50 protein-coding genes (1 of these 50 running past the window's edge) are annotated in these 57,671 nt (G+C 42.8%); 25 read left to right on the top strand and 25 right to left on the bottom strand.

Annotation, left to right across the window (positions count from 1 at the left end; genetic code table 11):
* Window positions 1–3,065, top strand: part of the annotated coding region (locus ACU01J_RS18200; RefSeq protein ID WP_481086980.1) for a VCBS domain-containing protein (this coding region is incomplete at its 5' end). 7,257 nt of the annotated region lie to the left of the window's left edge; 3,065 of its 10,322 annotated nt are in view.
* Window positions 3,066–3,145: 80 nt separating this feature from the next.
* Here ACU01J_RS18200 and ACU01J_RS18195 read toward each other — a convergent pair.
* Both ACU01J_RS18195 and ACU01J_RS18190 read right to left on the bottom strand, forming a co-directional pair.
* Window positions 3,146–4,339, bottom strand: coding sequence for a class I SAM-dependent methyltransferase (locus ACU01J_RS18195; protein WP_481086979.1), 1,194 nt, complete (start codon window positions 4,337–4,339; stop codon window positions 3,146–3,148).
* A 96-nt stretch (window positions 4,340–4,435) separates the two neighbouring features.
* Window positions 4,436–5,839, bottom strand: coding sequence for a methyl-accepting chemotaxis protein (locus ACU01J_RS18190; protein ID WP_481086978.1), 1,404 nt, complete (start codon window positions 5,837–5,839; stop codon window positions 4,436–4,438).
* Between the two features lie 96 nt (window positions 5,840–5,935).
* On the opposite strand from ACU01J_RS18190, the gene yccX reads away from it, so the two are divergent.
* The gene (gene yccX / locus ACU01J_RS18185; protein ID WP_481086977.1) at window positions 5,936–6,208 is read left to right on the top strand and encodes an acylphosphatase; all 273 of its coding nucleotides are present in this window, start codon (window positions 5,936–5,938) and stop codon (window positions 6,206–6,208) included.
* Between the two features lie 27 nt (window positions 6,209–6,235).
* Here yccX and ACU01J_RS18180 read toward each other — a convergent pair whose 3' ends face one another.
* The 9 genes from ACU01J_RS18180 to ACU01J_RS18140 all read right to left on the bottom strand — a co-directional run bounded on the left by ACU01J_RS18180 (window position 6,236) and on the right by ACU01J_RS18140 (window position 13,323).
* Window positions 6,236–6,565 carry a TusE/DsrC/DsvC family sulfur relay protein gene (locus ACU01J_RS18180; RefSeq protein ID WP_481086976.1) on the bottom strand — a complete coding sequence of 110 codons (330 nt, stop codon included), beginning with the start codon at window positions 6,563–6,565 and terminating at the stop codon, window positions 6,236–6,238.
* Window positions 6,566–6,692: 127 nt separating this feature from the next.
* The gene (locus ACU01J_RS18175) at window positions 6,693–7,361 is read right to left on the bottom strand and encodes a Bax inhibitor-1 family protein (protein ID WP_481086975.1); all 669 of its coding nucleotides are present in this window, start codon (window positions 7,359–7,361) and stop codon (window positions 6,693–6,695) included.
* Between the two features lie 481 nt (window positions 7,362–7,842).
* Window positions 7,843–8,082: an RNA recognition motif domain-containing protein gene (locus tag ACU01J_RS18170; protein WP_481086974.1), complete on the bottom strand. Its 240-nt coding sequence runs from the start codon at window positions 8,080–8,082 to the stop codon at window positions 7,843–7,845.
* Window positions 8,083–8,266: 184 nt separating this feature from the next.
* Window positions 8,267–8,449 carry a hypothetical protein gene (locus tag ACU01J_RS18165; protein WP_481086973.1) on the bottom strand — a complete coding sequence of 61 codons (183 nt, stop codon included), beginning with the start codon at window positions 8,447–8,449 and terminating at the stop codon, window positions 8,267–8,269.
* Window positions 8,450–8,595: 146 nt separating this feature from the next.
* A complete protein-coding gene (locus tag ACU01J_RS18160) occupies window positions 8,596–8,988 on the bottom strand; it encodes a hypothetical protein (RefSeq protein ID WP_481086972.1) in 393 nt (130 codons plus the stop codon).
* A gap of 161 nt (window positions 8,989–9,149) precedes the next feature.
* Window positions 9,150–9,899: an amino acid ABC transporter ATP-binding protein gene (locus tag ACU01J_RS18155; RefSeq protein WP_053440401.1), complete on the bottom strand. Its 750-nt coding sequence runs from the start codon at window positions 9,897–9,899 to the stop codon at window positions 9,150–9,152.
* Window positions 9,900–9,917: 18 nt separating this feature from the next.
* On the bottom strand, window positions 9,918–11,015 hold the full coding sequence (locus ACU01J_RS18150) for an amino acid ABC transporter permease (RefSeq protein WP_481086971.1): 1,098 nt from the start codon (window positions 11,013–11,015) through the stop codon (window positions 9,918–9,920).
* A 1-nt stretch (window position 11,016) separates the two neighbouring features.
* A complete protein-coding gene (locus ACU01J_RS18145) occupies window positions 11,017–12,219 on the bottom strand; it encodes an amino acid ABC transporter permease (protein ID WP_481086970.1) in 1,203 nt (400 codons plus the stop codon).
* A 75-nt stretch (window positions 12,220–12,294) separates the two neighbouring features.
* Window positions 12,295–13,323: an amino acid ABC transporter substrate-binding protein gene (locus ACU01J_RS18140; protein ID WP_481086969.1), complete on the bottom strand. Its 1,029-nt coding sequence runs from the start codon at window positions 13,321–13,323 to the stop codon at window positions 12,295–12,297.
* Between the two features lie 459 nt (window positions 13,324–13,782).
* On the opposite strand from ACU01J_RS18140, the gene ACU01J_RS18135 reads away from it, so the two are divergent.
* The gene (locus ACU01J_RS18135; protein WP_481086968.1) at window positions 13,783–14,721 is read left to right on the top strand and encodes a precorrin-2 dehydrogenase/sirohydrochlorin ferrochelatase family protein; all 939 of its coding nucleotides are present in this window, start codon (window positions 13,783–13,785) and stop codon (window positions 14,719–14,721) included.
* Window positions 14,722–14,773: 52 nt separating this feature from the next.
* Here the strand turns inward: ACU01J_RS18135 and ACU01J_RS18130 are convergent, their stop codons facing one another.
* A complete protein-coding gene (locus ACU01J_RS18130) occupies window positions 14,774–15,259 on the bottom strand; it encodes a YajQ family cyclic di-GMP-binding protein (protein ID WP_053440406.1) in 486 nt (161 codons plus the stop codon).
* Window positions 15,260–15,275: 16 nt separating this feature from the next.
* Complete coding sequence (locus tag ACU01J_RS18125; protein WP_481086967.1) at window positions 15,276–16,328, bottom strand: 3-deoxy-7-phosphoheptulonate synthase; 1,053 nt, start codon at window positions 16,326–16,328, stop codon at window positions 15,276–15,278.
* Between the two features lie 213 nt (window positions 16,329–16,541).
* Between ACU01J_RS18125 and ACU01J_RS18120 the strand changes: the two genes are divergently transcribed.
* A complete protein-coding gene (locus tag ACU01J_RS18120; protein ID WP_481086966.1) occupies window positions 16,542–17,429 on the top strand; it encodes a putative PEP-binding protein in 888 nt (295 codons plus the stop codon).
* A gap of 109 nt (window positions 17,430–17,538) precedes the next feature.
* Window positions 17,539–18,018: a PaaI family thioesterase gene (locus ACU01J_RS18115; protein ID WP_481086965.1), complete on the top strand. Its 480-nt coding sequence runs from the start codon at window positions 17,539–17,541 to the stop codon at window positions 18,016–18,018.
* Here the strand turns inward: ACU01J_RS18115 and ACU01J_RS18110 are convergent.
* Window positions 17,987–19,372 (bottom strand): hypothetical protein, encoded by a 1,386-nt coding sequence (locus tag ACU01J_RS18110; RefSeq protein WP_481086964.1) that lies wholly within the window; start codon window positions 19,370–19,372, stop codon window positions 17,987–17,989. The genes ACU01J_RS18115 and ACU01J_RS18110 overlap by 32 nt on opposite strands.
* Window positions 19,373–19,462: 90 nt before the next feature.
* On the opposite strand from ACU01J_RS18110, the gene ACU01J_RS18105 reads away from it, so the two are divergent.
* On the top strand, window positions 19,463–20,296 hold the full coding sequence (locus ACU01J_RS18105; protein ID WP_481086963.1) for a CvfB family protein: 834 nt from the start codon (window positions 19,463–19,465) through the stop codon (window positions 20,294–20,296).
* Between the two features lie 198 nt (window positions 20,297–20,494).
* Here the strand turns inward: ACU01J_RS18105 and rsmF are convergent, their stop codons facing one another.
* The 4 genes from rsmF to ACU01J_RS18085 all read right to left on the bottom strand — a co-directional run bounded on the left by rsmF (window position 20,495) and on the right by ACU01J_RS18085 (window position 27,722).
* Window positions 20,495–21,919 (bottom strand): 16S rRNA (cytosine(1407)-C(5))-methyltransferase RsmF, encoded by a 1,425-nt coding sequence (rsmF, locus tag ACU01J_RS18100; RefSeq protein ID WP_481086962.1) that lies wholly within the window; start codon window positions 21,917–21,919, stop codon window positions 20,495–20,497.
* A gap of 87 nt (window positions 21,920–22,006) precedes the next feature.
* Complete coding sequence (locus tag ACU01J_RS18095; RefSeq protein ID WP_481086961.1) at window positions 22,007–24,640, bottom strand: MlaD family protein; 2,634 nt, start codon at window positions 24,638–24,640, stop codon at window positions 22,007–22,009.
* Window positions 24,633–25,892 (bottom strand): PqiA/YebS family transporter subunit, encoded by a 1,260-nt coding sequence (locus tag ACU01J_RS18090; RefSeq protein ID WP_481086960.1) that lies wholly within the window; start codon window positions 25,890–25,892, stop codon window positions 24,633–24,635. The genes ACU01J_RS18095 and ACU01J_RS18090 overlap by 8 nt, the downstream gene beginning before the upstream one ends.
* A gap of 33 nt (window positions 25,893–25,925) precedes the next feature.
* On the bottom strand, window positions 25,926–27,722 hold the full coding sequence (locus tag ACU01J_RS18085) for an ABC transporter ATP-binding protein (protein ID WP_481086959.1): 1,797 nt from the start codon (window positions 27,720–27,722) through the stop codon (window positions 25,926–25,928).
* Between the two features lie 101 nt (window positions 27,723–27,823).
* Here ACU01J_RS18085 and ACU01J_RS18080 point away from each other — a divergent pair, with 101 nt between their 5' ends.
* The 14 genes from ACU01J_RS18080 (at window position 27,824) to rmf (ending at window position 48,601) form a co-directional block, all read left to right on the top strand.
* Window positions 27,824–28,297, top strand: a complete 474-nt coding sequence (locus tag ACU01J_RS18080) for a GAF domain-containing protein (RefSeq protein ID WP_481086958.1) — start codon at window positions 27,824–27,826, stop codon at window positions 28,295–28,297.
* Window positions 28,298–28,396: 99 nt separating this feature from the next.
* Window positions 28,397–29,026, top strand: coding sequence for an RNA chaperone ProQ (gene proQ / locus ACU01J_RS18075; RefSeq protein WP_053440416.1), 630 nt, complete (start codon window positions 28,397–28,399; stop codon window positions 29,024–29,026).
* Between the two features lie 17 nt (window positions 29,027–29,043).
* The gene (gene prc / locus ACU01J_RS18070; protein ID WP_481086957.1) at window positions 29,044–31,041 is read left to right on the top strand and encodes a carboxy terminal-processing peptidase; all 1,998 of its coding nucleotides are present in this window, start codon (window positions 29,044–29,046) and stop codon (window positions 31,039–31,041) included.
* Window positions 31,042–31,176: 135 nt separating this feature from the next.
* Window positions 31,177–31,839 (top strand): hypothetical protein, encoded by a 663-nt coding sequence (locus tag ACU01J_RS18065; RefSeq protein WP_481086956.1) that lies wholly within the window; start codon window positions 31,177–31,179, stop codon window positions 31,837–31,839.
* Between the two features lie 241 nt (window positions 31,840–32,080).
* On the top strand, window positions 32,081–34,687 hold the full coding sequence (gene pepN / locus ACU01J_RS18060; RefSeq protein ID WP_481086955.1) for an aminopeptidase N: 2,607 nt from the start codon (window positions 32,081–32,083) through the stop codon (window positions 34,685–34,687).
* Window positions 34,688–34,780: 93 nt separating this feature from the next.
* Entirely contained in the window at window positions 34,781–34,999 is a 219-nt protein-coding gene (locus tag ACU01J_RS18055) for a DUF2835 domain-containing protein (protein ID WP_134836696.1), read from the top strand.
* Window positions 35,000–35,187: 188 nt separating this feature from the next.
* A complete protein-coding gene (locus ACU01J_RS18050; protein WP_481086954.1) occupies window positions 35,188–40,029 on the top strand; it encodes an NAD-glutamate dehydrogenase in 4,842 nt (1,613 codons plus the stop codon).
* 87 nt (window positions 40,030–40,116) lie between these two features.
* Window positions 40,117–41,127 (top strand): quinone-dependent dihydroorotate dehydrogenase, encoded by a 1,011-nt coding sequence (gene pyrD, locus ACU01J_RS18045; RefSeq protein ID WP_481086953.1) that lies wholly within the window; start codon window positions 40,117–40,119, stop codon window positions 41,125–41,127.
* A gap of 196 nt (window positions 41,128–41,323) precedes the next feature.
* Window positions 41,324–41,869 (top strand): cell division protein ZapC, encoded by a 546-nt coding sequence (locus ACU01J_RS18040; protein ID WP_481086952.1) that lies wholly within the window; start codon window positions 41,324–41,326, stop codon window positions 41,867–41,869.
* Window positions 41,870–42,347: 478 nt separating this feature from the next.
* A complete protein-coding gene (gene rlmKL, locus ACU01J_RS18035; RefSeq protein WP_481086951.1) occupies window positions 42,348–44,471 on the top strand; it encodes a bifunctional 23S rRNA (guanine(2069)-N(7))-methyltransferase RlmK/23S rRNA (guanine(2445)-N(2))-methyltransferase RlmL in 2,124 nt (707 codons plus the stop codon).
* 9 nt (window positions 44,472–44,480) lie between these two features.
* Entirely contained in the window at window positions 44,481–44,720 is a 240-nt protein-coding gene (locus ACU01J_RS18030) for a glutaredoxin family protein (protein WP_481086950.1), read from the top strand.
* Window positions 44,701–46,617, top strand: a complete 1,917-nt coding sequence (locus ACU01J_RS18025; protein ID WP_481086949.1) for an ABC transporter ATP-binding protein — start codon at window positions 44,701–44,703, stop codon at window positions 46,615–46,617. The genes ACU01J_RS18030 and ACU01J_RS18025 overlap by 20 nt, the downstream gene beginning before the upstream one ends.
* Before the next feature lie 6 nt (window positions 46,618–46,623).
* Complete coding sequence (locus ACU01J_RS18020; RefSeq protein ID WP_481086948.1) at window positions 46,624–48,222, top strand: DUF3466 family protein; 1,599 nt, start codon at window positions 46,624–46,626, stop codon at window positions 48,220–48,222.
* A 205-nt stretch (window positions 48,223–48,427) separates the two neighbouring features.
* Complete coding sequence (gene rmf / locus ACU01J_RS18015) at window positions 48,428–48,601, top strand: ribosome modulation factor (RefSeq protein WP_004414030.1); 174 nt, start codon at window positions 48,428–48,430, stop codon at window positions 48,599–48,601.
* Window positions 48,602–48,732: 131 nt separating this feature from the next.
* Here the strand turns inward: rmf and fabA are convergent, their stop codons facing one another.
* Complete coding sequence (fabA, locus tag ACU01J_RS18010; protein WP_481086947.1) at window positions 48,733–49,251, bottom strand: bifunctional 3-hydroxydecanoyl-ACP dehydratase/trans-2-decenoyl-ACP isomerase; 519 nt, start codon at window positions 49,249–49,251, stop codon at window positions 48,733–48,735.
* A gap of 90 nt (window positions 49,252–49,341) precedes the next feature.
* Window positions 49,342–50,988, bottom strand: coding sequence for an AAA family ATPase (locus ACU01J_RS18005; protein ID WP_481086946.1), 1,647 nt, complete (start codon window positions 50,986–50,988; stop codon window positions 49,342–49,344).
* 169 nt (window positions 50,989–51,157) lie between these two features.
* Between ACU01J_RS18005 and matP the strand changes: the two genes are divergently transcribed.
* From matP to ACU01J_RS17985, 4 genes are all read left to right on the top strand, one after another.
* The gene (gene matP / locus ACU01J_RS18000) at window positions 51,158–51,604 is read left to right on the top strand and encodes a macrodomain Ter protein MatP (RefSeq protein ID WP_481086945.1); all 447 of its coding nucleotides are present in this window, start codon (window positions 51,158–51,160) and stop codon (window positions 51,602–51,604) included.
* A 17-nt stretch (window positions 51,605–51,621) separates the two neighbouring features.
* A complete protein-coding gene (locus tag ACU01J_RS17995; RefSeq protein WP_394125484.1) occupies window positions 51,622–51,933 on the top strand; it encodes a DUF3634 family protein in 312 nt (103 codons plus the stop codon).
* Between the two features lie 103 nt (window positions 51,934–52,036).
* On the top strand, window positions 52,037–52,345 hold the full coding sequence (locus ACU01J_RS17990) for a hypothetical protein (RefSeq protein WP_481086944.1): 309 nt from the start codon (window positions 52,037–52,039) through the stop codon (window positions 52,343–52,345).
* Window positions 52,346–52,387: 42 nt separating this feature from the next.
* Window positions 52,388–53,620, top strand: coding sequence for an HDOD domain-containing protein (locus ACU01J_RS17985; protein ID WP_481086981.1), 1,233 nt, complete (start codon window positions 52,388–52,390; stop codon window positions 53,618–53,620).
* A 607-nt stretch (window positions 53,621–54,227) separates the two neighbouring features.
* Here ACU01J_RS17985 and ACU01J_RS17980 read toward each other — a convergent pair.
* The 5 genes from ACU01J_RS17980 to ACU01J_RS17960 form a co-directional block, all read right to left on the bottom strand.
* On the bottom strand, window positions 54,228–54,407 hold the full coding sequence (locus tag ACU01J_RS17980) for a hypothetical protein (RefSeq protein ID WP_481085839.1): 180 nt from the start codon (window positions 54,405–54,407) through the stop codon (window positions 54,228–54,230).
* A gap of 4 nt (window positions 54,408–54,411) precedes the next feature.
* Entirely contained in the window at window positions 54,412–54,927 is a 516-nt protein-coding gene (locus ACU01J_RS17975; protein WP_481085838.1) for a hypothetical protein, read from the bottom strand.
* Window positions 54,914–55,150: a hypothetical protein gene (locus ACU01J_RS17970; RefSeq protein ID WP_481085837.1), complete on the bottom strand. Its 237-nt coding sequence runs from the start codon at window positions 55,148–55,150 to the stop codon at window positions 54,914–54,916. The genes ACU01J_RS17975 and ACU01J_RS17970 overlap by 14 nt, the downstream gene beginning before the upstream one ends.
* A 123-nt stretch (window positions 55,151–55,273) precedes the next feature.
* Window positions 55,274–55,558: a single-stranded DNA-binding protein gene (locus tag ACU01J_RS17965; protein WP_481085836.1), complete on the bottom strand. Its 285-nt coding sequence runs from the start codon at window positions 55,556–55,558 to the stop codon at window positions 55,274–55,276.
* Window positions 55,559–55,654: 96 nt separating this feature from the next.
* Window positions 55,655–56,773, bottom strand: coding sequence for a phage/plasmid replication protein, II/X family (locus ACU01J_RS17960; RefSeq protein ID WP_481085835.1), 1,119 nt, complete (start codon window positions 56,771–56,773; stop codon window positions 55,655–55,657).
* Between the two features lie 118 nt (window positions 56,774–56,891).
* Here ACU01J_RS17960 and ACU01J_RS17955 point away from each other — a divergent pair, with 118 nt between their 5' ends.
* Window positions 56,892–57,314: a helix-turn-helix domain-containing protein gene (locus ACU01J_RS17955; RefSeq protein WP_481085834.1), complete on the top strand. Its 423-nt coding sequence runs from the start codon at window positions 56,892–56,894 to the stop codon at window positions 57,312–57,314.
* Window positions 57,315–57,671: the final 357 nt, after the last annotated feature.

Below are 57,671 nucleotides of genomic sequence, written 5' to 3'. Positions count from 1 at the left end.
AATTTGAAAAGCCAACAGAAACATTGTACTCAGGTGATACACAAATTACCTGGACTCTCTCTGATGATAATCAAACCTTAGAAGGTTATGCAGGCTCGGAACTTGTCATCTCCGCCACCATCAATAATCAAGGTGGATATGATATAGACCTGTTAGCACCAATTAAGCACAGCGACACCACTGGAGAGGACACCGAAAGCTTCACCATCCCGGTAATAGGTTCTGATGGTGAGCTTACAGGTCAAGGTGCTATCTCAGTCACTATTGAAGATGATGCACCAGAAGCAGCACGCGTGCACCATGATGTTGGCGCTGAAACAAAAGAAGGTGCTAACGTACAGTTGATTCTTGATGTCTCAGATTCGATGTCTTGGAGTGCTTATGATGGTTATTCTGATTTAGACGAAGGAGAACTTACCCGTCTTGAGATTATGCAAGAAGCGGCTATTCAGATGTTACGTCAATATGAAGCAGTGGGTGAAACAAAAGTTCAAATTGTTTTATTTAGCAGTGATGCACAGCTTGAAACAAATAGTAGTAACTCTAAATGGATGTCTGTTGATGAAGCTATAGATATCATTAGTAATCTGGATACGGATAGTACAACGGATTACGATGACGCGATTAAGATGGCGGCTGACTCGTGGGGAGCAGCATCGGACAATGATGGTAAGTTAGAAAATGCAACTAACGTTAGTTACTTCTTATCTGATGGTAATCCAACAAGTGATGATGGCGGTAACCCTAATACTATTGAACCAGGAGAGCTTACAGATTGGGTCGACCACTTAACAGAGAATAAAATTACTGCTATCGCATACGGGATGGGCAAAGATGTGGCTACAGAGCACCTGGATCAAGTCGCGTTCGATGGTTCTGTAAAAGATGCAGCCCTCGGTGTTCAAGGAGATACTAAATCTACAGTTGTATCTGATATTACTCAACTACCGCCGATTATGCTTCAATCAGTTATTAAGCCTGTTGAAGGTAATTTACTTGTTGCGCAAGAAGGTGCCGATGGTGCTGATGTTTCTCAGCTAACTATCGATGGTGTTACTTATGACTTCAATGGTAAGTCATTAAGCGTAGCTGATAATAACGACTCAATTTCTCATTTATTTGATGACAAATCGAACACTCTTACCGTGTTTATTGACTCTAAGCATTCACTTGTAATTGACCTTGATGACGGTGGTTATAAGTTCTTTGGTGCACAGAGTAGCCAAGTGGTTAACCTAGAATTCGGTTATACCTTAACTGATAGTGATGGTGACAATAGTAGTAATAGCTTATCGTTTGATATTCCTGTTATTACAGACGGAGGAAATACTGGCGGTACAAATGCTCTACCTACAGCAGCTGATTTTTCTCTCTCTTCTGACCATAGTGTTGTAGAGGTTAACTTTGAACGTCATGCTGAAGATGTTGAAGATAATCAGGATGATAATAAGTTTACTCAAGTTAAGCTGGCTGAGTTACCTGATCATGGTGATTTATATTACTTGGATAGTACAACTAATAAGTACGTTAAAGTTACAGAGGATATGATCACTGGTGATAACCCTCTATTGTTTAACGATGACACTAAGGTTTACTACGTCGTAGATACAAACGTTGAAGTTTCAAAGGGCTTAACCAATGCTGAATTGGTTGGCGCTGATGGTGTTAACCAATTCAACTTAAACGGAATTACTATCGGCGGTGGCCTTTTTGATCAACGTTCCGAAGCGTTTAGTGGGCAGGATGCTGCTAGTCTTGCCCACAAGACTGAAGGCGTCTATGTAAACACACCGTCTGGACAAGGTAGCGCACCAGGGCAAGAGACAGGTAAAGGGGAGTTCATCTCAATAGCAACAGATAAAGGGAATATCTCTTCTGCAACTATCGAGTTTGGTAGTATTCAAGGTCATTTAGCTAACGGTACAGCGAAAGTTGTTGCGTATCTATTTGATAATGGGCAGAAGTTAAGTGTCACACCTTTTGAAATTGATTTTTCTGATGGTAAAGGATACGTAAGAGAAATAGAGTCCAATGTGTCGTTTGATGAAATCAGATTAGCATATACGACAACTAGTAATGGACAATCTAACGGCTTCGTAATCTCAGATGTATCTATGAAGGTGACAGGAAACGTTGATGTCGATGATGAATTCACCTATTGGGCGGTTGATTCTGACGGTCAACAGAGCCTTACTCAAGGTAAGGTTGACGTTCAAGCGTCGACTGTATTGCAAGATAACGGTGCAGGTGTCGATCATGTGGCGTTCCGAGAGGGATACAACGATTATAGTTGGGCGTCGTCTTCAGCAACGTTGTATGAAGGAACTCAGCATACTTTAATCGATTACGATGAATCGGTTGGTGCAGTCATCGATACTGGTATTGCAGGTGATGACGTCTACATGGGCGCTGGTTCAGATACAATTTATCTTGGTGAAAGTCATTCTCCAACGCAGGACCTGAACGAGACAGCTCAGAATGATGCTATCAATAACTTTGTTACCAAAACAATTGATCAACTGACGAATACCACAGAAGATGGCGCGCTAACGGTAAGTGGGAGTTCAAATGCGTGGTTAGATATCGCACACGGTGGTGGTGGCAATGACCACATCTACGGTGAGGGTGGTTCGGACCTTATCTTCGGTGGTACAGGTCATGACATTCTAGACGGTGGCACTGGCAATGATGCGGTACGTGGTGGCTCTGGTAATGACACCATCATCGGTGGCGAAGGTAATGATATCCTTGTTGGGGATGATGGTGCTGACCTATTCATGTGGCTAGACGGTGATTTAGATGGCAGCACTGATGTTATCAAGGACTTTGATGCAAATGAAGGCGATAAGATTGACTTATCTCAGTTGTTCTTAGATGAGTCTGAAAAGACTATTGGTGAGTTAATCAATGAGCATATTACTGTCACAGAATCGGATGCGGCAGATAAGCATGCTGAGATTGTTGTTACCAAAGGCTCTGAATCGGTAACAATTGAACTCGAGAATTGGAGCGTTGATCAACTGACTAGTCAGCTACAAGATATCTTAATCCTTAAAGACTCATAAAAGAAAGCCGAGGCAAATATGCCTCGGCTTTTTTATCTAATTCAATTCAAAAGTGGGCTTCAGGTGCTCACTTTTTATTTCTACAATACCTTACAAGCAAACCCTTTCAGGTAGAAACCTTCTGGATAAGCGCTGTCAGTAGGGTGGTCAGCTGCTTGTTCAAAGCGCTCTACAAACTTCACTTGGCGGCCAGAATCTACCGCTGCGTCTGCAATGACTTTTTGGAACAAGTCTGTACTCATTAGGCCAGAGCAAGAGTAGGTCAGTAGTGTGCCGCCAGGCTTTAAGATTTGCATAGCTAGCATGTTAATGTCTTTATAGCCATTTGCACCTGACGTTAGGTTGTTCTTGCTTGAAACAAACTTTGGTGGGTCCATAACCACAACATCAAATTTAGTACCTTGGTCACGGTATTCACGAAGCAGTTTGAATACGTCAGCATTAAGGAATACAGCTCGCTTCTTCGAAATATCAAACTCATTTAGCTCAGCGTTGTATTTGGCGGTATCTAACGCAGGTTGGGATACATCAGCGTTGATGACACGCTTAGCACCACCTTTTAAAGCGTAAAGGCCAAAGCCACCAGTGTAAGAGAAGCAGTTAAGCACCTCTTTGCCTTTGACGTACTTCATTGACTGGAGACGACTATCACGTTGGTCAAGGTAGAAGCCGGTTTTGTGGCCGCCAATGATATCAACACTGATCTTTACGCCGTTCTCTTCAATGACTACAGACTTAGGTGGTTCTTCGCCATGTAAAACGCCAGTCGTTTGTTCTAAGCCTTCTTTCTTACGTACTGCGACATCTGAACGTTCGTAAACGTTACATTCAGGGAAAACTTCTAAAAGGGCGTCAACTAAGGTTTGTTTATGGAACTCTGCACCAGCGCTGAGTAACTGACAAACCAAGTAATCTTGGAATTTATCAATGGTGATACCCGGTAGACCATCTGATTCTGCAGCAATCAAACGGTAACCAGTTAAGCCGTCACGTTCAATGATGTCTTCGCGAAGCAATTGAGCATCTTGAATGCGTTTAACGAAGAACTCTTTATTGATCTCTTTCTTTTCGAAGCTCCATACACGAGCACGGATCTGCGAGTTAGGTGAATAAGCCGCTTTTGCCAGCCACTTTCCATCGTGTGAGAAAACATCCACAGTTTCGCCTAGTTTTGGTTCACCTTCTACTCGGTGAATGCCACGAGAAAACACCCAAGGGTGTTTACGGCGAAGGGACTTGTCTCGGCCTTTGACTAGATAGATAGCTGGAGTCATTGGGATACTCAATAGGTTGTTTTTAAAGGAGGGGTATTTTCAAGGATGTGTATAGGAATTGCAAATAAAAGAGCCGCCTAGTGGCGGCTCAGATTGTTAAGCTTTTAGACCGGTAAGCAGAGCTTCCATTTGGTCACTTTGGGTTCTGAGTTGTTCAATATTCGAGTTTGTTGCGTTGATCATTGAACAAACACTGTCTGACTGTGTTCTGATCTCTTCGACGCTAGCAGCAATATTGTCAGCAACAACACCTTGCTCTTCAGCGGCTGTAGCAATTTGGATACTGCTATCTGAGATAGATCGGTTTTTCTCTGCGAGTGAACCAATTTCAACATCAACCTCAGACATCAGTTGTTGTCCTTCAGAGGCATTAGTTACCGTTGTCTCCATCAGTTGAGTAAGAGACTGGCTGTTACGCTGAAGGGCTTCAATCATTGTCTGGATCTCGACGGTCGCTTGCTGCGTGCGGCCAGCTAAGGCGCGGACTTCATCAGCAACAACGGCAAAGCCTCGGCCTTGTTCACCGGCACGTGCCGCCTCAATCGCTGCGTTAAGTGCGAGTAGGTTAGTTTGCTCAGAAATACCGTTGATAGTCGCAACAACTTCATCAATTTGAGCGGCGTTTGCGTCTAGTTCCGCAACCGCTTCTGAAGCAGAGCGTATCTCATTAGACAGCTGTGATATCGAGTTAAGTGTATGACCCACTTTCTGCTGACCTTGTGTTGCAACGCTGCGTGCATCTTCTGTCTGCGTACTTGAGTCATGGGCAAGGTTAGCAACTTCGCGAATAGTTGAAGCCATCTGCTCTGTTGCACTTGCTAGGGAGTTCAAGTGTTCTTGCTGCGTTCCTGATACATCAGCACTTTGAATGTTCGATTGATTCAGATCAGAGCTGATTTGCTGCATTAATGCGATTGACTCTTGAATAGAAATAACAAGGTTTTGCTCACGCTCGGCCACTTGGTCTATTGTGATCGCTATTTCGCTAAACTCGTCTCGTACTTTAAAGAAATTCATACGGCTAGTTAAATCGCCGCTCGCTAGCGTGCTCAATGCTTTGTTCATTGTAAACATTGCACCGCCAATGAAAGTCATAATGTAGTAAACACCTAACGCAATAAGCGACAGTGTAACAAGTACAATCGTGATATGCGTTACTGACATTGAAGACCAAAGGTTTTGGTTATGCGTTGCAACGATACTGAACTCACCGCCATTGATGGCAATAGAGCCTTGGCCTGAACCGAAGGTAATTGTTTCTGAGTTGTTGATGATTGAAGCAACTTGGCTCTGTGAAAGGTTACCTGCTTCAATTAGGTCACGCATCAGAACCAACTCATCTTGATAGAGATGGTTGAGCATTTGAGCCGCAGTGTTATCCAAAACGAGTGTAAGAACGACTAATGCAATCAAAGGGAGTAGGAAAAGAAGGTAGAACTTTTCTTGAATTTTGAGATGAATGAGATATTTGTCAATCCAACGAAATGGTATTTCTTTCATAATTATTATATCCAGTGAGAAAACCCATATGTCCTTTATGGGTGACAATTAAAACCATCTAAATATATCACTGAGCAATGAATAGAGGTACATCGAATGCATGAAAGTTGTGAGAAGTTCACGGTATCGGGGATTGTTCAAGGCGTTGGCTTTAGATATTCGACATCTTATGAAGGCCAAAGGCTAGGCGTTACAGGTTATGCTAAAAACTTATACAATGGCGATGTTGAGGTTGTGGTGTGTGGTTTGCCGGAACAAATAGAGGCAATGGCACTGTGGCTTGAGCACGGCCCTAAGACATCAAGTGTGGAGAGTGTTGTAAGAGAGGTAATTGCATTCAAACCGTTTAAAGGGTTTAAGATTCTGTAGTGGGAAACTACAGAATCGTCTTTGGCACTATAGGCATTTAGCCGGTTTTGGCAGGCCAGCGAGCTTGGTCGCTTGCTTTGCAGGACCTTGTTTGAATAGCTTGAACAGGTACTTACTGTTGCCTTTTTCTGGCCCATGTGCCTTTTCCATCGCTTTTACCAACATTCTGACTGCTGGCGATGTATTAAATTCCACATAGAAATCGCGAACAAAATGGACGACTTCTAAGTGCGCGTCAGTCAATTCAATACCTTCTTGCTCAGCTAGGAGGCCAATCATTCCTTCTTCCCATTGGGTATGATCCAATAGATAGCCCTGTGCGTCAGTTTCGATTTGTTTACCGTTGTACTCAAACATCTTACGATCCTAATAACATAGATATTCAATAGGGTAGCGCAGCATACCGTGATTAAACAATATCGCAAGTACGAAAAAGCCCGACAGGGTTATCTGCCGGGCTTTTGGGTATCAATCTAATCAACGATTAGTCGTTGTTCATAATACCTAGAATGCTTAACAAGCTAGTGAACAGGTTAAGGATGTTTAGGTACATAGAAATAGTTGCGCTTACGTAGTTTGTTTCTTCACCACGTACAATGCGGCTTGTGTCGAACAGAATAAAGCCAGAGAATACAAGTGCAGACATGCTGCTGATTGCTAGTTGACCGATTGTAGAACCAACAAAGATGTTGATGATAGCTGCAACGATAACAATGATAAGGCCAGCAATCAGGAAATTACGCATAAAAGAGAAATCTTTCTTGCTGCTGATTGTGTAAGCCGATAGACCTAAGAACACCATACCTGTCAAACCAAGAGCTTGAGCAATGATAGAAGGTCCGTTAGCGATTGATGCGTAGTAAGTTAGCATTGGACCTAAAGCGCCACCCATTAGAGTTGTGAACACGAAAGTCCATACAATACCCATTGATGAGTTAATGCTTTTTGGTAGTGCAAAGAAAAGAATACCGATAGCTGCAATTTGCATAACAAGTGCCATCATTGGTGAAATACCAATCGCCATTGTTGCCATTGCCGCTACTGCACTTGTTACTAGCGTCATCGATAGTAAGAAGTAAGTGTTCTTAAGTGTTTTGTTGATCTCAAGTGTACTAGAAGCACTTGTAGAACGAGTAAACATAGGACTGTTCATGATCTTCCTCGTAAGGTTTTATGTTTATATCTACATTTATGAGGTTGAATGACCAAAAAATCAAGCCCCAATTAACGTTGTAGTCGATAAAATAATAATAGAAATAGAAACTTATGTATTTTGAAATATGTAACCTTATATTACGGGGTGAGCAACACTCCACTCCTCAAGTTATTGAACCTTTGAATAAGGCTTGATTTGAGGTGCTTGGATGACAAATAGGAATCAATTGTGAGTTCAGAAAATATTCAAAATGCAGTTTGATATTGGCAACGTGATGGTAAGTTGGGCACTATTTGGAAATAGTAAAGCTTACATTCGGTGACACTAAAGGTTGCGAGGAACTCGGTCTGTCTTTCTAGGTAACCAATCAAGTGCTTTAAAGAGCCCTAATTGTTCGCGCTTATAGTCTATGTTCGCTAGGAATTAATGATGGTGAGGTGAGAGGGAGCATAGGTTAGTTAGCTCCCTATTTGAGCGTTTAGTTTTGAGCGAGTTTAACTCGAATCTTGCTCTTTGCTACGTTAGTCAAGTTTAAGCTATTCAAAGCAGTTTTTGCTTCAGTTTCATCAGGCATTTCAAGGAAAGCGAAGCCCTTAGATTGACCTGTTTCTTGATCTAGAACTAAATTACATTGGGTAACAGTGCCGTGAGCTGAGAAGAGAACGCGAACTTCGTGTTCGGTTGTAGTACGAGCTAGATTGCGGACTAAAAGTTTCATAATATTTTGCCTAGTGTAAGTTGCAGTCCGATTGTCTCAGGTATAAGGGTGTAAACCAAGAAGAGTTTGTATTTAACAAAAGGATAGTGCTCTTTAAAAGCGTGTTGTTACGCATGTTAAGGCTTGGCACTTTGCTGTTTGTGGGCAAAGAATGAGCTCATGTTTCAGAGCTCATAAAGTTAGCTTAAGGATGGGTAATTAGCTGTCCATCTTCTGTGGTTATAAGGCTAGCCTTACCTTGTTCGATGAGTTGTGCAGCGTAAGATGGCGTAACGGTTTGAACGTCACCTTTTTCTCTGCTTACTAACGCTTCCCAGGCTTGGTCCTTATATTTTCCTGCTTTGGTGTATTTAATGAGTACTTTCATAGGTTCACGCTTCGGTGAGTTAGATGTACTACTAACATTAATAAGTTTGTTGAGGTTACGCACCTGTTAAATATGGAACATTAGATTAATCAAATGACAGGTAGTGGAGAGCGCTAAGTTCGCGGTTAAACTGATTGAATCAAATATCAACAATAGTTTTCTGGTAACAGCGCGTGGCCAGTGTATTCCGTTAGGTAGACGAGGGCATCAATGACGCGAATAGGGGTTAACAAGTTATCTTCGTTACAATCATCTAATTCGAATGCTAGGTAAAGACGATCGCATTCCATCTTTAGAAATAGGTTTCCTTGCGGCGCTCTGTCTTGGGTTAACGCGAACGCGCCTACACCGATAAAGTGAGAGCTTTTTAGATTTCTTGTCGCGTAAATATCACAGTTTAGTTGGTGGGCGAGCGTTAAAAAGTCGAGAAGTAGATTAACTTGGTCGTCTGAAACGTTATCGAGTGCCTTTACATGCGGTTCTTTGCAGAAACGTTCTAAATAGTTAATCATTTCGTCGATATCGTTGTTAAATAGCATCGCAGTTTGTCCGTGTTGAAAGCGTCGCGATTGTACCTGTAGCGCATCCACATAACAAAAGATTTAGAACCATTTGCGGCGCTAAATATGGTGGTTTGAACAAGTTATAACAACGAAAAAGGGTGGCTGAAGCCACCCTTTGTTACATCGTTTATCGACAATTAATGGTGCAGAATTTGCGCCAAGAAGTTTTGAGTACGGTCTGACTGAGGGTTTTCAAAGAAATCAACAGGGTTGTTCTCTTCGATAATCTCACCAGCATCCATAAAGATAACCCGGTCTGCGACCTCTTTAGCAAAACCCATCTCGTGAGTTACACAAAGCATCGTCATACCTTCTTCAGCAAGTTCGACCATTACATCAAGTACCTCACGTACCATCTCTGGGTCGAGAGCTGATGTTGGTTCGTCAAACAGCATAACTTGCGGGCTCATACATAGAGAGCGGGCGATAGCTACACGCTGTTGCTGACCACCTGATAGCTGACCTGGGTACTTGTCTGCTTGATCTGGGATCTTAACGCGCTCTAGGTATTTCATTGCAATCGCTTCAGCTTCTTCTTTTGGCATCTTCTTCACCCAAATAGGCGCTAGAGTACAGTTCTCTAATACCGTTAGGTGAGGGAATAGATTGAAGTGCTGGAAACACATACCAACTTCACGTCTAACTGCTTCAATGTTTTTCAAATCTTCAGTCAGTTCATTACCAGAAACGAAGATGTGACCTTTCTGGTGTTCTTCAAGACGGTTAATACAACGGATCATCGTTGACTTACCTGAGCCTGAAGGGCCACAAATAACAATCTTTTCGCCTTTCTTAACGTCAAGGTTGATGTTCTTTAGTACGTGAAATTCACCGTACCACTTGTTCATATCCTTTAGCTGGATCATGTAATCTTGTTGTTGCGTCATAATACGTCCTTGAGCTAATTATCGTTTGTGACCGGTGTGAAGTTTGTTTTCAAGCCAAATCGAATATCTCGACATGCCGAAACAAAATACCCAGAACACTAACGCGACAAATACATAACTTTCAGTTGCAAAGCCTAACCACTCTGGGTCGGTGTTTGCTGCCTGACCGATACCGAGTACATCAAACATACCGATGATAAGTACAAGACTGGTATCTTTAAATAGACCAATGAAGGTGTTCACTATTGAAGGAATGGTGATCTTTAGTGCTTGCGGCAAAATGATCAATCCCATCTTCTTCCAGTAAGTTAGACCTAGCGCATCAGCAGCTTCATATTGACCTTTAGGGATTGCCTGTAGACCACCACGAACTACCTCTGCCATATAGGCTGCACTGAACATCACTACACCAATTAGGGCACGGATAAGTTTGTCTGTTTCAGAACCTTCAGCTAGGAAAAGCGGGAGCATTACCGATGCCATGAATAGAACGGTGATCAGTGGAACGCCACGCCATACTTCGATGTATACGGTACAAATACTACGAATAATTGGCATTTCGGAACGTCGACCTAGCGCAAGAGCCACACCAATTGGAAGTGAGACTACGATACCGACTAGAGCGATGATAAGAGTAACAAGTAAGCCACCCCATTTATGGGTTTCTACAACCTCCAAGCCAAACACACCACCGTAAAGCAAAGCGGCGATAATGAACGGGTAGATGTTGACGAAAAATAGCCAAATCCACATGCGCTTCGGCGTTTTTTCATAAGCAAGTAGAACCGTGAAAATTGCCAAAGTGACGTAAAATAGGCGAGGGCGCCATAGTTCTTCTTGTGGATAGAAACCATACATGAACTGTTCCCAGCGCACGCTGATAAACACCCAACATGCTCCGTCTCGGCTACATGCATCACGCGTTGTCCCAACCCAATCTGCGTTCAAGAATGCCCAGTCAAAGATGTTCCAAAGCAGCATGAATGCGAGATAGCCAAGAATAACAGTAACGACAGAGTTAACTGGCCCGTTAAATAGATTTTTACGCAGCCAACCTACAACGCCAACGGTATTAGCTGGTGGCGGAAGGTCAGGCTGAAATTGATGAATACTCATGCTATCTCTCCACTAGCGCTACTTTACGGTTATAAATGTTCATCAGTGCTGATGTTAGCAAGCTGAGAGTCAGGTAGACACCCATTGTCATGGCGATGATTTCGATCGCTTGACCTGTTTGGTTGAGTGTTGTCCCTGCGAAAACCGAAACTAAGTCAGGATAGCCAATTGCCATCGCAAGAGATGAGTTCTTGGTTAAGTTTAAGTACTGACTCGTTAGTGGTGGGATGATGATCCTTAATGCCTGAGGAATAACAACAAGCTTTAAGGTACGTGAACGCGGTAAGCCAAGGGACATTGCTGCTTCTGTTTGACCATGGTTAACCGCATTGATACCAGAACGAACAATTTCTGCGATGAAAGAGGCCGTGTAGATACTTAATGCGAGTAACAGTGCCGCGAGCTCAGGAATGATGCTGATACCGCCACGGAAGTTGAACCCTTTCAATTCAGGCAGCTCCGCTGAAATAGGAGAACCCATCAAAAAGTAAACAATGGTAGGAAGCACGATGCAAAGCCCGAGGACAATACGCCCCATAGGAGTTTGTTGCCCCGTCAACTTCTGTTTGTTCTTAGCCCAAATGCCAATGACAATCGATGCGATGACACCCGCGATAAACGCAGCGACTACGAACGATGAGCCTTCTTCAAAAATCGGAGCAGGGAAGTACAATCCACGTACATTGAGGAAGATCGCCTCACCTAAGCTTAGACTTTGTCTCGCTGATGGCAGAGCTTGTAGTACTGCAAAGTACCAAAAGAAAATTTGCAGTAGTAACGGAACGTTACGGAATATCTCGATGTAAACCGCTGCTAATCGACTAACTAACCAGTTAGATGATAAACGTGCGATACCCATGATAAAACCAATCACAGTGGCGAGAATAATACCGAAAAAGGATACTAAAGCGGTGTTTAGTAGACCGATGATGAAAGTTCGGCCATAAGAGTAAGTTTCATCGTATTCAATCAGCGTTAGGCCAATCCCAAAGCCGGCTTCTTGATCGAGGAAATCAAAACCCGTAGCGATGCCGCGAGCTTCTAAGTTGGTAAGTGCATTATTGACAATGGTGTAAAAGAAGAAAACAAGCGCTGCAATCGCGATGATCTGGAATACAACTGCTCGAAAGGTGGGATTGTATATAAGGTTAGCGTTCTTAGCCGGTCCGTTATCCGCGCTAGACGCCATATTAGTAGGTTTCATACAACTATAACCTCAAATCCATTTTTATTAAAAAGGGCGGCTAAAACCGCCCATTTTGTGTTGTAACTCTAAAAGTTAACGGATTGGTGGAGCGTACATGAAGCCGCCTGCATTCCACAGAGCGTTCACGCCACGAGAGATTTTCAGAGGTGAACCTTCACCAACTGTACGCTCGAAGCTCTCACCGTAGTTACCTACTTGCTTAATCACTTGGTAACCCCAGTCATCACGGATACCTAGGCCTTTACCTTTAGGGCCATCGACACCTAGGATACGTTTGATGTTTGGATCTTTAGACTTGAGCATTTCGTCAGCATTCTTAGAAGAAATGCCGTACTCTTCTGCGTTCACCATTGCAGCAAGTGTCCACTTAGCGATGTTGAACCACTGGTCATCACCTTGACGAACTACTGGACCTAGTGGCTCTTTAGAAATGATTTCTGGTAGTACTTGCGCTGAAGATGGGTCTTGAAGGTTTAGACGAAGAGCGTAAAGACCTGATTGGTCAGTTGTTAGTACGTCACAACGGCCAGCATCGAAACCTTTAGATGTTTGAGCTGCTGTATCAAATACCACTGGCTTGTAAGACATACCGCTATTACGGAAGTAGTCTGCTAGGTTAAGCTCAGTCGTTGTACCAGACTGAACACATACAGAAGCGCCATCTAGCTCTTTAGCACTTGTAAGGCCAAGATCTTTCTTAACCATGAAGCCTTGACCATCGTAGTAGTTTACACCAACGAAGTTAAGACCAAGTGCTGTATCACGGTGTAGCGTCCATGTTGTGTTACGAGAAAGCACGTCGATTTCACCAGATTGTAGGGCAGTGAAACGCTCTTTTGCTGTTAGCGGTACGTATTTAACTTTTGTCTTATCGCCCAAAACGGCAGCTGCAAGACCTTGACAGTATTCTACGTCGATGCCTTCCCATTCGCCTTTAGAGTTCGGGTTAGAGAAGCCTGGCAAGCCAGTACTTACACCACAAGTTAAGAAGCCTTGTTTAGTTACTTTATCAAGCGTGCTATCTGCTGCAGAAGCGCCAGTAGACATCAGTGCAGTAGATGCTGCTACAACTGAAGCAAGAAGTGTTAGTTTATGTGCCATTTGTATCCTTCCTGTATGATCCGTGTTAAATCGAGATTCCTCGATGCAACGATTAAGCTCTGTTGTGTTTCATTATTTGTTTGGTTGCAGTGCTCTTTATTGAGTCTTTGTTAAATCAACCAGTTATAAGCGTAGGAAAGGAATTGTGTTTTCACAACTCTATAATTTAAAAAGATTTTTGAATGAACTCACATTTCCTGACAGACATTAGAATGGCGAAATGTTAAGGCAATGTAAATAGTGTATAAGTTCACAAAATAGAAATGACAGACTGGTGTGATAAAATTATCAATGATTTTAGATTTGATAATTATACAAGCCATATATTTCTGGAATATCTAACTAAAGATCATAGAAAATTTGGTTATATGTTGGTCAGGTGAAAGAAAGGGCATCTACGTTATCGCTTGTTTTTGGTAGTATCAGTAGAACAGCCCCTTATACACATCAAGGAATGAAATGCAGTATTTTCCTCTATTCGTGAATTTGAACCATAAACCCGTCTTAGTTGTTGGCGGTGGTGAAGTTGCGAGTCGTAAAGTGGATAGCCTAGTGAGGGCAGGAGCGAGTGTGACGATCGTCTCCCCTCAAGTAGAAGAGTATTTAAGTCAATTGATCGACAAAGGCGAGTGTCAGTGGATTCAAGGTTTTTATTCTGAAGAATTACTTGAAACGTCCTACGTGCAGGTTTGGGCGACAACAGATAACCCTAGTTTGAATCATCAGGTACACCGTGACGCGAAGCGAAAAGGGATTTTAGTCAATGTCGTTGACGATTTACCTTATTGTGATTTCATTACCCCCTCGATGATTAACAGAGGCCGCATTCAGCTCGCGATTTCCAGTGGCGGCGCTGCGCCTGTACTGATACGTAATATGCGCGAGAAGATAGAAGCAGTACTACCGCAAAACTTATCTCTGCAGGCAGATTTTGCCGCGTCTAAGCGTAATGACATAAAAGAAAAATTACCTACAGTCGATGAGCGTCGTAAGTTTTGGGAAATGTTCTTCGCCCGTCCAGATGTCGATAATGCCAGTACCAATGCTATGTTAGAAACGGCGTATCAAAATGCATTAGAAGTTGGTTTTAGCCGAAAAGGATCGGTGACCTGGATTGAGCATGGCAATGACGTAGAGCTACTTACGTTAAAAGCGCTACGATTGATGCAACAAGCGGAAATCGTTCTATTCGATAGTCAATGTCCATTTGCGTTTGTAGATTTAGTTAGGCGAGATGCAGAGCGTCTAGAGTTTTCCAATCAAGCAGATTTATCCACCCAGTTAGAAGTTGCCAAGAACGAAGATAAACGGATAGTGGTGTTGCTTGCGCCTCAATCGACAAACGTTACCTTTATACAAGGTTCAGACACGATTATCGCACTGGGAAGCCAAAAATAAAAAAGGCCAGATACAAAAAAGTATCTGGCCTTTTTATTTGAACTAGCTTGAGTTAGTCACGGAAGTTCTCATATTGGAACGGTTGACCAAGCTCTGCATCGCGAATAAGTGCGATAACCGCTTGTAGGTCATCACGCTTTTTACCCGTTACACGAACTTTCTCGCCCTGAATTGAAGCCTGAACTTTCATTTTGTTGTCTTTAATTAACTTAACGATCTTTTTCGCCATTGGCGTTTCGATGCCTTGTTTAAAGAGAACAATTTGATGCCAGTTTTTGCCTGTCGCTTCTTCGCTTTTCGCATCCATTGAATTTGCATCAACACCGCGTTTCGCTAAGTTACCGCGTAAAATGTCACGCATTTGCTTAAGCTGGAAGTCACCTTCAGCGTTTAATCTAACTGACTCGTCTTTCTGCATTTCAAAAGATGCTTCAACACCACGGAAATCAAAACGCGTTGAAAGTTCACGTGAAGCATTATCGACTGCATTACGAAGTTCTACTGAATCGACTTCAGATACAATATCAAATGATGGCATGTTGGAATCCTTTTAATTATGAACGGGCTTTAACTGCGTTAGCTAACATTTCAAGCATGGTGCTTGTATCTTCCCAACCTAAACATGGGTCGGTAATAGACTGTCCGTAAGTAAGGTTGTCTAGATCATTCATTGGCTGATTTCCTTCAAGAATGAAGCTCTCTGCCATAATACCAACAACTTGGTTCTTACCAGATTTGATTTGCTCACAGATGTCTTTGGCTACATCCAATTGCTTACGGTGTTGCTTTTGACAGTTAGCGTGGCTGAAATCAACAACCAAACGCTTAGGTAGACCGAATTCGCCAAGTTGCTTACATGCTGCATCAACAGATTCAGCATCGAAGTTAGGACCTGTTTCACCACCACGTAAAATAACGTGACCAAACGGGTTACCACTGGTGCGATAAACAGTCATGCGGCCATTTTTATCTGGTGAGTAGAAGTAGTGAGATGCTTGAGATGCGCGAATAGCATCAATAGCGATTTTGATGTTGCCGTTCGTACCGTTTTTAAATCCAACAGGGCAAGATAGCGCAGAAGCCATCTCACGGTGGATTTGTGACTCTGTTGTACGAGCGCCAATCGCGCCCCAAGTGATTAGATCAGCAATGTACTGACCAGTAATCATATCTAGGAACTCGGTGGCAGTCGCTAGGCCAAGTTTGTTGATATCTAAAAGCAATTTGCGCGCTTTGTTTAAGCCAGCTTCAAGAGCGTAAGAGCCATCAAGGTTAGGGTCGGTAATAAGACCTTTCCAACCAACAACAGTACGTGGCTTCTCAAAGTAAGTACGCATAACGACGAAGAGTTCATCTTTGTACTGATCTTGAATTGCCGCTAGACGCTCAGCGTAATCAATAGCAGCTTCTGTGTCATGCACTGAACAAGGGCCGACGATCACCAATAGGCGTTGGTCTTCCCCTGAAAGAATGTTTTCAATTTGACGACGTGACTGTGCAATGCGCTCTGCGACTTCGTCCGTAATCGGATGCGCGCTTCCTAGTTCTGCCGGAGTTGGCATTGGACCCAGTGGTTGGGTTCTTAATTCATCGGTTTTAAGTGGCATACCACAGCCTGTATTTCTATTGCGAAGCGGTAAAGATAGCGGAAACCAACCTAGGAATAAACCACTTATCGTTAATCTTATCTCTATCGGGGTGTAAATCTGAAAAATTATGCACTTACGTAAAGTAAAAATGCTGATCTACCCTTGTGTTAGAGTAAGTCGAGCGGTATGTTGAAGGTTATAAACACAACAAAATGTTTGCACGGAGCAGTAATGAGTCAAAATAGTTCGAGCAGTTTGCATCCTTCCTTAAACATTGGTGAGCCACTCCCAACATTAGATACGGAATCTGAGGGCTCTCATTTGTTTGTATCTTTATCTGAATTGATTCTAGAGCATGTTTTTTATCACCCAACTTATAGTGAGTCGAAAGAGCCATTGGGTGAGACGGAAGCCGCCTCAATCAACGCTATTTTAGGTGACCTAGACGTTGAGACGCACTTTGTATCAACCCTAACAAACCAGATCCTTTCAGCAATTAAGCCTAATCATGCAGCCGTTCGTGTGAGTTTAAGTGGTGCAGATAGCTACAGCTTTAGCTCACTGCTTGGGGGCAAAGTAGAGTTACAAGAAACTAACCCCGCTCTTGGTGTTAGAGGTGTCTCTCGATTTGCAACGCAGCCATTTAATCATCAGTTTGCACTCGAATGTAAGGTGATAAAGGCACTACAGGCGCAAGATTACAATGTTGAGGTCGTGGTTCCTTTTGTTCGTGGGCTCTCTGATGCAGCGAAAATCATTGATTTACTTGCCGAGCAGGGGCTTCCTCGCGGTTTGAATGGGTTCAAGGTGCTTTATACCGTTGATGTGCCAGCAGGCGCGCTACTTTCTGAAAAATTGCTGCATTACTTTGATGGTGTCGCAATTAACCTAGAAAATCTCGCACAATTTACACTTGGCATCGACCGCCTAAGTGAAGAGCTTGAATACCTTTTTGATCCTCAAAGTGATGCGGTTATCCAACTGATAGAGCAAGTGGTTAAGTCGGCTCATAACAGCAATAAACCTGTTGTTCTTTGCAGCAATGCATTAGCGCAATATGCTCGCATTCAAGAAACAGTATCTGAATATGACAATGTGGATGTCGTAGTGACGCCGTAACTTTAATGTTTAAGAGGGTACTATTTTTCAAGGCCAATGTTAACAAATTGTTGACATTGACCTTTTTTCATTATCAACTAGTCACATACTTACTGGTCGGACTAGTCGCATGTTATCTCCACTTACTAAAGCAAACTTATACCTAAACTACTTTGGTTTTTTTAAAGTTCCCTTCATATGGTTAGCAAGACCGAAGATTCTTCATCTAGATGACGAGCGAGTTGAAGTTAAGATTCCGATCAGACGACGCACAAAGAACCATTTAAACAGCATGTATTTTGGTGTTTTAGCGGTTGGGGCTGATGTTGCTGGTGGCTTTATGGCAATGAGCAAAGCGCAAGACAGTGGTAGAAAAGTATCACTAGCGTTTAAAGCGGTTGAAGGACAGTTTCTAAAGCGCCCAGAAGCTGACGTTCATTTCATATGTGAAGATGGCAAACAGATCGATCAGATGCTTAAGCGAACGTTTGATACTGGAGAGAGAGTGAATGAAACGGTCAAAATCACCGCCATCTGCCCATCACTTCATGGCGATGAGCCAATGGCGGAGTTTTATCTTACTCTGTCACTGAAGCGAAAGGGTGATTAACCTCTTCGACTTCCATTTGCTCAACAGCGACGATTTTGCTTCGATTTAAAACAATTTTCCAACGGTAGTATTTTATTTGGCCGTTGTGATTGTTTTCTTTGGCGATGAGGTTGATTAGATGGCGTTTCTCGACAGACTCGCGGCTAACTTGACCGTTGTTATGGGTGTAGACTTTGTTCGAGCCTTTGTCCATTAAGCGGGTCAGTTCGCGCATGCTGACCAAGATTGATTCGCGTGTTTCCTCATAGCCACTCATGAACTTTGAAGTCGACATCTCCGTTTTAGAGCTGTAGTGAAGGATCTGCTCTTCTCTTTGTACCACACGCTTTTTGCGAATTGATTTAATGCGGTCAGGTAACTTATCGAGAACCTTGTAATCTAACCACTCGAGCTTTTGTCCAACGGCTTTTTTAGTTGTAGGGTCTAAGTACAATTTACGCCATTTAGGGCGACCTTTACGAATCCATCGCCACATAACGTCGCGAAGGTCGTCTTTAAAGATTTCACGCAATGCGTAAACGAATGACATAAGAACGATAAATGAAGCGGTGATTTCACCCCAGTAGTCGCGTGCAAGAATTGCGGTGATGGTAACGAACACCATCACGAATCCAGTCGCTCCGCCTTTAACAACGCGTTTCATGTTTTTACCCAGTGATTGAGTTTTTTCCTGTAGGACAACAGGGTGCTCAATCAATCGGCGTAGTAAGCGCATTTTGTTACTTAATCGCGTTACGTCGTCACGTACACTCTTCGAGTTGTAGTTATTTAGCTTTCTATGGGCGGCTTCTTTTTCGACGATCGCCAATAAGCTTTCTTTTAAGCTTTTATATTCGCTATCACGAGGCATGTGCGCCACCAGCGACATCAGGCGTTGGCCAGTATACCAAGACAAGTAATTATCGATATTGGCGTAGTAACGCTTTAAGCTTTCTTCGTAAGGGATACCACGGCGTAGTTTTTTTAGGATGTCGAGTGAGAGCTTGATAACCTCGTCGACTTCATCAGTCGTGACACTTTCTTTATTGTGCTTGTTGAGCTCGTTGACCGCTTTGTCTAATGCGATGACGTATTGATAGGCGAAGAGACTCAAACTTACACGGTATTGAGTTGTAGAAAGTCGGCCTCGTTTAGCGAGTCGACTGTGGACCAAAGGCAAGAGCGTTTTGTCACTGTAGTAAGCGCGTTTTTGAGTAATAGACTCGTAGTAGAACTCACTCTCTTTGATAACGTCAGGGGACAGCCCAAGTTCGCCAGGGACGAAAAAATACAAGTCGAGGTCTGACTTTTTGGTTGCTGCCATTGCATGTGAAATTTTGAGAGTTATGCCGTCCTGCTTATCAACGGTTAACAAATAAAGCTCCTAAAAAAAGTACTAAATATCTGGCGCAAGCATAACAGAGATTCGCTATAATCACCGCAAATTTAACAAGAGACAGTTGAAATGATTAAAGTTGGTCAGATTAACCACTTAGAAGTAGTAAAAACAGCCGATTTTGGCGTATTCCTTGATGCAGAGGATTACGGCACAACCTTATTACCAAAACGTTTTGTTCCTGAAGGTACAGAAGTGGGTGGTTTCGTTGATGCGTTTTTATACTTTGATTCTGACAGTCAGTTAGTCGCCACAACTGAAACTCCAATTGCCCAAGTGGGTGAATGGGGTCTTATGAAGATCGAAGGCGTAAATGCAACTGGCGCATTTGCGGACTGGGGCATTAAAGGTAAAGACCTACTTATCCCATTCAGTGAGCAGCGTGCTCGCTTTTCTGAAGGCCAAAACGTATTAGTCTACGTTTATACAGACAAAGCCTCAGGTCGTATCGTTGGTACGACTAAGTTTAATAAGCTATTAGACAAAACACCGGCAAATTACACGCGTAACCAACAAGTTGACCTGATCATTGCTGAACGCAGCGACTTGGGCTTTAAAGCGATTGTTGAAGGTGAACATTGGGGCATGATCTTTAAGTCAGATGTGTTTGGAAAGCTGTTCATTGGTAAACAACTGAAGGGTTACATCAAGAACATTCGTGAAGATGGCAAAATTGACCTATCGCTACAAAAGGTTGGTGTAGAGAAGATGGACGACTTGAGCCAAAAAGTGATGGATCTACTGGAGAAAAAAGGTGGCTTCCTTCCACTCAATGATAAGTCTTCGCCAGAAGCGATCTTTGCTGCATTTAGAACCAGTAAAGGCACATTCAAAAAGACCATCGGTGGCCTCTACAAGCAAGGTAAGATTGTTATCGATAAAGAAGGTATTCGTTTAGCTTAACATTTATCTCGTCACTTTTAAGCCGCTGAGTTGGGCGGCTTAAAAAAGTGGCCCAAAGCTGATCCTGCTATGGGCCTGGGGAAGGGCTCACATTGAGCCTGAGCTAATTGGCTGATACCTCAAATCAATAATTTAATTCTAGTACAATATCTGGAGTTTGCGCGGATACTGTAGAATTTCATACTAATGTTTTACAATTTAGAATAGGTTTTTATCTCTTACCAGTTCTCTTGGTAACCCATTCTTAATTCGATTACCCACCCATTTTCCTAAGCCAATCACATCGTTATCAAATTTTACGAACACTTCACCTTTACCAGAAAGGTCGGCTGGGCGAACATCACGTCCCATAAACCATTCACGAGCATCCTCAATAGAAAGTGCTACACACATCGACTCTTCGCCAGTCGCAAGGGTCGTGGCGACTTGGTGCTGCCAACGGTAACCTTTCTTGTGAGCTTCTGCGATTTTGATTCCCATACGCGAAAAGCGGAACTCACCAAGCATAGGTTCTAAAGCGTTCGGGAACAGCCAAACATCGTTGTCACGTAGCCAAACAGATGCGTCATCGGGTAATGAAATATCCAGTGTCTGTTTTAGTTGCTTAGCAATATCGCTTTGTATCTTTGCACTTGTTTTTTCAAATGGAAACTTGCCTAAACGCTTTTTAACTTTTGGCGCCTCAACCGAACCTGTTTTACGTATTCTCGCGACAAAGAAACCTTCACAATCGTAGACCTGTGGGAAGATATGGAGGAAGCCTTCTTCTGTTAGTGATTTATCCGCATCAGTAAACAGATCTGCTAGGCTTTCAAATTCAACAAGGTCACCAAAAGTTTCTTTTAGGTGAAGACAAACCTGTTGGTTTTCTTCAATGCTAAGAGTACAAGTCGAATACACCATCACGCCATTTGGCTTTAGTGCATGGAACGCGCTTTCGATAAGATCTTTTTGCGTCTCAGAAATAGAGATAACTGACTCTTTCGTCCAGTTTTTCATTGCATCAGCGTCTTTACGAACAGTGCCTTCGCCAGAGCATGGCGCATCAATCAATACCGCATCAAACTGTTCTGGTAACCAACCACCAAATACGCGGCCATCATAGTTAGATAGGGCTGCATTTCGAACGCCACAACGCTCAATATTGGCATGCAGAACTTTTACGCGACTGGCAGAAAACTCATTGGCTACCAATACACCAACATTCCCCATTTGTGCGGCGATTTGTGTGGTTTTAGAGCCCGGTGCTGCCGCCATGTCGAGCACAGCACTAAACTGGTCATCTTTGTCATTAAACAGTGCCGATACTGGCATCATAGAGCTGGCTTCTTGAATATAGAATAGCCCGGACATGTGCTCGGCTGTATTACCTAATGGCACTTCAGACTCATCAGCTTCAATCCAAAAACCTTCTTCACACCAAGGAACGGGTTCCAATTGCCAACCTTTGCTTTTAGCGCGGGTTAAAAATGCATCAATCGAAATCTTTAACGTGTTAACACGAATACTTTTGCGTAGTGGACGTTGGCAAGCGGCGATAAAGTCTTCCATGTTAAGTTGAGATGGAAGAATCGCTTCAATTTCGCTGAGGAATTCGGCAGGGAGATATACATTCTGGTGCAAGGTTCTGTCTCTACAAGCTTGAAAGGGCGATGATTATAGCCAATTAAAAGAAAAAACGCAGCGATTAGGCTGCGTTTTTCTTTTTGATTATGGTTTCGGAATCGCGGTTCTCCATGCCTTCCAACTTTCATCAGCTTTCGCGTTTAGGTAGAAAGTATGGCCGTCCTTTGCGATAGGCGCTAACTGACTCTGCTCAGGGGTAGAGAAAGCGATCCCACCACGAATGAGGCTATCGAACGTTCCAGCTTTGATGTTTGCTCCGGTTAGGCCGATAGAGACATCAACGCCAGACGCATTCCAAAATACACTGTTTTGTCGAACTAAATAGGCATATTCAGGCTGAATAACAATTTTAGATACGATGCGATCAGCGAACTCGCCAAGAGATACGTGCGTCACTTCACCCACTTCGATGTCTCGATAAAGGACGGGTGTACCTATAGCGATCGAGCCTCTAGATTCACTTTGGAGGGTAAATTGAACGCCTTGGGTCGCTTTCTTAGTCTTGTGCAGGATAAAGGTGCTCTTTGCCTTACCTTGCCCCGGTTGAACGCTGATCGATTGTGACAGCAAGTTTTGGATGTTTTTCACACCGCGTAAGCCGACTTCAGCTTTCGGTAGCCAGAAGTAGGAGCCTTCAGTAGCGATCGCGTCGGTATATTCTGGAAGAATACGCGCCTTCACCTCTACAGTGTGGTGTTTAAAGTTAGGTGCGACGAGTGTCACTTCACCGACTTTGATTCCGTTGTAATTGATCACTGTACCTTTAGATAAGGTATTTTCCCCTTCAAAATTTAACGTGATCACTTGGCCAAACTTACGAGCGGTTTTGAAATCATCATAAAGTAGCCATTTTCCGTTTTGTTTGTTGTCGACTCCAGGGAGTGAGTCAAACGCAATGCCACCTTGGATAAGCGATTTCAGAGGTGCGGCTTTGACGCTCACACCCGCTAAGCTAGCATCGATTTCAACACCAGAGCGGTTCCAAAATACGGTTTGGTTGGTCACCAGGTGTTTGTATTGATTCTCGATACTTGCCGTGATGATGACGCCACCGTCAACTAAGTAAAAATCAGCAACTGTGCCGACTTGTAAATTACGGTATAGAAGTGGGCTGCCTTTGCTAATCGGTGGTAGCTCGTTGGCAAATAACGTGAGCTGAGTAGAGCCTGACATGTTGTACTTGGCTAACTCAGCTAACGATTTACTTGGATAGAGCTTGTATGTCTCTAGCGGCGTCTCTTTTCCTTCACTGACGAAGCTAATTGAGCCAGTTAATAGTTGCTTTGCTGGCGGAACAGTGATGTTTAAACCGGACTCGGTGAGTTCCGCGCTTGCGCTACCAGTCACAAAGAATCGGTTTTGAGATTTGATTAGCGAAGAGTAGGTACTGTCGATAAGTATATCGAAGTGAACCTTATCTTTGGCTAGGCTGACTTTAGTGACAGAGCCAATGCTGATTCCGCGATAAAGGATGTTAGCACCTTTATCAAGGCCGTAAGAGTTCTCTGCGACGAGTTGTAGTGAAACCAAACGCGCTTGCTGACGATTGAAATCATCTTTTCGCACAGCACTGAAGGCACGGGAGCGGTCACCTTCACCAGGAACGATAGTTAAGAAATTGCCCTTAACGATGTTGGCGATATTCTCAACACCAGATAGTGATACCTTTGCTTCCTCAAGGATAAAGCGGCTTCCAGTTGTCAACATATCGCTGAATGCCGGTTGAATAGCGGCCGAGGCAACGATTTCTTCACGGCCTTCGCTTAATTGCAGGTCGGTGATTTGGCCAACTTCTATGCCCCTGTACATAATCGGTGCACCTGAAGCGCTGATATTGTTGCCATCGGGTAAGGCGATTTGAATCGCAATACCGCGACCGGCCGTCTTAATGTCTTTGTAAAGCTTAAATTGAGTATTATCAGCGACAGGTTCACCGCCATCCGGTGAATCAACCGCAATGGAGCCGCCAATAAGTGCGCTCAAGCTTTCTAAACGTACGTCTATACCTTCAAAGCCAATGTTTGCACCAATACCGCTTACATTCCAGAAACGACTGTCATCAGTGATGATGTGGCGATATTCGTCTTGGATTGAAGCTTGGATAATGACGTTTTTGGACTCGGAATCAAGTTGGTAACTGTAAACCTCACCAATAGGTATTTTGCGGTAAACGATTTTAGAGCCAACAGAGATACCGCCAAGATCGCGGGATTTGAGCGAAATATTGAGGCCAGCTTCAGCCAGTAGATCTGATGGCGCTCGTTCCAAAGCTGTAAATTCTGTCTCTGGTTCAGAAGGGTTGTTACCCGGTGAAATTGCGATGTAGTTACCAGATACAAGTGCGTCTAGGCCAGATACACCGGAAAGACTCGCGGTCGGTTTAACCATCCAAAAGCGTGTCTCTTTAGTTAAGAGCTTGGTTGCTTCTGGGTAAATATCCGCATCAACATAAATACTTTGAAGATCTTCTGCCAAGCTGATGTCTTTGACCATACCTACTTCGAGGCCTTGGTATCGGATGGTCGTTCGCCCGGCGATTAAGCCCTGAGCATCAGAGAAATTGATCTGCACTCGCTGCCCGGCATCTTGAACCGCTTTAAATACCAACCAACCTGCCAGCACCATCGTGATTATAGGTAACAGCCAGAGTGGCGATATCCCTTTATTATGCTTTATATGCGGTGAATACGAGTTTTGAGTGGGAGAAGAATTACTCATTTATAGACTCTTTCTGTTTAACTTCATCAGGGTAGTTATCCCAAATTAATCTTGGATCCATACTTTCTGCGGCTAGCATGGTTAAAACAACCACCAAGCCAAATGCCACGGCACCGTAGCCGGGCGTGAAATCGAGAATCTGACCACGATCGACTAAGGTCATCATGATCGAAATAACAAACAGGTCCATCATCGACCAACGTCCAATCCACTTAATCACAAAATATATAAACATTCTGTGTTTGTGATAGATCTTTCTTTTGAATTGTATTGCCAGTAACAAATATGAGAGGCCAATAATCTTGGCGACAGGCACAACAATACTGGCTACAAATATGATCACAGCAATGCCAGTCATACCGCTATTCACAAGTGATGCGACGCCAGAAAAAATAGTATCTTCTAAACGTTTACCATTAGTCAGCAGTATCGATATCGGAATCAGGTTGGCAGGGAAGATTGCGATACTCGCCGCAATTATATAGGCCCACGTTTTCTGAATTGAATAGGGCTTACGGTGGTGAATAGGGTTATGGCAACGTACACAGAACTCACCTTCAGGCTGCGAGAGATGACATTTGTGACAGTGTAGCGTTTTCTCTGGTAGGTGGTAGTTATCTTCTGGTTGGAATGCTTCCCAGTAGCGACGAACACTAACGCGAGTTATTAATAAAATTGTAGCGACTTGCAGCAGAATTAAACCGATGAGGCCTGGCCCCACATAGATATCAGAATAGTCTTGGAGCTTGAAGCAGGAAATAGCAATGCTGACAAGAAATACGTCGATCATCACCCAAGATTTTAAGTGCTGAATAATTGAAAGCGAATGTTTCAGCAACTTAAATGCGCGATACCTAAGTGCGATATGTGCGGTGACAACTGAGCTACAGACCAGTAACGGCGCAATAGAGCTACAAAATATAATTAAAATAGAGAGTAGAACAAACCCTTCATTAAACAGACTCATGACACCTGAAGGCAATGTTGCGGGGATCATCATCCCAAATAGTCGAATACTAATAAAATCAAAAAGGTGAGAAGGTATAAACAGAAGAAGACACGCTACGGCAATAGCAAGGTTTCCAGATAGAGAAGGGGTCCCTCCTCTATATAGATGCGTATTACAACGTGGACAGTGTGCGCTTTTACCTCTTTCAACCTCGACAAGATCGACAGGCAGCTCACAGCCGTGACATAACCTTACTGAGGTGAGTTTGCTAGAGTGCGCATGAAGCTTAGAAGAGGAGCTCATCGCTTCTCTCCTAATAGGTTTAGATTGTTTGGGCTAAGCGTGCGTTTGCACGTTCCCATATAAGGTTTGATATAAGCCTTGTTGTTCAACCAACTCTCCATGCGTACCCACTTGCGCGACTTGACCATCTTCAAGTACATAAATTAAGTCTGCTTGTTTAACGGCAGATAATCGATGCGCGACGATCATGGTTGTACGACCTTTTAAAAATTCAGTTAGTGCTTTGTGCAGCGCGGCTTCAGTCGCAGTATCAAGCGCTGATGTCGCTTCATCTAGAATGACAAATTTTGGGTTGCTCAAAACCATGCGAGCAATAGCCAAACGTTGTCTTTGTCCACCCGATAAACGGATACCGCTACGGCCGATTTGTGTTTCTAGCCCATCGCTCAACTGATTAATAACATCTTGCATTTGGGCTATCTCAAGAGCGCGCCAGAGCTGCAAGTCATCAAATTCTGAACCTAAGGTCAGATTATGCCTTAAAGTGTCATTAAAAAGTATAGGCTGTTGTAATACAACGGCTATTTGTCCTCTAATTATGTCAAAACTAATTTCGTCAGTGGTGTGACCATTAAATCTAATCGATCCCGAGTCTTGTTGATAGACGCCGATGAGCAGCTGAATGAGTGTCGATTTACCTCCGCCACTGGCACCAACTAGGGCGACTTTCTTGCCTGCGGGAATCGTCAAGCTTAGGTCAGATAAGACTTTTGCTTCTTCATTATATGAGAAGTTTACGTTTTGAATGTCAATGTCGACTTCACGATCATCAGTAAATGGGTTCACCTGACTCAAAGGTCGGTGTTCTTCTTCAAGATCTAATAGGGCATTGATACGTTTTAGCGCGGCTTTTGCGCTGTACCAAGAGAATTGAATACCTAATAGCTCTTGTACTGGCGAGAGCATAAACCATAGATAACCGAACACCGCGAATATTTGGCCGATGGTTAGGTCGCTAAACAGTACCATAAGCATGGCTACCGCTCTGAATAGCTCAAAGCCTAATAAAAACAGTAAGAAAGAGACGCGTCCAGCGGCCTCTGACTGCCAAGCATATTTGTCGGCATCATGACGTATTTGATCAGCTTGGCGTTTTAGCTCATTAAGGAACTCCCGCTCTCGGTTGGCAGCACGAAGTTGATAGATACCATCCAATGTCTCAACCAAGCGGTTTTGAAAGCGTTCGAACGACTGATTTTCTCTCTTTTTAAGGTGCTTAACTTTGCTACCTAATTTACGAGAGAAATAAATGACGATAGGGTTTACCAATAAAATAAACAGACCAAGGCGCCAGTCGAGCCACAAAAGAACGCCTGCGGTACCGATAACTGTGAGTAGACTGATGAGGAACTTACTTAAGGTTGAGCCAATGAACTGGTCTATGGTCTCTATATCGGTAATTAAGTGAGCATTAATACCACCGCTACCGCGCGTTTCATATTGACGAATACTGATGCGGCCAAGCTTGTCAATCATTTTGCTGCGCATCTGGTAGGTAATGGTTTTTGAAACTAAGGTGAACTGCCGGCTTTGTACAATACTTAATGCTTGGCTGGCGCTGCGCATGATGACGACAAGTAGTAGGGTAAGAAAAATGTAGCCTGTCGGTGTTTGCATTGAAGTAGGCAGAACCATATCCATCACGGCTAGTCCTGTTCCCGGTTGATCCAGAAGTACCTCATCAACCATTAAAGGCATAAGAAGAGGGATCGGCACGCTAATCAAAGTAGCTAGTAGAGCAATAATGTTGGCAAATAATAGCTTTGATTTGTGCTTTTTTACTTGTGTTATCAACCAAGAACGGCTAATAGTGTTGGGATTATCTATCATTATAATGAGAATGCTTACTATTTATGGTTTGCGGCGATTGTACGCAGATTCATGCTAGAAGTCTCTAATTTTCAAATGGAATAGTAGGACGTATAGACCTTATGAAAATAGAACATTTCCACCGCTTAACCAAGCAAGCGGTCGCACTTATTGAATCGGAAACGGATCTAATTGCTAACTTATCGAATATCAGCTCACTACTTAATATGGAGCTTGAAGAGTTAAACTGGGTTGGTTTCTACTTAATGAAGGGTGATGAGTTGGTCTTGGGACCATTCCAAGGAAAACCTGCTTGTGTGCGAATTCCAGTAGGGCGAGGCGTTTGTGGAACCGCAGTGGCTGAAAATTGTGTTCAGCGCGTTTATGATGTGCATGAGTTTGAAGGACACATCGCTTGTGATGCGGAAAGTAACTCTGAGATAGTGATTCCATTTTCAATCAATGGTCAAGTTGCTGGAGTCTTGGATATTGATAGCCCAAAAGTAGGGCGATTCAGCGAAACTGACGAGCAAGGACTGATTTTTTTGATGAACGAAGTAGAAAAGCTGCTTAATTCACACGCTATCAAGGCATAAATTGATTATTGAGTGTGGTTTTTCGCTTGCAGGTCACTATAATACCTCAAATATTTATACTTAATGCTCGCGGACATGCCGCAATAACCAGGAATCCACATGGAAAACACTGAAAAGTTAAAAAACAGCAAAGAAGTTATCGCATATATTGCTGAATGTTTCCCTAAGTGCTTTACTTTAGAAGGTGAAGCTAAGCCACTTAAAATTGGTATTTTTCAAGATCTTGCGGAGCGTCTAACTGATGACCCGAAAGTAAGCAAAACTCAACTTCGTGCAGCGTTAAGACAGTACACTTCATCATGGCGTTACCTTCACGGTGTTAAGCCTGGTGCAGTACGAGTAGATTTAGACGGCAACCCAGCAGGTGAGCTTGATGAAGAACACGTAGAACACGCAAAAACTGCACTAGCTGAAAGCAAAGCTAAAGTGCAAGCTCGTCGTAAAGAACAAGCACAGAAAGCTCGCGAAGAAGGTAAAGCGAAAGCGAAACCAGCGGCGAAGAAGCCTCAAGCTCGTCGTCCGCAACAGAACAAAGTACAAAAGGCCAGCAAGCCAGTAGAGACGCGCGCTCTGACTGCTGACGAAGTAAAAGTCGGTAATCAAGTAAACGTAAATATGGGCAAAGGAAATATGGCTGCGACTATCGTTGAAATCAATAAGGAAGATGTGCGTGTTCAGCTGACTAACGGCCTACAAATGGTTGTAAAAGCGGAGCATTTACGCGCATAAAGGAGACACTCCTACGCATGAAATGCCGTTCAAAATTGTCGCTGATTGCTGCTAGCCTATGGCTAGCAGCTTCTTCAGCCCATGCTCTAGAAGCAAATATTACTCTTGAGGACTTACCCGTCCTTGCTCCTGAAGTTCAGCATGAGACAGCAAGCAAACGTGTCACGTCTCGCTTAACTCGCTCTCACTACAAGCACTTCTCGTTAAACGATCAGTTTTCTCAGGCTATTTTTGAACGCTATATCGAAATGCTTGATTTCAATCGCAATATTTTTACTCAAGCAGATATCGACTCATTTAATGCTTGGTCAACGCAACTTGATGATCAATTGAAGTCTGGTGATAACCAAATCGCTTTTGATGTTTACAATCTTTCGATTAAGCGTCGTTATGAGCGTTTCCAGTATGCGCTAAGCTTGCTCGATAAAGAGATGACTTTTGATAATGATGAAACTATTGAATTAGATCGAAGTGAAGCGGCTTGGCCACAAACTACAGCTGATCTTGATGAGTTATGGCGCAAACGTGTGAAGTACGATGCGCTTAACTTAAAGCTAACGGGCAAAAATTGGGATGAGATCAAAGAGGTTTTAGGCAAGCGTTACAACAATGCCCTTAAGCGTCTGAGCCAAACTCACAATGAAGATGCTTTCCAGCTGTACATGAATGCGTTTGCGCGCGAAGTTGATCCTCACACTAGCTACCTTTCTCCTCGTAGTGCAGACCAATTCCAAACAGAGATGAATCTATCTCTCGAAGGTATTGGTGCGGTTCTACAAATGACTGATGACTACACGGTGATTCGCTCCCTTGTTGCTGGTGGACCTGCATCCAATAGTAAACAGTTAGCGGAAGGCGACCGTATCATTGGTGTCGGTCAAGATGGAGAAAAGATTGTTGATGTAATTGGTTGGCGTTTAGATGATGTTGTTCAATTGATCAAGGGACCGAAAGGAACCAAAGTTAACCTGCAAATCTTGCCTGAAGGTAAGGATGTTAAAGCGGAAGTCATTACCATCGTTCGAGATAAAATTCGTTTAGAAGATCGAGCGGTTAAATCTGAAGTCATTGAAAAAGATGGCAAAAAGATAGGTGTACTAGAAGTGCCAAGCTTCTACGTAGGCTTAGCGAAAGATACAGATAAACTGATCAGCGAACTGAAAGAGAAGGGCGTTGATGGCATCATCGTTGATTTACGTAACAACGGTGGTGGTGCGTTAACCGAAGCTACGGCATTGTCTGGTTTATTCATTACAAGTGGGCCAGTAGTGCAAGTGCGTGATAGTTACGGTCGCGTCAATGTCAACAGTGATACCGATGGGCAGATTAGCTACAAAGGACCTTTAACGGTTTTGATTAATCGATACAGTGCATCTGCATCAGAGATCTTTGCCGCAGCCATGCAAGATTATGGCAGGGCGATTGTCCTTGGTGAAAACTCGTTTGGTAAAGGTACTGTTCAACAGCATCGCTCATTGAATCATATCTATGACCTTTTCGATAAAGAACTTGGTTACGTTCAATACACGATTCAAAAATTCTACCGTATCAATGGCGGTAGTACGCAAAATAAAGGTGTTGTTCCAGATATTGCCTTCCCAACAGCGGTCGACCCTAGTGAAACGGGGGAAAGCGTCGAGGATAATGCGCTACCTTGGGATAGTATAGATAAAGCCAAATATCAGGTGTTACAGCGTAATGAAGGTTTAATTGGCAAGCTGACGGCTAAACACCAAGTTCGTATCGCGAAAGATCTTGAGTTCCGTTTCATAGCAGAAGATATTGAAAAATACAAAGCTGAAAAAGATGATAATACTTTGTCATTAAATGAGAAAACTCGTAAGGCTGAAAGTGATAAAGCGGATAAGAAACGTCTAGATAGAATCAATCAGCGACAAAAAGCGCTTGGTGAAGAAGCCTTTAGCACGTTGGATGATGTGCCTAAGGATTACGAGGCACCAGATGCTTATTTAGATGAATCAGTGGCCATCATGGTCGACATGATTAAATCTTAATTAAATTAGTAAGATAGAAAGCGAGCTACTTAAGCTCGCTTTTTTTATGTTTATATTTTATGTGATTTAGATCGAATTTTTTCGATAATTACTCAGCCTGTGCCTAAGCTTAAAGAAAAGAGTGAGGGGCGAGCGATGAGATTAATTGGATTGATATTACTGATTATGTGCTTTTCAGTATTTGGTAATGAAACTCGTGATAACAGCGATTTAACACAGTTTGATCAACCATTTTTGTTAGGTGATTGGTACCTCGTAAATCCTAACCCCGAAAAGTCCCAAGAAAACTTCTTGGCGATCAAGCTCACTTTGGATTCCAACTATAGTTTTAAAATAGACATTCAGAAAAGGGATTATTCTGTAGACCATTGGGAAGGGTTCTATTCCGCGAGCGATGACACTCTGATTCTTGGCTTAAATACTCCAGAACCACAAATTTATGAGTATTCAGGTAGCCATAACTTACTGAATCTCAATGGAGTCGTATTTACTAAAGCACTCTCGAACTCATTAGCAGGTATGTGGTCAAGCGCCAGAATCGGTGGCGATGATCTATCGGCAAATGATGTCCATCAGCTAGATTTAATTCTACAACCAGATTTCGAATTTATGTTTCGTGTGAGTAATGACGAAGGGGAAGAAGCTATTCACCGCGGTGTTTATTATACTGAAGGTGAGCACTTAGTTTTGCTATATGAAAATGGCGAGCATGAGACCAAATACACGCTAGATAGCGATACATTAACCTTAGAAATGGAACAAGGTGCCATGTATGCGGTATTGAACAGAATTCGCTAATCACTACTTGGCGAATAATGTGAGGTTTGATGACAATATAGACAAATAGTTTGAGTCTTACGTTAACAATAGACAAAAAACGAGGTATTTCTGTAGAGAGCCTCGTTTTTTTCTATTTAGAGTTGTAAGCTAACACGCAACAAATAAAGGCAGTCATTATCTGCTATTCATCATACACAATTTATTATCATCAAGATTCCTTGGTGAGCACTTCAATGAAATTAGTCAGAAGGATTTAGACATGGCTCAGACTCCTCAAGCCAAATATCGCAAAGATTACCAGTCTCCGTCTCATACAATCACTGATATCGATCTTACTTTTGATCTCTATGATAACGAGACGACCGTAATCGCTACGTCAAAAGTAAAACAGCTCAAAGAGAGCACGACACTTCGTCTAGAAGGTGAAGACCTTAAGCTTAAGAGCATTCATGTTAATGGAGAAGTTTGGACTGCGTACGAAGAGTTGGAAGGTGCATTAGAAATTCACCAATTACCTGCAGAATGCGAATTGACCATAGAGACACTCATTGACCCTGAAGCAAATACGGCGCTTGAAGGTTTATATAAGTCGGGTGGCGCTTTCTGTACTCAATGTGAAGCTGAAGGCTTCCGTCGCATCACCTATTACATGGATCGCCCAGATGTACTGGCGAAATACACGACCAAAGTTATCGCAGATAAAGGTCAATACCCATTCCTATTAAGTAACGGTAACCGTATTGATCAAGGTGATTTAGACGGTGGTCGCCACTGGGTTCAATGGCAAGACCCACACCCGAAGCCAGCGTACTTGTTTGCGCTAGTGGCCGGTGACTTTGATGTACTGCGCGATAAGTTTGTGACTCAGTCGGGTCGCAATGTTGAGCTTGAAATCTTTGTTGATAAAGGCAACTTGGATCGCGCGCCACATGCAATGACATCGCTGATTAACTCAATGAAGTGGGATGAAGAGCGTTTCGGCCTAGAGTACGATCTTGATATCTACATGATTGTAGCCGTAGATTTCTTCAATATGGGCGCAATGGAGAATAAAGGTTTAAACATCTTTAACTCTAAGTTTGTATTGGCCAACGAGAAAACGGCAACAGACACGGATTATCTAGGTATTGAGGCGGTAATTGGTCACGAATATTTCCACAACTGGACTGGCAACCGAGTAACGTGCCGCGACTGGTTCCAACTGAGTTTGAAAGAAGGTTTAACGGTATTCCGCGATCAAGAGTTTTCGTCGGATTTAGGTTCACGAGCGGTTAATCGCATTAATAATGTGCGCATCATCCGTGGTCCTCAATTTGCGGAAGATGCTAGCCCAATGTCTCACCCAATTCGACCTGACAAAGTGATCGAAATGAACAACTTCTACACACTTACCGTTTACGAGAAAGGCAGTGAAGTTATTCGTATGATGCATACACTACTGGGTGAAGAGGGTTTCCAAGCGGGTATGAAGCTTTACTTTGAGCGTCACGATGGTACGGCGGCAACCTGTGAAGATTTTGTCGCGGCAATGGAAGACGCGACGGGCGTTGATCTTAAACAGTTCCGTCTATGGTATAGCCAATCGGGTACACCGACAGTCAAAGTAACAAGTGACTATAATGCTGCTGAGCAAACCTACTCATTAACGGTAGAGCAGTTAACAGAGCCAACTCAAGATCAGGCTGATAAGCAAGCGTTACACATCCCGTTTGATATAGAACTATATACTCAAAATGGCAGTGTGATTGAGTTACGTTGTAATAATGAGCCGGTACATAATGTACTGAACGTTACTCAAGCTAAGCAAACTTTCGTTTTTGAAAACGTCGCAGAGAAACCAGTACCGTCATTACTGCGCGAGTTTTCTGCGCCAGTGAAGCTTGAATACGATTATAGCGATGAAGAGCTAATTTTCTTAATGGTTCACGCCCGCAACGAATTTGCTCGTTGGGACGCGGGTCAAATGCTTCTAGCTAAGTACATTCGAGCGAATGTTACTAAGGTACAAGCAGGACAAGAAGTTGAGCTATCTGATGCGGTTGTAGATGCATTCCGTGGTGTTCTACTGTCAAAAGAACTAGAGCCAGCATTTATTGCGGAAGTGCTTTCTTTACCAAGCTTTAATGAGGTGTCTGGTTGGTACAAGCAAGTCGATGTTGATTCGGTTGCTAAAGTGCTAAAAGCTTTGAAAGTGCTCCTTGCTACACAACTGAGTGACGAGTTAAGTGCGATTTACCATAGCTCTAAGCAGGCGGTGTACTCGATCGACCATGCGGCGATCGGTCAACGTGCGCTACGTAATACAGCACTTAGTTTCTTAGCTTACACCGAGCAAGGCAATGAGCTAGCACAGATGCAATACGCAGACGCAAACAACATGACAGATACAATCGCAGCAATGAGTGCCGCGAACAGTGCGCAATTAGAGTGCCGTGAATCGTTAATGCAAGATTACAGTGACAAGTGGAAACACGATGGTTTGGTGATGGATAAGTGGTTTGCGTTGCAAGGTACTAACCCTGCTGAGAATGTACTTGATGTGATAAAACAGACGATGGGCCATGAAGCCTTTAGCTTGAAAAACCCGAACCGAACGCGCAGCTTAGTTGGTTCGTTCTTAAACATGAACCCAGTACGTTTCCATGCCAAGAGTGGTGAAGGTTATAAGTTCGCTGGAGAAATCCTACGTGAACTAAACAGCAGTAACCCTCAAGTTGCGTCTCGTTTGATTGATCCTTTGTTAAAATTCCGCAAGTATGATGAACACCGCCAAGCTTTGATTAAAACAGAGCTAGAAGCATTGAAATCTATGGATAACCTCGCCAAAGATCTGTTCGAAAAAGTGACTAAGGCGCTTGAGTCTTAACCACATAGATAAAACAGTAGCACTTTTGAGTGCTACTGTTTGTTTGTACAGTGTTTTGTAGCACTGATAAAAACGTTACTTTTTAACCAATTTATGAACCACTATTACTTCACCTTAAACATCTCATATCAAACTTTCTTAGCTCACTATAATGGTGCTGCTAGTAACGTGTTAGTCGTTACGGACAAGGGCTTGCGCTTACAATTACCTGCATCTCGTTTCCGGCCATTTCTTAGTCAAATAGGGCTGAAAGGGCGGTTTAGATTAACAACTGACCAAAATAACAAGTTTATGAAGTTAGAACTTCTGTGAGCAACTGATTTTATAGAAGTTTAAATAGAACCTCAGTCACATTCTCGAACATTTCACCTCCTACTACCTCCAAAACAATTAACCATTTATCAATAAAGCTTTTACAATAAAGCGGCATTACCCGTGTTAAGCACTATGCTTACAAAAACCCTCAAAAATACATACAATTCTAATTGTGGAGTGTGATTATGACCGCGCGTGAAACATTGATGCCGGTTCTGCTTGAAAAAGTATATAAACTTATTCAAGACAAACTCGAGCTTGCTCATCAACCTTTAGTCACCCAACTTGCTCAACACCTGTTTAGCAACATCTCTCAAGACGATCTAGTCGAACGCAACGAATCTGATTTATATGGCGCTGTTGTCTCACTTTGGCATCATATTAACGAGAAAAAAGCCGACGATATTTCTGTTCGAGTTTTTAATCCAACCGTTAGCCGTCAAGGATGGCAGTCAACACACACGATCGTAGAAATCGTGGTGCCTGATGGTCCGTTTTTGGTTGACTCGGTTAAGATGGCACTTAGCCGTTTGGATCTTTCATCACACTTAATGCTACATGGACCTACACAGGTAGCGCGTACTGGTAAAGGTGAAATTACTGCTATTAATGAAGGTGAGGGCGTTCTTCAATCTCTATTCCACATTGAGGTTGACCGTCTAAGTCAAAAAGAAGAAATGGCTTCTTTGAAAGCAGAACTTCTAAGCATTTTGAACGACACGGGATTAGTTGTTCAAGACTGGTTACTGATGGTTGAAAAACTAGAGCAGGTAACGGCTCAGGTCGAGTCTCAGCAAGGAAAGGTAGAGATCCAACGCGATCGTTATGATGAGTCACTTCAATTCCTTCGCTGGTTAGGTAACCACAACTTCACATTCATGGGTTACAAGGAATACGATCTTGTTTCTGTTGATGGTGATACAGAGTTACGCCCAACAGAAGACAAAGGTTTAGGTCTGTTCGCGAATAGTGAACGTGTCCGAACCGTGAAACTTTCAGATTTTCCAGATTCAGCACGATTAGAAGTTAAAAAACCATTTCTTCTGATTGTCACCAAGGGTAACCGCGCATCTCGTATTCACCGCCCGGCGTACACTGACTATATCGGCATTAAGAAATTCGATAAGAATGGCAAGGTAATCGGTGAGCACCGATTCACTGGCTTATACACGTCAGCGGTCTACAACCAAAGCGTAGCGGGTATCCCACTTATCAGAGAGAAAGTTGAGCGTATTCTTGAAGCAAGTGGTTACCGCGAAGGTTCATACTCTTATAAGGCACTGCATAATATTCTAGAAAACTACCCACGCGACGAACTACTTCAAGCCAAAGAAGAAGAGTTATTAGAAGTCGGTATGGGTGTTGTTCAGATGCAAGACCGTGACATGCTTCGCCTGTTTGTACGTAAAGACCCATTTGGTCGTTTCTTCAGTTGTATGGTGTATGTGACTAAAGATCGTTACAACACAGAGTTGCGTCGTCAAACTCAACGCATTCTTCAACAATACTTTGGCTGTGAGCAGGAAGTTGAATTTACCACTTACTTTTCGGAAAGCCCACTAGCGCGTACTCATTACATCGTTCGTGTTGATAACAACAACATGGATGTCAACGTTAAAACGATTGAGCAAAACTTAATGGAAGCATCTTCTACATGGGATGATCGTTTATCTGAAGCGATCGTGGCAAACTTTGGTGAGAGTAAAGGTCTTCCTTTATCAAAAGACTACCTACGCGCATTCCCACGTTCATACAAAGAAGATGTAATGCCAGGTTCTGCCGTGGCAGATATTGAACGCCTTGAAAGTTTAAGTGATGACAACAAGCTTGGCATGCTGTTCTACCGCCCACAAGAACTGGGTTCTGAATCTAAAGCAGTAAAACTTAAGCTTTACCACCGCGATGAGCCAATTCACTTATCTGACGTAATGCCAATGCTAGAAAACCTTGGTCTACGTGTTATTGGTGAGTCACCTTATGAAGTGCGCAAGTCAAATGGCCAGGTCTACTGGATTCTAGATTTCTCAATGCTGCATAAGAGCGATAAAACGGTCGATCTTCGTGAAGCGAGAGATCGTTTCCAACAAGCGTTTGCTGCTATCTGGGCAGGTGAACTTGAAAGCGATGGCTTTAACCGCTTAGTTCTTGGCGCATCACTTACTGGACGTGAAATTTCAATACTGCGTGCTTACGCGCGTTACATGCGTCAAGTTGGCTTTCCATTCAGCCAACATTACATTGAAGAGACGCTAAGCCATTACCCAGAGCTTGCTAAAGGTTTGGTAGAGCTATTTACTAAACGTTTTGAGCCGAAATTTAAAGGTAGTCAGAAAGGTCAAAATGATCTGATAGCGAAAATTACCGAGCAACTCGATCATGTAGAAAGTCTCGATGATGATCGTATCATCCGCCGTTACATGGAGATGATCACCGCAACGCTTCGTACTAACTACTACCAGTTGGATGACAACAAGCAAGCAAAACCTTGGCTATCGCTGAAAATGAAGCCAAGTGATATTCCTGAAATCCCTCAGCCAGTGCCGGCATTCGAAATTTTCGTTTACGCACCGGACATAGAGGGTGTTCACCTGCGTGGTGGTAAAGTTGCACGTGGTGGCTTGCGTTGGTCAGATCGTCAAGAAGATTTCCGTACAGAGATCCTTGGTCTGGTGAAAGCACAGCAAGTTAAGAACACTGTAATTGTACCGGTGGGTGCGAAAGGTGGCTTTGTTTGTAAACGTCAACCGACGTTGAGTGGCCGTGATGAAATCTTTGCTGAAGGTCAACGCTGCTACAAACGTTTCATTCGTGCGCTTCTAGATGTATCAGATAACATTATTGATGGTGAAGTTGCGCATCCTAAGAGTGTGGTTCGCCATGATGAAGATGATCCATATTTGGTTGTAGCAGCAGACAAAGGTACAGCGACATTCTCTGACCTTGCTAACTCAGTGTCTGAAGAATATAACTTCTGGCTGGGTGATGCGTTTGCATCAGGTGGTTCGAATGGTTACGACCACAAAGCGATGGGGATCACTGCTAAAGGTGGTTGGGAGTCTGTTAAACGTCACTTCCGTGAAATGGGAATCAACTGTCAAACAACCGACTTCACCGCGATTGGTGTGGGTGATATGGCAGGGGACGTGTTTGGTAACGGTATGCTGCTATCTAAGCATATTCGTCTACAAGCTGCGTTCAACCATATGCACATCTTTATTGACCCGAATCCAGAATCGGCAAGTAGTTGGGAAGAACGTAATCGTCTATTTAACTTACCGCGCTCAAGCTGGGAAGATTACAATACTGACCTAATCTCGCAAGGTGGTGGTATCTTCTCACGCCGTGCGAAGTCTATTTCACTTACACCAGAAATTCAGAAGATGCTGGGTACTAAAAAGGCATCAATGGCACCGAATGATCTGATTAAAATGATCTTATCTATGGAAGTCGATCTTCTATGGAATGGTGGTATCGGTACCTATGTGAAAGCATCTACAGAGACTCATACTGATGTTGGTGACCGTGCCAATGATGTGCTTCGTATTGATGGCTGTGACCTAAAAGCCAAAGTGGTTGGTGAAGGTGGCAACTTAGGTATGACACAGCTTGGTCGTATCGAGTACGCGCTTGCTGGTGGCCGTGTTAATACTGACTTCGTTGATAACGTTGGTGGTGTAGATTGTTCAGATAACGAAGTGAACATTAAGATCTTCCTTAATGGCTTAGTGACTAACGGCGATCTTACGGTTAAGCAACGTAATAAGATCCTTGAGTCAATGGAAGATGAAGTTGGTGAAATCGTTCTTGATGATGCGTATTGCCAATCTGAGTCTATTTCAGTAACTGAACGTCAGGGTATCTCTCTAGTTAAAGAGCAAATTCGCTTTATCCACACGATGGAAAAAGCAGGCCATTTGGATCGTGCACTAGAGTACATCCCAGATGATGAAACGCTTCTAGAGCGTGAAAAGCAGGGCATGGCGTTATCTCGTCCTGAACTTTCAGTCCTTGTGGCTTACGGCAAAATGGTTCTTAAGGAAGAACTAGTTCACGAAGATATCGCTAAAGACGCATTTCATGCTCAGCAATTAGTGAACTACTTCCCAACTGAGTTACGCCGTAACTACTCTGACCAAATGGACAACCATCCACTGCGTGCTGAGATTATAGCGACGGCGCTTGCTAACCAAATGGTTAATGAAATGGGGTGTAACTTCGTTACTCGCCTGCAAGAAGAAACAGGCGCTAACGTTGTTGATATCGCCAATGCATATGCGGCGACACGCGAAATCTTTGGCCTAGGCAAAGTGCTTGATGAAATTCGAGCGCAAGATAACGAAGCTTCGACCGATGCTCAGTACGATATGATTTTCTATGTCCGTCGAACGCTACGTCGTTTGTCTCGTTGGTTATTGCGTAATCGCACTGGTCGCCAGTCAGTGAATGAACTGATTGATCTGTATCAAGGTGATGTTGATACCATCAAAACACACCTTGATGATATGCTTGTTCCTTCTGAAGTTGAAGAGCATAAGGAAATGGCGCAGGCGTGGATTGAGCAGGGCATTAATGGTGAAGTGGCTAATTATGTTGCTCGTTTGTCTAGCTTGTACTCAGTACTGGATATTTCCACAGTGTCTCGTGAAAAAGGTAAAACTGTTGAACAAACAGCCAAACTTTACTACAACCTAGGTGACCGACTATCACTTCACTGGTTCTTGAAGCAAATCAATGGCCAAGCAGTCGATAACAACTGGCAAGCACTGGCGAGAGCGGCATTCCGTGAAGATCTTGATTGGCAACAACGCCAATTAACAGGTCAGGTACTGAGTTGCGGCTGTTCACCAGAAGAGCTTGATGTCATGAAAGCATTAGATGATTGGATTGAGACCAACGAAGTATCTCTACATCGTTGGGAAAATATCCTTAATGAATTCAAAGTCGGCTCTGTTCATGAATTTGCAAAATTCTCGGTTGCTTTACGTGAACTGATGCTTCTAAACCTTAATTGTTCAGCGAATGAGTAAACGATTGCGATAATTCATTGAATAATTCGGCAAAACAGTAAATAATACAGCCCCGTTTACACGGGGCTTTTTTCTATCGGAGGCACAATGCTTTACCGTCTAGCCAGAACTGGCTTTTTCCAACTTGATGCCGAAAAGGCACATGATCTTGCAATTCAAAACTTCAAACGTTTGACCGGCACGCCACTTGATCTTTTTTATCGTCAACAGCTTCCTCATCGCCCAGTAGAATGCATGGGGCTGACATTCCGTAACCCTGTTGGTCTGGCTGCTGGCCTAGATAAAAATGGTGAATGTATCGAAGCATTCGACGCGATGGGTTTTGGCTTTGTTGAGGTAGGTACAGTGACACCTCGTCCTCAATCGGGCAATGACAAACCACGCCTTTTCCGTTTGGTTGAAGCAGAAGGTATCATTAACCGCATGGGCTTTAATAACCTAGGCGTTGACAACCTGATTGATAATGTTAAGAAAGCAAAGTTCGACTGTGTTCTTGGCATTAACATTGGTAAGAACAAAGATACTCCGATCGAGAAGGGCGCGGAAGATTACCTGATCTGTATGGAGAAGGTTTACGAGCATGCTGGTTATATCGCGGTAAATATCTCTTCTCCAAACACGCCAGGACTTCGTTCACTACAATACGGCGAAGCTTTAGATGATCTCCTTGCTGAACTGAAAGCTAAGCAATCAGAACTTGCTGAGAAATTTGGCAAATACGTACCTCTAGCATTAAAGATCGCGCCGGATCTAAGTGATGATGAAATCTCTCAGATTTGTGAGTCTCTGATCAAAAATAAAATCGATGCTGTTATCGCAACAAACACTACGTTGGATCGTAGCATTGTTGAAGGCATGAAGCATGGAAATGAAGCTGGTGGCTTGAGTGGTCGCCCAGTTCAATCACGTAGTACCGAAGTTGTTCGTCGTTTACACGAAGAGTTAAATGACCAAATCCCAGTTATTGGGGTAGGTGGTATTGACTCTTATGTTGCTGCTAAAGAGAAAATGATGGCTGGTGCGCAACTGGTTCAAGTTTACTCAGGCTTTATTTACCACGGTCCAGCGTTAGTAAGAGATATCGTTAAGAATTTATAGCCTGTATTGTTATATCATCAAAATGATGGTGACAATGTCACTTTGGGTTAGTGACAAAAAAGCTGACGTGAAACGAGAGGAAATGCATAGTCATTTCCTCTTTTTTTTTGCGAGAGAGCGAATAGAATTTCAATATTATTTGGAAGGTAATTAAGCGTTTTACCTAATAATGTAAAAACTAACCAGAGATGGAACGATGCTTAAACCTAGTGACAAATGGACTTGGTATTACGAAGACTCAGAAGGGTACTTAATGCTCGATCTGGGAAACGAAATGCTATTTAAAACCAATCTTCCTCGTAAACTGATTGTCGATTGTGCAATTGGTATTAACGAATTCTCTGTGGATGATGCGTCTGCTTATCAAGGTTACAAGGAGCAAATTGCTCATCTTGATTTAAGCGAACCAAGACAAGCGGAACTCGCTTTGTATTGCGTAGCTGCAAAGCGTTTCCACAAACCAGTCCAACCTAAAAGTTGGTTCTTTGATTCAGTGGCCGATGGTTCAATTAGCCCTGAAGAGGGGGATTTGATTCGTTTGTCCAATAGCCATAATGAAGGCTATTTCATTGTTTTAGAAGTAGGAGAGAGCGCAAGCTTATGTGCCTCGGTCTGCTTAGAAGAATTCGCATTAAGTGGTTCTAAAAGTCTTAAATTTGGTGAAGCAATTAAAGTCATGCATGACCGTATGGCAATTGTGAATCACTTTTTCACCGTTCAGCCCATCAGAATGGTGAGCTAACACTAGTTATCGTTCCTTTTGTTTCATTTCCCGCCAGCTACTTAGCTGGCTTTTTTTTGCCCAAATTTCCGTTAATACAATAAGTTAAGTTGTTACTCGACAGGTCATAATTGTGAGGCTGGTTCGATTTTTAACCAATCAACACTCAAATAATCCTCGCGCATTTACGTTTCTTTTTCTTTAAAGCGGCAAGAAGTTCCCCATTTAGGGTGTTTCTGAAAGTAAATTACACATAAATAAGTGTCTGGTATATACCAAAATTGAAGCGAATAAGTATTCACTTCGCCTTTGGAGCCGATTATCTGGTCAAAAATGTAAACTTTAGGAAGCGAAAACTGGAATTGGATTACTCAAGTTGAAAATGGCTAATGAGTATTCAATTAAAGATTAAACGTGAGGAAAGTCGCTATTCGGCTAACGATATATGTTGATGTCAGGTATAATGGGGGGTCATTTTCTAGAGAATAAAAAGATCACTATGCATCAATATCTTGCGGTTACTTCCAATGGCCTCGAAAACCTTCTGGTTGAGGAGCTTACAAAGCTTGGCATTTCGAATGCTAAACCTGTGCAAGCGGGCGTTCGCTTTAAAGCTTCTAATGAACAGATTTATCGTTGTTGTTTGTGGAGCCGTCTGGCATCGCGTTTTGTTCGTGTGTTATCAGAGTTCACTTGTAACGACGACATGGACTTATACTTAGCGACTTCTTCAGTAAATTGGGTCAACCAATTCCATAGCTCTAAAAAGTTTGTTGTTGATTTCAATGGTACTAACCGTGAAATTAGAAACAGCCAATATGGTGCAATGAAGGTTAAAGATGCAATAGTGGATTGCTTTGAGAAGAAAAGCTTACCAAGACCGTCGATCAGTAAAGATCATGCAGATCTTCGTATTCACGTTCGTCTGCACCGTGATAAAGCTATTCTAGGTGTTGATATGGTCGGTGGTGGTCTCCATCAACGTGGTTATCGTCCGGCTTCGGGCAAAGCTCCTTTACGTGAGACATTAGCTGCAGCGATTATCTTGCGTAGTGGTTGGACTGCCGACAAGCCACTATTGGACCCTATGTGTGGTTCAGGTACTTTACTCATCGAAGCTGCAATGATGGCGGCTAACATGGCTCCAGGTGTTAAGCGCGAAAAGTGGGGGTTTGAATCACTAGAAGATTTCGAACCTGACCTCTGGGCTGAGGTCAAATCTGAGGCGTCAGTACAAGCTCGACGTGGCGTCAATAAAATTGACACTAAATTCTACGGGTTTGACAATGATGCTCGCGTAATCCAAACCGCTCGTGATAATGCTCGACGCGCTGGTGTTGATTCACTGATCGAATTTAAAGAAGGTGATGCGGCTCAGGTATTGCGCCCAGAAGGCTTCGAAGAGGGTGTTATTGTATCTAACCCGCCATATGGTGAGCGCCTAGGTACGCATCCAGGCTTAATCGCTTTATACACAGCATTCGGTGCGCAGCTAAAGGCTCAGTTTGGTGGTTGCCAAGCTTCAATTTTCTCTAGCTCTGATGAGCTATTAAGCTGTCTACGTATGCGTGCAGATAAGCAATTCAAGCTCAATAACGGTGCACTGCCTTGTCAACAAAAGAATTATTCAATCAGTGCACGCCAGTCGGATAATAAAGGTGACAATGTCACGGAACAAGTCATAGCGCCTGACTTTTCAAACCGTCTCAAGAAAAATATTGGCAAAATCGGTAAGTGGGCGCGTAAAGAGCAGCTAGATTGTTACCGTATTTATGATGCCGATTTGCCGGATTACAATGTCGCGATTGACGTATATCTGGATCAATTAGTGATTCAAGAGTACGCAGCGCCGAAGAACATCCCTGAAGAGACTGCGAAACGTCGTTTAACCGACATTATCCGCGCAGCGATACAAGTGACAGGTACAGAAGCGAACAAAGTCGTTCTTAAGGTGAGAGAGAAACAGAAAGGCCGCTCTCAATACCAAAAGCTATCTCAGGAGTCTGAAAAGCTAGAGGTGAACGAATACGGCGTTAAGCTCATCGTTAATTTGCATGACTACCTAGATACTGGCTTGTTCTTAGATCATAAGATCACTCGACGTAAATTGGGTGAAATGGCTGCAGGCAAAGATTTCTTAAACCTATTCGCTTACACGGGCTCTGCGACCGTTCATGCAGCGTGTGGTGGTGCAAAATCAACGACAACAGTGGATATGTCTAACACTTACCTAGAGTGGGCAAAAGACAACATGAAGCTTAATGGCCAAGTGGGTCGCCAGCATCGTTTTGAGCAAGCTGACTGCTTACAGTGGTTAGAGAAAGCGACAGGCCAGTTTGATTTGATTTTCATCGATCCGCCAACATTCTCTAACTCAAAACGTATGGAGCAGAGCTTCGATATTCAACGTGATCATATCCAGTTGATGAAAAACTTAAAACGCCTTCTTCGTTCTGAAGGCACTATCGTGTTCTCAAATAACAAGCGCCATTTCAAAATGGATTTAGAGTCTCTGCAAGAGTTAGGACTGGAAGCTAAGAACATCTCTAATCAAACGCTTCCATTAGACTTTTCACGCAACAAACATATTCACAACTGTTGGGTACTAACACACAAGGACTAGTTAAGTATCGTGATCACTTTGTACAGTACAGAAGGGTGCCATCTTTGTGAGATGGCATTTCAGTTAACTCAACAACTCAAAATTTCAGATCAAGTCGAAATTGTAGATATTGCATTTGATGATGAGCTTTTTTCTCGTTACGGGGTCACGATTCCTGTGCTCAATTATAAAGAAAATGAGCTCAATTGGCCTTTTGATTTGGAACAACTACAAGTTTGGTTAGATAACAATGGCATTGCTAACAATTAATAACGGATTACTGGCTTACGGTGATCACCCTTTACTTGACCATTCGGACTTCGCACTTCAAGAAAACGAGCGTGTTTGTTTAGTTGGTCGAAACGGCGCTGGTAAATCTACCTTGATGAAGGTGTTAGCCGGCGAGGTCATTCTAGATGACGGTAAACTTACCGTTACTCAAGATGTTGTGGTTTCAAGACTTGAGCAAGATCCACCTCGTAACCAAGAAGGAACAGTTTTTGAGTACGTTGCTGGTGGGTTGGCTGAAATTGGTGAAAAGCTTAAGATCTATCAAGATCAGCTTGATCTGATAGCGGTAGATGCCTCTGAACAAAACATTAATAAGTTAGCGCGCATCCAAGAAGAGCTAGAAATTAATGGTGCTTGGCGTTTTGAAGACCGTATTGAAAACGTTCTTGCGGCTTTGAAGCTAGATGGCCATACAAAACTGACCGATTTATCTGGTGGCTGGCAGCGTAAAGCAGCACTAGCTCGTGCTTTAGTTCGCGATCCAGACGTATTACTACTGGATGAGCCAACCAACCACCTTGATGTCACAACGATTGAATGGCTAGAGAACTTCCTTAAAGATTTTCGTGGTTCAATTATTTTCATTTCACACGATCGCGCGTTCATTAAATCGATGGCGACTCGAATTGTTGATCTAGACCGTGGCAAGCTTTCTTCATTCCCTGGTGACTATGATAATTACCTTGTTGAAAAAGAAGAGGCGTTGCGCGTTGAGGAAATGCAAAACGCTGAATTCGATAAAAAACTCGCTCAAGAAGAAGTTTGGATTCGTCAAGGTATTAAAGCGCGTCGTACTCGTAACGAGGGGCGTGTGAGAGCACTTAAAAAGCTTCGTGAAGAACGTAGCGACCGCCGCGAAGTTCAGGGTAAAGCGAACATTCAAATTGATGACGCGGCACGTTCTGGCAAGATCGTATTTGAAGCTAAGAACATCAATTATAGTATTGATGGCAAGTCGATTGTTAAGGACTTCTCCTTCAATATTATGCGCGGCGACCGTATTGCGCTTATTGGGCCTAATGGCTGTGGTAAGAGTACATTACTTAAACTGTTACTTAACGATCTTGAGCCGCAGTCCGGTAAGTTGCATTGCGGTACCAAGTTAGAAGTCGCTTATTTTGACCAATATCGTGAAATCTTAGACCCTGAGAAGTCAGTTATTGATAACTTAGCGGATGGTAAGCAAGAGGTTATGGTCGGTGGACGTCAGCGTCATGCTTTAAGCTACCTGCAAGACTTCTTATTTGCACCAAAACGTGCACGTACTCCGGTTAAAGCATTGTCGGGCGGTGAAAAGAACCGCTTGTTACTGGCTCGAATTTTCCTCAGATCAAATAACTTGTTAGTGTTAGATGAACCCACTAACGATCTTGATATAGAAACTTTGGAACTTTTAGAAGATTTGCTTGCCAATTATCAAGGTACGCTGTTACTTGTTAGTCACGATCGTCAGTTCGTGGACAATACAGTGACGACGAGTTGGATCTTCGAAGGTGAAGGTGTGATTGAGGAATTTGTTGGTGGTTATCACGACGCTCAGCAGCAACGTTTGCAAAGCCGTCAAGCACGATCGAATGAAAAATCATCGAAAACCGCTAAACAGGTTGAGGAAACTCCCAAAACTGTAGCAGTTAAGAACAAGCCTAAGAAGTTATCTTATAAACTGCAACGAGAGTTAGAAGCGTTACCCGCAAAACTTGAAGAGTTAGAATCTGAAATCGAGAATTTGCAAGAGCAGGTCAACAGTGCAGACTTCTTTTCAAAGCCTGTCGATCAGACGCAACCAATATTAGATAAGTTAGCTGTTACTGAGCAGGAACTTGAGATTGCCTTTGAGCGCTGGGAAGAGCTAGAGGCAATGCAACAGGAAAGTTAAGATCAAATGAGTAGTAAAATTTTTAAGATTTCAGCAGTTGCGGCAACCGTCGCAGCTTCTTTCGCAGCTAACGCGGCGTTATACAATGTTTACAAGTATGACGACAGCTCTGCAGTGCAGACATACGGCGTAGCGATCTCGCCAGTAACTGATTCAGGCCAAACGAACTGTTTCAGTGACACCTGTGATCAGCAAACATCTGCAATTGCTTATGAAGGTAAGCGATACCAGGAAGGATTTCAGTACCGTGATGAATCGCCATTCTTAGTCAATTTTGGCTTCGATTATATTGATCAAGGCGACAACGTATACGACAACTTTCGTTCGTACTGTCGCAACTATCTAGGTTACACCGACTCACTGTGTGAGAACTGGGCAGATAGTCAGTATACAAATGGCTACGCTAATGAGTTTGAAAATAGTGATATCAATAACTCGAATGCATTCCTCGAAAATAGCGATGTTCAATCGGCTCAAGGAAATGTGATTGTTAACACTATTAATGCTTCTGGAGAGCCTGTAGGTAATTATCAAACCAGTACTCGCCGTAACACCGCTTATGCTGGCACCGATACTTTTACTGACGGCGTTCGTTCTCGTGCGTGGGCGCAGTACGATGATAGCGGTACAGTTTATACCGTTGGTAGTGTATCGAGTAAACATCTTACCGGTAACCCAGCGACTAACTGGAATGGTAGTGACTACACATCAAAAGCAACGATTTGGAAAAATGGCGTTGCAAATCAATTACCTTGGTCAAGTGCAGCTGGTCGTGACCGCGTAATGCCACAAGGTAGCGCTCGTGATATTACTAAAGTTTCCTCTACACTTTACGCCGTTGGTTACAACAGTGATGGTGATGCGCATTTACGTGCAAGCGTTTTCTCTTCGGCAGATGGCAACAAGTGGACATCGACATTTGTTAGCGGCTTTGATAGCGGTGACAGAAACTTAGATAACTACCTAAACTCATCACTGACAGCGGTAAGTGAAAATGGTGTTGCTGTTGGTACGTACAAGCTTAAAGGTATAGCCATCAACGGCGCGTACAGTAATGGTTTGTTCTATGTAGATGATGTGACAAAACCTACAGCCAAAATGTTTTCTGGCGATATTTTCTTTACCGGTGCGAATGGGTTAATTGGCGGCATTAATAAGTTCGATGAAGTGGTAGGGACTGTTGACTTTGAATCTCATCGTGAAATTAGTGGTCAACCACGCGCTCAAAGAGGCTTCATTACCCAGCTTACGAGTAAAGCTCAGGCGCCACTTCAAGGTAAAGCATGGTATCTTGATGATCTCACGTATGGTAGTAATGCTCTAGCGTCTAATAATGATTACCGTATTATCCAAGCGGGTGACATTAACGATGCAGGTGTAATTGCAGCAACAGCATATTATTGTAAAGGCGGTTATGCGAGTGATGCAATTGATGCGGCTTGTAACGGTTCAGCTAAGTTAGTCGCGGTCAAGCTTGTACCTATCAGTGACAGCCCTTCAATTACAAAGCGTCCTGTGGAAACTTCTAAAGTTGAACGCCAGGGTGGTACGTTAGGTTTCTTGGCTCTGACACTACTAGGCCTTCTTGGGTTCCGTAGAAAATAGGTTAAATATTCAACAAGGGCACAGGTTCACAATTTTGAATCTGTGCCTTTTTTTTATCTTGAATAAAGCCAAATTTTGATCGAATCTTAATCTAGAAGCCATAAAAGCTTCACGTCTATCACGTAATGCGAGCAATGAGATTGCTGGTGAAGTGATGGATTTAAGTAGTACGTTAAGAAAACATTTTATGTATGAGGACGACACTATGAAGAGACAAAAGCGTGACCGCTTAGAAAGAGCTCAATCTCAAGGATACAAAGCTGGCCTTAATGGTCGCTCAATGGAGGCATGTCCATACCAACAGATGGATGCTCGATCTTATTGGCTTGGTGGTTGGCGCGATGCCAGAGAAGATAAACACTCTGGTCTCTACAAATAACACTCAATCCACATACTTTGAAAGGATCTAGCCCCGAAAGGGGCTTTTAAATAAATCTATAATGCACTATAACTAGTTGTGTTGTGATAAAAAAAGCGACTAAAATTAGTCGCTTTTGAAAACTCTAGTACTTAGAATGCTGACGTATCTTGGAAAAGGCCAACTTTAAGATCTTTCGCTACGTAGATTTCTTTACCATCTACAAGAACGCGGCCATCGGCAAGACCCATTACTAGTCTACGGTTAACAACGCGCTTCATGTGAATTTCATAAGTCACTTTTTTCGCAGTAGGTAGGATTTGACCTGTGAACTTAACTTCACCAACACCTAGTGCGCGGCCTTTACCTTTACCGCCAACCCAGCCAAGGTAGAAGCCAACAAGCTGCCACATTGCGTCGAGACCAAGACAACCAGGCATTACTGGGTCACCAGGGAAGTGGCAGTCAAAGAACCATAGGTCTGGAGTAATATCTAGTTCAGCTAAGACAAGACCCTTACCGTAATCGCCTTCTGTTTCTGACATCTTACTGATGCGATCCATCATTAGCATGTTTGGTGCTGGTAGTTGAGGGTAACCCGGGCCAAACAGTTCACCTTGGCTAGATGCTAGAAGATCTTCACGGTTATAAGAATCACGTTTGTTTTGCATTATCAATTACTCCAAATTTTGATAGGAGCATCTTAGTGAACACGTGTACGCTAAACAACTCCGATCAGTCCATTTTTAATGATTTAAGTCTTACATGAACCAGTTTTTGATTCGTTCCACAAAACCCAGAGGTTGTTCATGTCTTTCAAAGTTTTCAATACGTTGAGCGATTTTACTAATCACACTTTCTTCATCATCGCCTCTAAATGGCTTATTCATGATGATAGGAATTGCTTCATCAACTGTTGATACCGACCAGATATGGAATTCATTCTTCTTAATGCTTTCAACGACATCTTTGTGAAGGGCTAAATGCTTGAGGTTTGTTTTAGGTAAGATTACGCCTTGTTCACCAGTAAAACCTTGGTGTTTACAAACGTGGTAGAAACCTTCAATTTTTTCATTTAAACCACCAACTGCTTGTACTCGACCAAACTGATCCACTGCGCCGGTAACAGCGATTTGTTGATTAATAGGGTACTCAGACAATGCGCTAACGAACGAGCATAATTCTGCTAGGGTCGCGCTGTCGCCATCAACTTCGCTGTATGATTGCTCAAATACCACTGAAGCTGAGTACGGCAAAGGTTCATCTAACTGAAGGGCACTGCTGACGAAGGCTTGCATTATCATCATGCCTTTTGCGTGCAAATTGCCACCGAGCTCGGCTTTGCGTTCAACATCAGAAATATCGCCGTCTCCGAAGTGGATTACGCATGAAATACGTGCTGGCTCGCCATATGACATTGGGTGTCCAGGTACATCAATAACGGTAAGGCCATTGACTTGACCAATACATTCGCCTTTAGTTTCAATGATGACTTGCCCGTCAGTAATATCTGCCAGCGCCCGCTCGGGTAGATAAGCCTCACGCTGATATTTGTTCTCTAGTGCTTGGTCTAGGTCGAGTTCGGATATGAATTGCTGATTGGAAGTCAGTCGAGCTTCTTCAAAAAGAGCTAAGTACCAAAGCACTTCAATGGGCATATAGTGCTGATCTTCAGTGTATCGAGCACCCACGTTCATTAGGCGGTGAATAGCACCAAAAGTAGGCTGGGGCAGTTTGTAATGCTGTACTATCCAAGAAATAAAGCCTAAGTACTGTTCAATGCTATTGTGATCAAGTGCAAGCTCAGTTTCGATTTCTGTAAACAAAGCCAGACCAGTATAAAGCTCAGGCTCAAGGTATTCTAAGTCAGCGATTTGGTGTCTGTCGCCAACCAGTGCAACTTTAATCTCGTATTTAAATGATGGCTGTTCGAGTGCAATTAGCTTTGGATTTGCATTGACTGGATTAACACTCTGTCCTAGCAATACAGACCTTAACACCTGCCAACTCGCAGGGTTAGCAAGCAGCAATGTCGCAGGGATAACTAAATAACCGCCGTTCGCTTTATCAAAAAGGCCAGGCACTTTAGTTACAACGTCACCAAGTTCATTGCACGTGTACGAGCCAAGAAGCGCTGTGATATTCAATGATTCCGTCGTGATACATGGCTTGGTGGAATCAAGTGTCGTTAAGCCATCTTTGATTAAGTTTCTATAGAAGGCATTATCGATAGAGTTTATAACCAGCAGGCGACTGTATCCAGCGAGCTTTGTGAATGTTTCTAAAGATTGTTTCAGTCGAGGCTGAATATCGAAAAAATTGACTAGGCTTAGCTCAGAAAATCGTTGGATTTTCGCATCATAGCGAGAATATTGAGGAGTGACCGCGTGCCAGCTTTCTTGGTTCATTGAATCAAATCGTGTGCTTTAATTGGACGCAAAGTATATAGAAAAACTGAAGTAGTATATATAGATAATTTATCTAATGATCTTGATCTCTTTTCGAATACAATAGGGATTGTAAGTTGTGCTACTTACAGTTACGCTGTCACTCTAACGTTTATTAAATGGCCTCGAAATGAAATATCAGCAGCTTGAAAATCTTGAATGTGGTTGGAAATGGACTTACTTAGTCAATAAATGGAAAGCTGGTGAATCTATTACTTGCCATATAGATACGAGTCAGGCTGATGCTGCCGTCGCGGAACTAAGAAAAATAGAGCACGAACCAACACGAGTTCTTGAATGGATCGAGAGTCACATGGCTCCTGAGCTAGATAACAAACTTAAGCAAGCGATTCGAGCAAAGCGTAAGCGCCATTTTAATGCCGAACAGATTCATACCAAAAAGAAATCGATTGATCTCGATTATCGTGTCTGGGAGAAGCTGTCACACCGAGCAAATGAGTTAGGTTGTACGCTCTCTGATGCAATTGAATATTTACTGTCTGAAGCGTCGAGAAGCGAGAAGGCAAGTAAAGCGGTAAATAGCTTGAAAGAAGATCTAAGTAAATTGCTTGATTAGCGTAAATGGAGGCCTAGATGCTTTATGTGATTTTGATTGCTGCTGTTATCGTGTTTTGGCTTGTCGCCATTGACAGGCCGATTCTGAAAGTCACCTTTTCTGACGGCAAGATTGTCAGTGAAAAAGGGCATTTCCCTCCTAGCTTCCGTCATAACGTGTTAGAAATCGGGCATAGAACACCATTCAATGGTGAGTTAAAAGTTTATCAGCAGCGCTCTGGTACTAAGCTTGTGATGTCGAAAGAGATCAACAAATCCGTTCAACAACGAATCCGTAATGTTTTTCCGTTTCAAGGTTTCCGCTCTAAGGGCAATAAAAAGGCAAACTGAGAAACTTGTTAATTTCACATTTCTCTTCTAAGTTTCTAGAAGTTACACGTTAGAAAATTTGAATGTCATCATGTTTGTTATCTTGTCGTCAGAGGTAACCATGATGACTAGAAACTTACTAATTTTTTCAGTACTGATGAGCTTTAGTGTCTACGCAGATGACACGGAGATCAATCCACTCGCAAGCAAGATTAAATCTAAAATAGATAAGCAGCTCTCCAAATATAACCTTTCAGGGTATTGTGACTTGTTTATAGAAATGGCGCATAAAGAGAATTTCGCTGTTATAAAAAGAGTTACATCAACAGGAGATCACAAGCTATGTAAGGCGAGCAAGCAGATCGTCCGTAAAGGTCATCGGTATGAGTACAGCCTTACAGAGAAATACATTCGTCTACATATTGAAAATTAGTGAATGGCGTACTATATTCTCGCTGAAGTTTTCAAACATAGTATGGTTATGCAAAGTTCGCTTACTACCAATAAGAATTACAACCAAGAAGCTGTCGACCTTGCACGCAAAATATCTCTTCTAACGAGAGAGCGTCACGCAAAATGGCTAGTCAGTTTAAAATACTTACTCGATCAATCTGACGTTGATGGTGTGTTAAGTCGTCAAGGTGAGTTTTGTGACAGTGTAATTCTGCACGAAAAAGAAAGAATCACGGATAATCAACGCCTTCTACTTGAGTGTGAGAGTTCAAGAGTCAAAGAGCGTAGGCAAGCAATTGAAGAAAGACAGAAGATTCATAGCTTTGTCGTTGACGATGTTGCAGCGTACGCACAAGAACAAATTTTTGAGAAACTGGCGTCTTCTCCAATTAATAAAATCTTCAATCGCTTTCCTGATTTTAGCCATTTCATGAGTATCGCTTACTCGCCATCACTTAACTATACAAAGCTATCTGTTTTAACCACAAATGACACTCAACTAAAATCGGAAGTCATTGCGTTGGCGAACAACCCCAAGTTTTGTGACCGTATTGGTAAGTCGCCAAGAAATCTTCAGGACCCAAAGGTTGCTATTGGTACGCTTGGCATTGAAAACTCAGCTTTGCTGTTCCCAATCCTTATGGCAAGACGACTATTGAGGTGGCAAGATAAACCTACAAAGAACATCGCACCTAAGCTATGGCAGTACCTGATTTTAACTGCGAATGTAACCAGATTAAGGCTAGAGCAGGGCAATGTTAAAAATCCAGAGCAAGGCGTTTTACTTGGTGTGTTGCGAACATTGAGCCACTTTGCCGTTGTTAACCACTTTACGCAAATGTATGAGGATGCACTCGTTGATAAAATGCGTTATTACCGTGAAAACAATATGCGTGAAGAATACTATGCATGTGCCGATGTTACGCCAAATTTGAGTATTATTCCTAAGCTCATTACAAGTTTAGAAAAGACGATCACGCAAAAGCTCGTAGACGCGTTGGAGTGGACACCGTTTATAATGCATATGAAAGCGGCGCTTCAAGAAGATCTAGATGAAGTCCCAATTCTTGAGCGAAGTGAAGCCGGTGTGGCATTGGCACAGGCTCAAGCGTATGCGATTTATGACGGTCTTGAACGTAGTCATGTATTTGTTGAGAAACATAAACCATTCTGGTTTGCTAACGTACAAATGTCTGCAGAATCAATCCAACAGATTCGTAATAAGCAGCCAGGTAAAGTCGAACTTAGTAGCTAGATTAATCAATACTAAAGCACTATAACTAATTTTCTATCTTCGTATAACCGAAACAGTTACGAAATCGTTTCAGTTTTAACGACAAACGCAGCCAATATTCGTATAGGTACAAAAAACACAACTTGTGTGTACGTCTAATTTTTCATACCGAACTCAATAAGTAATGCTTTGGAAGGTAACACGATTGCAGATCGCTCAACTCAAATATATGGGCGTTGCACAGGCTTTAGAACTCACTAGAGCAACAACATCTGAAGCTTGGTGGTTCAAAATATGAATTTGAGTAGAATAGCCTTTGAAATATAACTATAAACAAGCTCTGTCTAAGTGCGCATTATGTATCTTATGTTAAATGGTATTTGTAAGGTTCCTCTTCCGAGGTCGTTTGTAGCTCCTTCTCTTGTATATAGGTCATTTCGATTAAACATAACTGATTTACCATAAAATACCTAATACTCATTTTTCTGATTTCGTAGAAATCGGAAATCTGACTATTAGTTGAATGCTGTAACAGAAATCAAAAAGCCCAGATAAATGTAATTATCTGGGCTAAGGATTGCGGGAAGAATTACACTTCTTCCCTGTATTTGTCACCAGTGACCTGTGTCTAGAGTCGAGATATTAGCTTTGGTGATAAGTGGCTAGCGTATTCATGGTTGCAAAAGTCGCAACCGCACATTTGACCGCCACATTGACAAAACTCATCTTCGTTATGGAGCTCTGCGGTAAACGGGACAATCATTCCGCAGTCACCACAGACACAAAATCGCTTCTCTTGCTCTTCCATATGTTCACCTTATTTCTGATATGTCGTAAATGTAATCCGGCAGACCTTCCAGTCTTGAATTGAAATTAATGTATGACCTAACCGTGTCTTGGGGTATTTCCATCTTGTCGGAAATCTCTGGAGGCGTGAGTCCAGCATCGGAAAGTTGGCGACAAAGTTCAACGTCATCATCACTGTATTTTATGGGGCGAATTTGGCGATAGCGGCCAACAAGACCAAGGCGACGAACCCTGCACTTAACAGACTCTAGAGAGCGACCCAAATGGTTAGCAATATCTGACAAAGTGATGTTCCCTACACTCTTACGAATAAAGTCGTCGTCTGATGTTGAATAGGCTTTGCGTGGGTTTTTCCGGAAGGAAAAACCCCTGACTAAAGCAGCTTGTTTTACTGACTTTAACGAGCGACCAAGAGCTTGGGCGCATTCAATAGAGGTATGTGTTTTGCTCAGTTGAGCTAAATGATTGACCTCTTCATCCGTCCAATATCGATACGAAGCTGATTCTCTACGATTGCTCATGGTCAATACTCATAAAAGAACGCGCAGCTCGATAAAGTGAATCAGCGGAAATGCGAAGAAATGGAACGTCAGAAAAATCATTCATAAAAACAAGCAAATGTATGGTGTCTCCCTGACGAACAAATTTGCACTTAGTGGTTGGCCTTGAAAGTTGCAACAAACGCATTGGGGAAAATGTGGATAAGGAAACTGTTTGGTTTGAATCGAAAATTTGAATAGCCATTGACGCGTCCTTGTGAAAAAAGGCGCGGTGAAATTTCAAGGAGAACACCGCCCCTTTGACTTATAAGGAGCTTGGCTCAAGCCCCAAAGGACAAACGAAAGAGGAGCAAGAGCCAAGCGATTTTTATAATTCTGGTGCTTCTAAGGGTTCGATTAGTAAGCCGTAGCGTTTTAATTCAAGACCACCGAAGTTATTAACAAGGTAGCTAGAGCTATGGACTGTATAAGTTCCGGTAGCATATGGGGGTTGACCTTCTTCAAGTGACAGTTTCATTTCGACAGGGAATTTACCGCCCAGGTAAGCGTAAGCAGTTTGTTCATAAATATTGCGTGGTGGCTTACCATCCTTGCCTTGAATTACACGTGTAGAAATGCGCTCATCTTCTGGAAATACTTCAATTTTTAACATGTTAGAACCTCAATTTAGCCAAATAACGGATTGAATTATTGCTAGGCGTAACTCCATATGTGGCCCCCGCGCTGCGCGCAGAGACCACACAAAGAGTCACGCTACCGCCCTAAAGGGCAAAACGTTGGACTGGGCAACTTGAGGAAGTTGATACCAGTCAGGAACTGACAGAGGTTTTATTTCAATAACCTCTGAACGCTTAAGTGTTGGACACATGCGAGATACGTCGAATGGTCGGGAAATATCGATACCAATTTGCTTTAATCGACCCTTGTGGACGTAAAAATTAGAGTCAGATAGAACGTCTCGCAAATCTGTGCCATGTTGCCAAAGAGAGAAATAACTCATCGTGACATTGGCTTTTCTCAAGGTGTCGACTGCACCTGCATCTAGTAGTTGATGTGCGATTGATTGATGTTCGTCATGCGTTGCGTGTAGTGTGTTCATGGCGTTCTCGATATCTTTTAAATGTGCGTGAAAGTCTTGTTCAGTAACCAAGCCATAAAATTGTAAGTTGTGACGTTTTAGTAATTTCTGTCTTAAGCTGTGCTCTTCTCGCACTACGCCCTGCTCTTCACAGTATGTAATTAACTTATTGATATAATTGAGTTGTTCTTCGGTTGCACCGTTCTTTTTGCGTTTGCTTTTCTTTAGGTGTTTATTGAGTTCAAATGCTTTGCAGTAAAGTTTTGTCATCATCCATTCTGAAGCTTCACCCCAGTTACAAGTCATACCGTTAGGGTAAAGTTTGGGCTCTCGACCGCGACCAATTTGCATCGAGGACATACCGCGAATGAAAGAAGCTTCATGTCCCTTCCCGACCATGTGATTACGAGTCCAATCGATGAGGGTAATCTCTGCGCCATTACCGATAAGAGATGATGATTTACCATCAGGCGTTTGGCGGTGTTTGAGTTTGGTGTTTTTAGTGAATGGCGGTAAATCGTACTTGGCAAGAACGTGATTATAAACATCGACGCATTCGTCAATCGTATTCAAGCCAAAAAGATTATCCATACGCTGCCAACGTGAAGGGTTGCCCTCGACTCTGACTCGATTTCCGTTACAACGTATGGTCAATTTGGTGCTGTATGATCCTTCAAGTATTTTCTGATTCACGTTAGGAGGTAGCTTTTCCCCTGTTTCCATATCGACGCGCTCAATAACATGCGTCCCAACGAATGGAAGCCCACCGTCGGGATAGTCTTGTTGCATGAAAAGTTGGTCAATAAAGAAAGTCACAAAAAACCTGTCAATAGTGCTATAGAATGTTTTTTACTAATCCTCTAGGATTAGTTTTAAGTTCAAGGACTAATATAGGGGGTTATAATTCATGTTGCAACATGATTTTGAGGAAAATATTGTGGCTCTAGGCGATAATTTGAAGCGCTTGAGAAGAGATAAAAACTTAACTCAAGGTGAATTGGCAGATTTGAGTAATATTCGAGTCGGTCAAATATCAAAAATAGAAAGGAATGAAGTAGATCCTAAATTGAGTACAATTTATGGATTGATAAACGCATTAGGTTGCACGCCAAACTCTTTACTTAATGACGTTTCAGAGACAAATTTAGATGGTCTTATGGAGATGGTTCTGGAAAGAACCCTATCGTTATCAGATAAAGAAAAGACAACGTTAATCGATGTGATCGACAAATATTGCATGGCTGTAAGCATGCAGAAATTGATCGATAGAGAAGATAATAAAATATTAGGGATGACACCAATAAAAGGAAAGAACGAGGAGATGGTGTAATACTCCTAAATTCAGGAGTTAGTTCGGGTGTAACAGGAACCCGAACCTCTTCGAGGTCAAAATCTAAACAGTGGTGTGACCGTGGCATGGTTTAGGATTGGGAGAAATTCCGCTTCCTCGGTCTCGAACGCTTCGCTTACTCGACACTGTGGCGAGCGGTTGGACTGTAGGAGAATGCGTATTAGGCACATTATGTTACGGGCTTTCACCTTAAAAATGATTCTCGCTCCTAGCATGTACGAAGCGAGCTTCGACAATGAGCAAGGCACTCGCCCACATTTTTCTACGGCTCAGTTCGTCAGTGCTAGCGCAATGATACTGACGAAAAACCACTCAACATAATGATACTTCCTAATA

The organism is Vibrio sp. 2433-A1, assembly GCF_056726085.1.
Note: the sequence above shows the minus strand (reverse complement) of the source record. Positions and strands in the feature narration are given on the sequence as shown.

Coding starts and splice junctions, on each gene's coding strand:
- ACU01J_RS18195 (WP_481086979.1), bottom strand. CDS start 4,339: ATGACTCCAGCTATCTATCTAGTCAAAGGCCGAGACAAGTCCCTTCGC.
- ACU01J_RS18190 (WP_481086978.1), bottom strand. CDS start 5,839: ATGAAAGAAATACCATTTCGTTGGATTGACAAATATCTCATTCATCTC.
- yccX (WP_481086977.1), top strand. CDS start 5,936: ATGCATGAAAGTTGTGAGAAGTTCACGGTATCGGGGATTGTTCAAGGC.
- ACU01J_RS18180 (WP_481086976.1), bottom strand. CDS start 6,565: ATGTTTGAGTACAACGGTAAACAAATCGAAACTGACGCACAGGGCTAT.
- ACU01J_RS18175 (WP_481086975.1), bottom strand. CDS start 7,361: ATGAACAGTCCTATGTTTACTCGTTCTACAAGTGCTTCTAGTACACTT.
- ACU01J_RS18170 (WP_481086974.1), bottom strand. CDS start 8,082: ATGAAACTTTTAGTCCGCAATCTAGCTCGTACTACAACCGAACACGAA.
- ACU01J_RS18165 (WP_481086973.1), bottom strand. CDS start 8,449: ATGAAAGTACTCATTAAATACACCAAAGCAGGAAAATATAAGGACCAA.
- ACU01J_RS18160 (WP_481086972.1), bottom strand. CDS start 8,988: ATGCTATTTAACAACGATATCGACGAAATGATTAACTATTTAGAACGT.
- ACU01J_RS18155 (WP_053440401.1), bottom strand. CDS start 9,899: ATGACGCAACAACAAGATTACATGATCCAGCTAAAGGATATGAACAAG.
- ACU01J_RS18150 (WP_481086971.1), bottom strand. CDS start 11,015: ATGAGTATTCATCAATTTCAGCCTGACCTTCCGCCACCAGCTAATACC.
- ACU01J_RS18145 (WP_481086970.1), bottom strand. CDS start 12,219: ATGAAACCTACTAATATGGCGTCTAGCGCGGATAACGGACCGGCTAAG.
- ACU01J_RS18140 (WP_481086969.1), bottom strand. CDS start 13,323: ATGGCACATAAACTAACACTTCTTGCTTCAGTTGTAGCAGCATCTACT.
- ACU01J_RS18135 (WP_481086968.1), top strand. CDS start 13,783: ATGCAGTATTTTCCTCTATTCGTGAATTTGAACCATAAACCCGTCTTA.
- ACU01J_RS18130 (WP_053440406.1), bottom strand. CDS start 15,259: ATGCCATCATTTGATATTGTATCTGAAGTCGATTCAGTAGAACTTCGT.
- ACU01J_RS18125 (WP_481086967.1), bottom strand. CDS start 16,328: ATGCCACTTAAAACCGATGAATTAAGAACCCAACCACTGGGTCCAATG.
- ACU01J_RS18120 (WP_481086966.1), top strand. CDS start 16,542: ATGAGTCAAAATAGTTCGAGCAGTTTGCATCCTTCCTTAAACATTGGT.
- ACU01J_RS18115 (WP_481086965.1), top strand. CDS start 17,539: ATGTTATCTCCACTTACTAAAGCAAACTTATACCTAAACTACTTTGGT.
- ACU01J_RS18105 (WP_481086963.1), top strand. CDS start 19,463: ATGATTAAAGTTGGTCAGATTAACCACTTAGAAGTAGTAAAAACAGCC.
- ACU01J_RS18095 (WP_481086961.1), bottom strand. CDS start 24,640: ATGAGTAATTCTTCTCCCACTCAAAACTCGTATTCACCGCATATAAAG.
- ACU01J_RS18090 (WP_481086960.1), bottom strand. CDS start 25,892: ATGAGCTCCTCTTCTAAGCTTCATGCGCACTCTAGCAAACTCACCTCA.
- ACU01J_RS18085 (WP_481086959.1), bottom strand. CDS start 27,722: ATGATAGATAATCCCAACACTATTAGCCGTTCTTGGTTGATAACACAA.
- ACU01J_RS18080 (WP_481086958.1), top strand. CDS start 27,824: ATGAAAATAGAACATTTCCACCGCTTAACCAAGCAAGCGGTCGCACTT.
- proQ (WP_053440416.1), top strand. CDS start 28,397: ATGGAAAACACTGAAAAGTTAAAAAACAGCAAAGAAGTTATCGCATAT.
- prc (WP_481086957.1), top strand. CDS start 29,044: ATGAAATGCCGTTCAAAATTGTCGCTGATTGCTGCTAGCCTATGGCTA.
- ACU01J_RS18065 (WP_481086956.1), top strand. CDS start 31,177: ATGAGATTAATTGGATTGATATTACTGATTATGTGCTTTTCAGTATTT.
- pepN (WP_481086955.1), top strand. CDS start 32,081: ATGGCTCAGACTCCTCAAGCCAAATATCGCAAAGATTACCAGTCTCCG.
- ACU01J_RS18055 (WP_134836696.1), top strand. CDS start 34,781: ATGAACCACTATTACTTCACCTTAAACATCTCATATCAAACTTTCTTA.
- ACU01J_RS18050 (WP_481086954.1), top strand. CDS start 35,188: ATGACCGCGCGTGAAACATTGATGCCGGTTCTGCTTGAAAAAGTATAT.
- pyrD (WP_481086953.1), top strand. CDS start 40,117: ATGCTTTACCGTCTAGCCAGAACTGGCTTTTTCCAACTTGATGCCGAA.
- ACU01J_RS18040 (WP_481086952.1), top strand. CDS start 41,324: ATGCTTAAACCTAGTGACAAATGGACTTGGTATTACGAAGACTCAGAA.
- rlmKL (WP_481086951.1), top strand. CDS start 42,348: ATGCATCAATATCTTGCGGTTACTTCCAATGGCCTCGAAAACCTTCTG.
- ACU01J_RS18025 (WP_481086949.1), top strand. CDS start 44,701: ATGGCATTGCTAACAATTAATAACGGATTACTGGCTTACGGTGATCAC.
- ACU01J_RS18020 (WP_481086948.1), top strand. CDS start 46,624: ATGAGTAGTAAAATTTTTAAGATTTCAGCAGTTGCGGCAACCGTCGCA.
- rmf (WP_004414030.1), top strand. CDS start 48,428: ATGAAGAGACAAAAGCGTGACCGCTTAGAAAGAGCTCAATCTCAAGGA.
- fabA (WP_481086947.1), bottom strand. CDS start 49,251: ATGCAAAACAAACGTGATTCTTATAACCGTGAAGATCTTCTAGCATCT.
- ACU01J_RS18005 (WP_481086946.1), bottom strand. CDS start 50,988: ATGAACCAAGAAAGCTGGCACGCGGTCACTCCTCAATATTCTCGCTAT.
- matP (WP_481086945.1), top strand. CDS start 51,158: ATGAAATATCAGCAGCTTGAAAATCTTGAATGTGGTTGGAAATGGACT.
- ACU01J_RS17995 (WP_394125484.1), top strand. CDS start 51,622: ATGCTTTATGTGATTTTGATTGCTGCTGTTATCGTGTTTTGGCTTGTC.
- ACU01J_RS17990 (WP_481086944.1), top strand. CDS start 52,037: ATGACTAGAAACTTACTAATTTTTTCAGTACTGATGAGCTTTAGTGTC.
- ACU01J_RS17985 (WP_481086981.1), top strand. CDS start 52,388: ATGGTTATGCAAAGTTCGCTTACTACCAATAAGAATTACAACCAAGAA.
- ACU01J_RS17980 (WP_481085839.1), bottom strand. CDS start 54,407: ATGGAAGAGCAAGAGAAGCGATTTTGTGTCTGTGGTGACTGCGGAATG.
- ACU01J_RS17975 (WP_481085838.1), bottom strand. CDS start 54,927: ATGAGCAATCGTAGAGAATCAGCTTCGTATCGATATTGGACGGATGAA.
- ACU01J_RS17970 (WP_481085837.1), bottom strand. CDS start 55,150: ATGGCTATTCAAATTTTCGATTCAAACCAAACAGTTTCCTTATCCACA.
- ACU01J_RS17965 (WP_481085836.1), bottom strand. CDS start 55,558: ATGTTAAAAATTGAAGTATTTCCAGAAGATGAGCGCATTTCTACACGT.
- ACU01J_RS17960 (WP_481085835.1), bottom strand. CDS start 56,773: ATGCAACAAGACTATCCCGACGGTGGGCTTCCATTCGTTGGGACGCAT.
- ACU01J_RS17955 (WP_481085834.1), top strand. CDS start 56,892: ATGTTGCAACATGATTTTGAGGAAAATATTGTGGCTCTAGGCGATAAT.